We start from the raw sequence: 57,017 nt of genomic DNA, 5'->3' as shown, positions 1-57,017 counted from the left end.
CGTCTTGTTGCTGCCGGCCGCGCGCGGAGCCGCGCTTCCCTGGTGGAAGCCGCACTCGAGCGGGAACTGCGCCGTCTGGTTGCGGTCAGCGACGCCGAGACCCTGCGCCGCGTCGGACCGGCCGACGATCTCGACGGTCTCGTCGAATGGACTGTCGCCAACATCGGCGGCGAGGGGTGACCGCGCGCGAAATATGCCTCGCCAAACTCGACAAGACTCGGCCTGTCGTGGTGTTGACGCGGGCTACTGCGCGCCCGGCGATGACGAAGGTGACGGTCGCTCCGATCACGTCGACAGTGAAGGGACTGAGCAGTGAAGTCCCCGTCGGCCCGGAGAACGGACTCGACAACGTGGGTGCAATATCACTGGACAACGTGGTGACCATTCCGGCGGTACTCCTCGGCCGAAACGTCGGGTTTCTTTCCGAACCGCAAGAGCGCCGGTTGGCGGTCGCGACGGTGCTGGCGTTTGACCTCGACATTCCGTTGCTCGCGGACTGAGTGGTCGAAGATCGCCGCACGGCCTAGTCAGGTAGGCTGCGACGCCGTAACGAGGGCCGGTGCTGGCAGGCGTGGCTGTTTTCGTTGTATCGAAAATCCTGCCGCGGTCGTTGTTGCGCGCGCAGAACGGGAGGACATACGCGTGACGGCGCTGCATTTCATCTCTGGCCTACCGCGATCAGGGTCGACGCTGTTGGCGGCCCTGCTGCGACAGAACCCGCGCTTTCAGGCCGGGATGTCGGGCCCGTTGGCCGGTCTGTTCGACGCCCTGCTCGCCCAGATGAGCGCCCGCAACGAGTTTTCGGTGTTCCTCGACGACGCCAAACGCCAGCGCATCCTGCATGGGCTCTTTGACAGTTTCTACGCCGACTGCACCGCCGAGGTCGTCTTCGACACCAACCGTGCTTGGTGTGCCCGGATGCCGGCGATTGCGCAGCTGTTTCCGGATGCGAAAGTCGTTGCCTGCGTGCGCGAGTTGCCGTGGGTGATCGACAGCATTGAACGGTTGGTCCAGCGCAACGTGTTCAGCCCGTCGTCGATCTTCAATTACAGCCCGGGCGGCACCGTCTACACGAGGGCCAACGACGTCGCCGCGCAGGACGGCATGGTCGGCGGTCCCTACGATGCCCTCAAACAGGCGTGCTACGGTGCCCAGCGCGACCGCCTGCTGCTGGTGCAGTACGAAACTTTGGCTGCTGAGCCGGCGAAGGTCATGCGAGCCATCTACGCCTTCATCGGTGAGCCGGTTTTCGAGCACGACTTCAGCCACGTCGACTACGACGTCACCGAGTTCGACGAACGGGCCGGAACACCGGGTCTGCACACTGTGCGAGCTGAGGTGAAAGCCGAACCGCGCGAAACCGTGCTGCCGCCGGATCTTTTCAATCGCTTTGTCAACGACGCGTTCTGGCGTGATAAGGGCAAGGTCTCTGACGGCCTGCAGGTCGTGTGAGCGGACCGGACCGGATTAAGTGAAGACCCCGCACATCCTGGTGTGCGGGGTCTTCTCCGTCCGCAGGAATACGGTCAGGGCTTGTCCTGTCCTTGCGCACCCACGAGATTCTGGTTGGCGACATCGGCAGAAGTAGCCGAGATCGGGGCTGCGCCGCCGTTGCCACCGGTGATGCCGGGCCCAGTCCCGGATCCTCCGTTGCCGCCGGTGGCCGAGCTGTCGGTGACCGTGTGGCCGTTGCCGGCCGTGATTGTGCCAGCACCGCCGGCACCGCCCTTGCCGCCGGAGAACCCGGTGCCGGCGTTGCCGCCGAAGGCGTCGCTGCCGGTCACGGTGCCGTTGTCGGCAGTGATCCTGGCCTGGCCACCGTTGGCGGTGTTGCTACCGTCGCCGCCTTGCACCTCGCTTCCGTTGACCTGGCCTCCGGTGCTGACCGTCACGGTCGCGCCGCCACCGGTGCCACCGCTTCCGGCATTGCCACCGGTGACCTCGACGTCGGAAACCGAACTTCCCCCGGCGGCGTTGATGGTGGCGCCGCCGCCGGCAGCGCCGTCGGCGTTGGCACCCGCGGTCGCGCTGCTGTTGGTCACCGTGCCGCCATTGGTGGTGATGTTCCCGTTGTTTCCCTGGCCACTGGCACCGGTGAAGCCGTTACCGGCGGTGGCATGGCTGTCGGTCACGATGTCGCCGACACCGTTGAGCCGGATAACGCCCTCGCCACCGTTGCGCCCGGCGACGCCGCTCTGGCCGATCCCGCCGTCGCCACCGGTAGCGGTGACACGGTCGGCGATGGTGTTTGCTGCGTTCGCGTAGACCGCACCGGGCCTGCCAAGGCCGCCCGTATTGCCGGCATTGATGCCGTCGCCGCCGTCGCCGCCCGTGGCGATGCCGTTGGCTCGCGCACCGTTGCCCAGGGTGACCACCTGCCCCGTCCATCCGGCACCGCCGGTGCCGCCGTTGATGCCGGTACCACCGGCACCGCCGAAGCTGCTACCCGAGACCGCCGAATTATCGGCGCCGGTGAGCATGGCGCCCTGACCGCCAACACCACCTTTGCCGCCGCCGGTCGCGCCGCCGCCCGCGCCGCCCTTCGCGTATCCCTCGGCGGTGCTGTTGGTGGCGCTGTAGGCCCCGAAGCCGGTCTGGACCGAGCCGCTGGCACCGCCGCCGCCGATGCTGTTGGCGCCGTCGGCGTAGCCGCCCGCACCACCGATACCGGTGCCGCGGGCCTTGCTACCGGTCCGCAGAGCGGAGACCCCGCCTCCAGCGCCGGCACCACCGGTACCACCGTTGCTGCCCGCCCCGCCGGCACCGCCGGTGGCCGCTCCGCTGGCCACCGCACCGCTGGCGGTAGCCGAGACTGTGCCCGCACCGCCGGCGCCACCCGTTCCGCCGTTGACGCCGGTACCACCGTCGCCGCCTTTCGCGACGGTCGGGGTATCGGCATCGGCGCCCACGACATGGCCACCGTTGCTGGCCGTGATCGTGGCGATACCACCCTGACCGCCGACACCGCCGTCGTCATCGCCGAAGCCGGCGTTACCGCCGGTCGCGATGGCGTCGGTGATGCTGCTGCCGGCGCCGGATGCCGTGAGAGTCGCATTGCCGCCAACAGCGGTGTCAGAGCCGTTCCCACCATTCGCGGAACTGTCGGAGATGGACGCGCCGCCGGTGACGGTCGCCGAGGCGTTCCCACCGGCCTTGCCGGTCCCGGCATCGCCGCCGGTGACATGGGTGTCGCTGACGGCACCGGCCGAACCGCCGGTGACGCTGATGCTGGCGCCGCCACCGACAGCCCCGTCGGTGTTGGTGCCGGCGATCGCGGAGCTGTTGGTGATCGTGCCGAGGCTGGTGTTGAGTTGCGCGTTGTTGCCGTTGAACCCGGCGACACCGTCACCACCTTCTGCGACGCTGCCGGTGATCTCATCTCCGTTACCCCGGGCCGTGATTCTGGCCCAACCGCCGTTGCCGCCATCGACGTTGCCCTGACTATCTGCGCCCTGGCCACCCATCGCTTCGCCCTCGGCGACGCTGTTGACACCAGCAGCACCGGATGCTTGCCCGGCAGCGACGAGGGCGTCACCGCCAGCGCCACCTGTAACACCGGTACCGGTACCGCTGCCGCCAGCACCGGCAGTGGCGGTGCCTTCGGCTGTGGAGCCGTTGCCCTTTGCCACGATCTGCGCGCGCTGCGACGCGCCGCCGGTTCCACCGCCTGTGCCCCCCTGGTGACCGGCACCGCCGGCACCGCCATAGGCGAAGCCCACGGCGGTCGAGTCGTTCCCGGTGGCGAGCACGCTGGCAAAGCCGCCGATACCGCCGTGGCCGCCCGTGGTCGCGGCGCCGCCGGCGCCGCCGAGGGCGTACCCGCTGGCGCTGCTGTTGTCGCCGAGGCCGGCGTAGTAACCGGTCTGGATATAGCCGCTGCCACCGTTACCGCCGGTACTGCCGGCGCCATCGGCGGATCCGCCGGCACCACCAATACCTGTGCCCGTGGCCGTGCTGCCTGTCCGATCCGCAATAATCCAACCCCCAGCGCCTGCGCCACCGATTCCATCATTGCTGCCGATACCGCCGGCACCACCGCGGCCGGTGCCACTGGCCGTGGCGTTGACGGCCGTCGCCCGAACAGTGCCCTGTCCGCCGGCGCCGCCTATCCCGCCGTTGCTGCCTTCGCCACCGGCGCCGCCGACTGCGCCGTCACCGGTCGCCGACGCGTGTCCGCCGTCCTGGGCCAGGACGTAGCCTTTACCGCCGGCACCGCCCGTACCCGTGCCGACCGCGTCGCCGCCGAGACCACCGGTCGCGGTGCCATCGGCCTTGCTGTTGGCGCCTCCGGCCCAGATTTCGCCGTACCCGCCGGCACCGCCGTTGCCGCCGGGCCCGGCGGCCGAACCGTTGCCGCCGTCGCCACCGGCAGCACCGGTCGCCGTGGCACCGTTGACGACACCGCCGCGATCGGCGCCGACCAGTGCCTGACCGCCGGCACCACCCGTGCCGCCGACAACGGCGTTGTCGTTGTAGCCACCGTCGCCGCCGGCACCACCGGTGGCCTTGCCATTGGTGACCGTGCTCCCGGCAGGTCCGGTGTAGTCGTAGACACCGACCCAGCCCTGTTCGCCCTTGCCGCCGTCGCCGCCGTTACCGTCGCCGCCGGCGCCGCCGGTCGCCGTACCCGACGTCGTCTTGCCGTTGAACCCGGTCACCTGTGCCGAACCACCGGCACCACCGCTAGCTCCCGCAGCACTGGCGTCACCACCCGCACCGCCGACGGCGTCACCATCAGCGACACCCGTCAATCCGACTGCGAACACCAGGCCGTACGCGCCGGCACCAGCGGTACCACCGTTGGAGGCATCGCCACCCTCGCCGCCTCTTGCCGTACCGGTGGCAAGACCGCCTGCGGGACCACCGGTGTAACCGGCCTGCACCCAGGCGTCGCCCCCGGCGCCGCCGACACTGCCGGCCCCGGTGCCGTCGCCGCCTTCACCGCCGGTGCTATCTCCGTCGGCGACACCACCCGGACCAGCGTTGGTTATGCCTTCGCCGCCTGCACCACCGATACCGCCATCGCGGCCCTCGCCGCCGGCGCCGCCAACACCGCTACCGCCGGCGTTACTGCTGAGACCGATTGCCTGAATGCCACCGGTCCCACCGGCGCCGCCGGTACCGGTACCCACCGAGTTACCGCCGGCGCCGCCGGTCGCGTCACCCGCCGCGGTGGATCCAGCGCCGTCGCTCCAGATGATGGCGGCCCCGCCGGTGCCGCCTCGGCCGCCGGCGGCAACCGTCGTGCCGTCGCCGCCCTTGCCGCCACGACCACCGATGGCCGTGCCGCTGGCGATCCCGGTGTTCACGCCCTGAACGACGGCACCGCCGCCGCCACCGCCGCCACCGCCACCTTGGCCGGGTCCGCTGGTCGTGCCCGCCGCGCCGGCGCCGCCGGCTCCACCAAGTCCTCCCGTGGCACCGGTGCCGACGCTCACGCCGGTTCCACCGGAACCACCTGCGCCGCCGTCACCGTTCACGCCGCCAACGAGGCTGGTCGTGCCGCCCGTGCCGCCGGTGCCGCCGGCACCGCCGGCCTGGGGAACCGTGGAATCAGCAAGGACAATGAGACCTTCGCCGTCGCCGCCGGTTCCGCCGGCGCCGCCTTTGCCGGCGATCGGACCGTCGCCGCCGTCTCCGCCTCGACCGCCCTTACCGGCAGCCAGGTTGGTGCCGCCGCCGACTCCGTCCCCGCCGCGTCCGCCCTCACCGGCGACGCTGTTGACGGCGCCGTTCGCGCCGGCGACACCATCGCGCACGAGGAAGCCGAAGAGCCCGCTGCCTGTCCCGGCCGCACCGCCGTTACCCGCGCTGCCGCCGGAGGTTCCACCCTTACCGCCGTCACCGCCGTCGTACTGGCCAAGCGCGGCGTCGCCGTTGGCACCTTTCCCGCCGGTCCCACCGGCGCCCTGGGCGCCGCCGGCGCCGCCATCGCCGGCACTGACGAAGAACCATCCGGTGGCGTTGCCGCCGGCACCGCCGTCACCGCCGGCCCCGCCGATGCCGCCGTTCGCGCCGTTGCCGAGACCGTTGCCCCAGTCCACATTCCAGTCGCCGTCTTGTCCGGTGGCGCCAGTGAGGCCGTTGCCGCCTCGGCCGCCGTCGCCGGCGATGCTCAAGAACCAGCCGCGGCCATCGCCGCCGTCGCCGCCGTCGCCGGCGGTGAGCCCGGCAGCAGCCGCGCCGCCGTCGCCGCCGCGACCGCCGATGCCCATGAACCGACCACCATCACCGCCGTCGCCGCCGTCGAGGCCGGCCCACCCGGCCCCTCCGTCGCCGCCGTCGCCGAACCAGCCGGCATCCCCGCCGTCACCGCCGGCCACGCCAGCGGCCACCCCGTCGTAGCCATCGCCACCGTCGCCGAACCAGAGCCCGCCATCGCCGCCGTCCGGATTGTCGAAGGTGCCGTCGGCGCCGTTGCCGATCAGGTATTGCCCGGAGATGGAATTGATCGCGCCGCTGATAGAGGCACCGATCGGGTTGTCGATCAACAGGAGCTGGCCCGCAGAGTGCAGCGGTTGATACACCAGCCAGTTGACGATCTCCGCGGTGTCGAACGATGCGGGACCAATGAACGCCGGGTCAACCAATGCCCCAGGAGCCAGGCTCAGCGCCTGAGGTTGGCTGGTGAGAGCCGACGGTTGGAGGTTGGGGATCAACCGGTTCTCGGCCAGGTTCGTGCCATCCAACGAGTACGCGGATTGGCGGCGCGCCCAGGCCAGCACCGCCCACAGCCCGGGCATGTCGGCCGGGACCGTCGGTCCGTTGGGTGTCAGGACGGTGCCCAGGGTGATCGCGGAGAGCAGTCCGCTGAACGGAGTGATCCGCGCAGCAGTGGTTGTCGGTGTCGGTTCGGGGCTGGGGGGAACGAACGTGGTGACCCTTGATTGGCCAGGCTCTGTCGTCTGACCGGTGAGTGGGCCGTCGAGCGTTGGCGAGGGTAACGGGGCGATCCCGGCCGTACGAAGGCGTTCTCCCGCCAACGAGGTGGCCTCGTGCACTTCGGCGGCGATCTGCCCGCCCAGGCTGCCGAGCCCTGCGCGGCCGGTCGGCACGTCGGCAGCGTGGCGCGACAAGGCTCCTGACTTCCGGTCGACCTTTTCGATGCTTGACGTATCAGGCGGAGTCTGCGGGTTGGGATCCTGAACCGGCTCCGACTCGGGAAGAGGGGTCGTGCTGTCGTCGGCTGGTATGAGTCCGATGCTGCGCGCGCCGTCCTCGAGGTTCGACCTGGCCTCGGTGACCTGGTCGCGCAAGCGCTGTTCCACGCCGCCGAGCACGTCCTGCGGCGAGCTGATCTTGACTTTGGGGCGCTGTGGTTCGTCGTCCGCGGTGTTGGCGCCGGCGGGTCTGCGTTCGATGCGACTCGTGGCGTCATCGAGGGTTTTCTTGGCCTCGGTGACGCGATCGCGCAGACGCTGCCCCACTCGCTCGCGCGTGTCCTGCGAGGAACCGATCGTGACTTTGGGCCGCTGCGGTTTGTCGCCCGCGTTGCTGGTGCTGCTGCTCTTGCTGTTGTCGTTCTTGGCGCTGTTGTCGCTCTTATCGCCGGTGTCGGTCGACGTGGAGTTGGAGTCGTTGGAGGTGCCGTCCGGTGTCGCCAGGGCTGCCGGGCAGCCCACGACCCACGCGGTGCCGATACCCAGCGCCACCGCCAGCGCACCGACCCGACCCACGAACTGACTGTGACCCGACATCTCAGAATCTCTCTTTCGCTTGACCGGAACCGAGTTTGCCAGACGGTCCCACGACGCCCGTTTCGGGGGGAAACTAACACACCGGCGGAAGCCTTACACAAAATTGCCGCCGCATGGCGGCATTTCAAGATCTGATGCGCATGAGCAAAGCGAAATGACCACACGCCGTCGAGCAGCTGGATCGCGGCGTTGTCGGTCAGGTCCGATGTGGTGTGGAGCTGACTCCGGAAAGCACTCGTGTTCACGCCAAACCAGTCGCGGTGGTTGCCTCGGTCACGTCGGTCAGCCGGGCCGGTCTTCGAGGTACGCCTCGTGCAGCGCACCCCGAGCAAACAGCGTCAGGAACCACGCCGGATCATCGATCTCGTTGCGGGAGCCGTGGACGCGGCGTGTGGAAGTCCCATTGCGTTACCCATCCGTTAAATTTTGCCCGGTGGTGCTTGACCGTCCTGGCGGCTCGAACAAACTGCGGAGATCGCCGGTGGAAAAGGGACCGGAGGGCCGGCCATTCGTAGGTGCCGGCACGTCAACCCCGCCGATGCCGAAGCGGCTGACCGAGGCGACCGCGAGCGGCGTGAACGCGTCGCACACGACCTTGCACTCGCCATAGTCGAGTGCTAGAAATGCAGTTGGCACTCGCGACCAGTGAGTGCTAGGTCGGGACGGTGAGGCCACGGGCCGCATCTGCGGAGCACACCCGAGCCGTCCGTCGCGGGCACTGCACCCGACCGCAGACGTGCCATCCCCAATCCGGAGGAACACTTCGCAATGGCCAAGACAATTGCGTATGACGAAGAGGCCCGCCGCGGCCTCGAGCGGGGCCTGAACAGCCTCGCCGACGCGGTAAAGGTGACGTTGGGCCCCAAGGGTCGCAACGTCGTCCTGGAGAAGAAGTGGGGCGCTCCCACGATCACCAACGATGGCGTGTCCATCGCCAAGGAGATCGAGCTGGAGGACCCGTACGAGAAGATCGGTGCTGAGCTGGTCAAAGAGGTCGCCAAGAAGACCGACGACGTCGCGGGTGACGGCACCACCACCGCCACCGTGCTGGCCCAGGCGCTGGTGCGCGAGGGGCTGCGCAACGTCGCTGCGGGCGCGAACCCGCTCGGCCTGAAGCGCGGCATCGAGAAGGCCGTCGAGAAGATCACCGAGACGCTGCTGAAGTCCGCCAAGGAGGTCGAGACCAAGGATCAGATCGCTGCCACCGCCGCGATCTCGGCCGGCGACACCCAGATCGGCGAGCTGATCGCCGAGGCCATGGACAAGGTCGGCAACGAGGGTGTCATCACCGTCGAGGAGTCGAACACCTTCGGCCTGCAGCTGGAGCTGACCGAGGGTATGCGCTTCGACAAGGGCTACATCTCGGGTTACTTCGTCACCGACGCCGAGCGTCAGGAAGCGGTCCTCGAGGATCCGTACATCCTGCTCGTGTCGTCGAAGGTGTCGACGGTCAAGGACCTGCTGCCGCTGCTGGAGAAGGTCATCCAGTCCGGCAAGCCGCTGCTGATCATCGCCGAGGATGTCGAGGGCGAGGCGCTGTCCACGCTGGTCGTCAACAAGATTCGCGGCACCTTCAAGTCCGTCGCCGTCAAGGCCCCGGGCTTCGGTGACCGCCGCAAGGCGATGCTGCAGGACATGGCCATCCTCACCGGTGGTCAGGTCATCAGCGAAGAGGTCGGCCTCTCGCTCGAGACCGCGGACGTTTCGCTGCTGGGCAAGGCGCGCAAGGTGGTCGTCACCAAGGACGAGACCACCATCGTCGAGGGCGCCGGTGACTCCGACGCGATCGCCGGGCGCGTGGCCCAGATCCGCGCCGAGATCGAGAACAGCGACAGCGACTACGACCGCGAGAAGCTGCAGGAGCGCCTGGCCAAGCTGGCCGGTGGTGTTGCGGTGATCAAGGCCGGCGCTGCCACGGAGGTCGAACTCAAGGAGCGCAAGCACCGCATCGAGGACGCGGTTCGCAACGCCAAGGCGGCCGTCGAGGAGGGCATCGTCGCCGGTGGTGGCGTGGCCCTGCTGCAGGCCGCGCCGACGCTGGACGATCTGAAGCTGGAGGGTGACGAGGCCACCGGCGCGAACATCGTCCGCGTGGCGCTCGAGGCTCCGCTGAAGCAGATCGCCTTCAACGGTGGCCTGGAGCCCGGCGTGGTGGCCGAGAAGGTCCGCAACTCGGAGAAGGGCGTCGGCCTCAACGCCGCGACCGGCGAGTACGAGGACCTGCTCAAGGCCGGCGTTGCCGATCCGGTGAAGGTGACGCGTTCGGCGCTGCAGAACGCGGCGTCCATCGCGGCGCTGTTCCTGACCACGGAGGCTGTCGTCGCCGACAAGCCGGAGAAAGCGGCCGCCGGCCCGGCCGACCCGACCGGTGGCATGGGCGGCATGGACTTCTAAGTCTGGTCCTTACGGGAAAGCCCGGGGTGTGCTTCGGCACCCCGGGCTTTTTCGTTCCGCTACTTCTTCAGCGGGACGCAGTCGTGGAGACAGTCCGGGCTCGTCGACGGCGACTCCGGCGTCGCCTTGCGATGCAGCACGGCGCGGGTCGGTTCGATCGACAAGGAGCCGTCCGACGGCTGCGCACGGCCGTCGACGATCAGCGAGTAGCCGCCCGGCTCGCGGGGAGGCCAGACGATGGTGACGTCGCCGTGCCGGGTGGTGTTCTCGCGCGTATGGCTGCCGACCGCGCCGACGTCGAGCCTGCCGTCGCCGAACACCGGTTCGACGGTGACGGTGTGCGCGCGATAGTCGTCGCCGACGGAGATCAGGTAGGCGAACCCGAAGTCGCCTAACACGTCAGCCAACCGGTCGAGATCCACTTTCACGCTCATAGGGCCATCCTAAATTCCCGCGAGCGCTCAACCAGGTACGGTTTCGGCCCGAAATTCCGTACCACGATGAGCGCTCGGCACCTGTCATGCCGCCTTCATGCCGTCGGTACGGGTTGACGGCCGCGGATCAGCCTGCCGGGACGTGCCGCGGTGGGTGTGCCGTTCTCGGCGATGATCTCGCCCGAGACGACGGTCGCGACGTACCCGTCGGCGCCCTGGTCCAGGCGGCGCCCGCCCGCGGGCAGATCGTAGGTGATGACCGGCTTGCGCAAGTGCAGCGCACCGTGGTCGATGACGTTCAGGTCGGCCTTGTATCCGACCGCGATCCGGCCGCGGTCGGCCAGTCCGGCCACCCGGGCCGGCACCGACGTCAGCTCGCGCACCGCCTCGGCCACCGACAGCCGGCCGGACGCGCGGTCGCGCGACCAGTGCGTCAGCATGTACGTGGGAAAGCTTGCGTCGCAGATCATTCCGTAATGCGCGCCGCCGTCGCCGAGACCCAGCACGACGTCGTCGCGGCGGATCAACTCCGCCACCGTGTCGAGTGAGCCGTCGCGGAAGTTGGCCAGCGTCACCAGCAGGATCGCGTGGCCGTCGTCGTCGAGCAGCCGGTCGTATGCCTCCTCGAGCGGGCTGACACCGCGAGCACGGGCACGGCTGGCGATGCTCTCGGATCGCGGTGGCTCGTAGTTCGGCGGATCGCCCAGTGGGAACATCCACTCGAACGCCTGCGCGGCGAACATCAGCGGGTGTCCCTCGCCCGCCGGCTGGTCCGACAGAATCCGTTGCCGGACTTCGGGTTTGCGCATTTGCGCGACGCGATCGGCCAGCGCAAGGCCGGCCAGCTCCTGGTAGCTCGGGTACATCAGGAACGGGTTGCCGGACAGCTCGAGGCCGAGCACCAGTCCGATGGGCCGGGGGAAGATCTGCGCGGTGATCTCACCGCCGTCGATGTTGGCCTTCTCGACCATCGCCAGCGCATCGACGAAGAACGGCTCGCCGGCGTTGCCGATCGCCAACGTGAACGTCACGGGCAGGCCGACCTCGGCGGCCACGTCGAACACCGTGCGCAGCACGGGCTCGTAGTCCCCGGCCACCAGGTCGGGCACGAACTGGATCAGACCCCCGCCGGCGTCGTCGACCCCGCGCGCGATCGCCTCGATCTCGGCGCGGTCGGCGTCGTAACTCGGGATCGGCCGGCCGCTTTCGGTCTTGTGCAGCGTGAACCGCGACGAGGCGAAACCCAGCGCGCCGGCCTGCACCGCTTCGGCGGCCAATTTGCGCATCATGGCCAGGTCCTCGGCGGCGGCCGGTTCACGGTCGACGCCGCGCCGGCCCATCACGTACACCCGCAGCGGCGAGTGAGGCAGGAATGCCGCGACGTCGATGTCGCGCCGCCCGGCGTCCAACGCGTCGAGGAACTCGGGGAAGGTCTCCCAGTGCCAGGGCAGCCCGTCCACCATCACCACACCGGGGATGTCCTCGACCCCGGCCATCACATCGACAAGCACGTCGTGGTCGTCCGGCCGGCACGGCGCGAAACCCACGCCGCAGTTGCCGATCACCACCGTGGTCACGCCGTGCGCCGACGACGGGGTCAGCCGGTCCGACCAGATGGCCTGACCGTCGTAGTGGGTGTGCAGGTCGACGAATCCGGGGGTGACGAGAAGTCCGGTCGCATCGATCTCCCGCGTGCCGGGTTCGTCCACCCGGCCTACCGCCAAGATCACGCCGTCGGAAACCGCCACGTCGCCGACGTAGGGCTCACCGCCGAGACCGTCGACGATGGTGCCGCCTCTGATGACGAGTTCATATGTCATACGTCGAATCTACGATGAGCCGGTGATCGATCACTTCGGAATCAACTGCGCGGACTGGGAGCGATCGAAGGCGTTCTACGACAGGGTGCTGGGCGTGCTCGGTTACACCCGCCAACTGGACTATCGGGTCGCCATCGGGTACGGCAGGGACGGTAAACCCGACTTCTGGATCGCGGATATGAACGCAGGCGACGCGGCGGGTCCCAACCGTGAGGTGCACTTCGCGTTCCAGGCCGCCAACGAGGACGCCGTGCAGGCGTTCTACGACGCGGCGCTCGAGATGGGCGCGGCGCCGCTGCACGCACCGCGGCTGTGGCCGGAGTACCACCCTGGGTACTACGGCGCCTTCGTGCGGGACCCGGACGCCAACAACATCGAGGCGGTCTTTCACGGGTCGGGGCCGCAAGGCTGACGTACGGTCGAGGTCATGGCCGACTCAGACGTGGCAGTGGTCCGTGAAGTCCTGCGCGACGCGTTCACGCGACTCATCGAGCATGTCGAGAACCTCACCGACGGGCTGACCGACGAGACCGCGTTCTTCCGGCCCACGTCGACGGCCAACAGCATCGCCTGGCTGATCTGGCACAGCGCCCGTCAACAGGACGTCCAGGTCAGCGATATCGCGGGCACGGAGCAGGTCTGGCTGCGTGACGGCTGGGTCGACCGGTTCGGTCTGGACTTACCCCGCGAGGACATGGGCTACGGGCACAGCCCCGACGAAGTCGACCGGGTGCGCGTCTCGGCGGACCTGCTCGCTGGGTACGCCCACGCGGTGCACAAAGCGACACTCGCGTACATCGCGTCCGTGACGCCCGACGAGCTGAGCCGCATCGTCGACAGCCACTGGGATCCACCGGTGACTGCCAGCGTGCGCCTGGTGAGCATCATCGACGACGGCGCCCAGCACCTCGGCCAGGCGGCATATATCCGCGGAATCGCGTGATCCGGTCGCAGCCGCGACTTGACACGTGTCAACCCTGGGTGCGATCTACGTCACAGCGACGGCTAGCATGGTGTCATGACTGCGACGTCTGACGTTGAGCTGCCTGACACCAGCACCATCCACAACCCCGCAACCGGAGCCGTCGCGGGCACCGTGCGCTGGACCGATCCCGCCGACGTGCCGCGTATCGCGGCCGGCCTGCGCCAGGCGCAGCGGCAGTGGGAGGCCCGGGGCGCCAAGGGCCGGGCCAAGGTGCTGGCCCGGTACGCAGTGTGGCTCGGCGAGCATCGCGACGAGATCGAGTCGTTGCTGATCAAGGAGACCGGCAAGTCGGCCGTCGACGCGGCGCAGGAAGTACCGCTGCTGATCATGATCGCCTCGTACTACATCAAGACCATGGAGAAGGCGCTCGCGCCCGAGCGCAGGCCTGCATCGTTGCCGTTCCTGTCGATCAAGAAGATCGAGGTGCACTATCGGCCCCGCGCGGTCGTCGGGATCATCGCACCGTGGAACTACCCGGTGGCCAATGCGTTGATGGACGCCATCGGCGCGCTGGCCGCGGGCTGTGCGGTGCTGCTCAAGCCGTCGGAGCGCACGCCGCTGACCGCCGAACTGCTGCTGCGGGGCTGGCTGGACTCGGGTGCGCCGGAGGTGCTGGCACTGGCGCAGGGCGCCCGCGAAGTCTCCGAGGCCGTCATCGACAACGCCGACTTCGTCCAGTTCACCGGCTCCAGCGCGACGGGCGCGAAGGTGATGGAGCGGGCCGCTCGTCGGCTCACCCCGGTCAGCCTCGAACTCGGCGGCAAGGATCCGATGATCGTGCTGGAGGACGCCGACATCGACCTGGCGGCCCACGCCGCGGTGTGGGGTGCGTTCTTCAACGCGGGGCAGACGTGTGTGTCGGTGGAGCGGGTCTACGTGCTCGAGCCGGTTTACGACCAGTTCGTCGCCGCGGTGGTACGCGACGTCGAGAAGCTGAAGATGGGCGCGGGCGACGGCTACGACTTCGGGTCGCTGATCGACGAGTCACAGGTCGCGGTGACCGCCCGGCACGTCGACGATGCGCTCGCCAAGGGCGCGAAGGCGCTGACCGGCGGGAAGCGCCCGGACGACGGAAAGGGCAGCTTCTATCCGCCCACCGTGCTGGTCGACGTGGACCACTCGATGTTGTGTATGACCGAGGAGACCTTCGGCCCGACTCTGCCCATCATGAAAGTGAGGACCGTCGACGAGGCGATCCGGCTGTCCAACGACAGCCCCTACGGGTTGAGCGCGGCGGTGTTCGCCAAAGACATCGATCGCGCCAAAGATGTTGCGGTGGAGCTGGATTGCGGTGCGGTCAACATCAACGACGTGATCTCGAACCTGATGTGCACGACGGCCCCGATGGGGGGTTGGAAGACGTCGGGTCTGGGGGCGCGGTTCGGCGGGGCGGACGGGTTGCGCAAGTACTGCCGCCAGGAGGCAGTGGTGGCGCCGCGCACCAACGTCGGCGCGGGCGGCAACTACTACAACAATTCGCCCAAGGCGCTGCAGCGGATGAACAAGCTGATGACGAAGCTCGCGCTGATCACGCCGAAGCGGGCCGCCAAGTAGCGGAACGTCTTCCCCAATCGCGGCGAGAGTACGGTTTCTGACGCGGTTACTCGCGTTTCGTGTCAGAAACCGTACTTTCGTTGAGGAGGATGCGCGTGCGGTCGGTGGCAACCGTGTTTCTGTGGCTCATCACCACCGCTCTGCTCGCGGTCGCCGTCCCGACGATGTGGGCACAGCGGAACGTGGTCGACGCCAACGGGTATTCGGCGTTAACGGAGTCGGCGGCCAAGGACCCGCAACTACAGAAGCCGATGGCGGGGATCCTCGCGACGGAAGTCTCGGCATATCTGTCCGACAACGGTTACGACGTCGACAACGGCATGATCCGGGGCGTCGCCTCGGCCTACACCGCAAACCCAACCTTCCCCGGCCAGTTCGCCCTGGCCAACACGGTCGGACACCGCTGGATGTTCACCGACTCGGCCCGACAGGTCGAGGGCACCGACGAGTGGATCCTCGACCTCGGCCCGATGCTCGCCGACGAGTCGTTCCGCCGGACGCTGGGCAACGTCGGGGTCGCGACACCCGAATCGCTGCCGGTACCGGTGTCCATCACGGACACCTGGCGGCCCGGTCAGCTCAAGCGGGTTTCGACGTGGGGGCCGTGGCTCAGCGTCGGTGCCGCGGTCCTCACCGGGGTGTTCGCTCTGCTGGTGCTCGCTGCGGCCCGCAGTCGTGGCAGAGCGCTTGCCGCACTGGGTGTTTCGGCTCTGATCGTGGGTGCTGCCGGTTGGGCCGGCGTGGAGGTGGCGCGGCGCTCCATCGACAACACGTTGAACCGGCTCTCGGGTGACATCCGCGAGGTCGCCGACGTGATGCTGGCCCACGCCGTGGACAGCTTTCACCACTGGCTGAACCTCACCTTGGCGGCGGGTGGAGTGCTCGTGGTGTTCGGTGTGCTCGTGTCGGCGCTCGGCGGGTTGCGCCGACGCGACGTTTAGCCCACCTCGGTATTGCTACCGTCAGTCCATGCCGTTCGTCTCCGACATCGCGGGCCCGCATGGGCCGGTCGAGATGTGGCCGCCCGTGGTCACCGGCGCGTTGCGCCGCACCAGCACCATCGACGCGTTGTTGGATTCCGGTCAGGGCTCGACGATGTGTGACGGGTCAGGACGTTTCTCTGGCGGCGCCTGGCTGTAGTCCCCCCACGGCCCGTCGCGGTGCTCGACCGCGGTCCGAACACCCTGTGTCTCAGCGGTTTCGATGAAGGACAGCGCGTCCGGTGTGTTCCGCATCAGCCCGTCGAGGATGCCGCCGAGTGTCTGGGTGGACGCCAGGCCCATGTTCTCGTAGGCCTGGTTGACGATCAGCTTCTGCGCCTGCAATTGCGACAGCGGGATCCGCGCAAGCCTCAACGCGATCTCCTCGACTCGAGCCTCGAGGTTCTTGAACGGAACGGACTCGTTGATGAGTTCGACTGCGGCGGCTTCCTTCCCGGTCAGGGGCTCACCGGTCAACGAGTGCCACTTCGCCTTCGCCAGGCTCAGCCGGTACAACCACATACCGGTGAGGTAGGCGCCCCACATGCGGGCGTATGGGGTACCGATCACCGCGTCGTCGCTGGCGATGACGATGTCGGCGCACAGGGCGTAGTCGCTTGCGCCGCCGACGCACCAGCCGTGCACCTGTGCGATCACGGGTTTGGAGGCACGCCAGATCGCCATGAACTTCTGCGTGGGGCCGGTCTCGCGGGTGCTGACCATCGCGAAGTCCTTACCGGGGTCCCAGCGGCCGTCGGTGTTCATCGCCTGGCCCCAGTGGGTGAAGCCGCCGCCGAAGTCGTAGCCGCCGGAGAACGCGCGGCCGGCGCCGCGCAGCACGATCACCTTGATCGCCGGGTCGCGTTCGGCCAGGCCGATCGCCGCCTCGATCTCGTCGGGCATCGGCGGGACGATGGTGTTGAGGTGGTCGGGGCGGTTGAGCGTGATGGTGGCCACGGGTGGCTCGGCGGCGTAGAGCAGCGTCTCGAACTGCGGCTTGGACTCCGGCGGCGTCATGGCTGCAAGTCTGGCAGAGCAAGCCCCGGGTATCGGATTCGGTGACGAATCGACTCACCGGAGACCGTGCGGCGGCAACGCTGATGGGTCTCGGGGTGGCGTCACCGCGACAGCCGCTTGCCGATGACGTTGAACCAGTTGTTATCGGAGTTCGGCGTACGACGGCGGACTCAGTCGGCGCCGGCCTCGCCGAGGGAGGAGAACCGAAGCGAGTCGTCCGAGACCAAGGTGTGCCAATCCTCCCTGTTTCGGCGAGTGTTATGGTCAGCCTCTCCTAACTTTGAGGTACGAATGAACCGCTATCTTGCGTGGGCCGCTCCCATCGCCGTCGCCGGCCTGATCCTGTCCGGGTGCTCGAACGGCAGCTCGTCCTCCGGCGGCGAGACGACGTCCGCCAACGGAACGGCGGCCGAGACCACGAGCGCCGCCCCCGCGGTCGACCCCGCTGTTCTGGACAAAGCCGCAGCCGACTACAAGGCCTACGCGCAGAGCAACATCGACGAACTTCAGCGCGTGGTCAAAGTCTTCACCGACGCCGTGCGTGCCGGTGACATCAAGGCAGCCCAGGACGCCTATGCGCCGTCGCGTCAGCCGTGGGAGCGTATCGAGCCGATCGCCGTGCTGGTCGAGGATATCGACCGCAAGATCGATGGCCGGGTGGACGACTTCGCAGGCGTCGACGACCGGGAGTTCACCGGCTGGCACCGCCTCGAGTACATCCTGTTCGAGCAGAACACCACCGAGGGCGCGGCACCGTTCGCCGATCAACTCGACAAGGACGTCGCCGGCCTGAAGGCCCAGTTCCCGTCGGTCGAGGTGAAGCCGATCGACGTCGCCAACGGCGCCGCCGAACTCATCGAAGAGGTGTCCGAGGGCAAGATCACCGGCGAAGAGGAGCGCTACTCCAAGACCGACCTCTGGGACTTCGACGCGAACGTGCAGGGGGCACGCGACGCCGTCGGCAAGTTGAACCCCGCTCTGGTAAAGGCAGATCCGGCGTTGCTGGGCGAGATCGACGCGGGAATCGATTCGGTATTCGAGACCTTGGCGCCCCTGCGCCGCGGTGACGGCTGGGTGCTGTTCTGCACCGAGAACGATCCGTATCCGTCGGCTCGCTGCCCGGAGGTCACCGTGACACCCGACGTCATCGACAAGCTGAAGGCCCAGCTCGCCGGGCTGTCGGAAAACATGTCGCAGATTTCTGGAGTGCTGAAACTGCAGTGACCGAAGGTCTTTCGCGCCGCGGCTTCATCACCGGCGCGCTCGGCACGGGCGCCGCGGTCGGCGTCGGTGCGGCCCTCGCCGGGTGCTCGCCGGACACCGGGGCGCCCGCGGCGGCGTTCGTCCCGTTCGAGGGGCCGCACCAGACCGGAATCACCGCGCTGCCCATCCCGGAACAGGGCCTGATCGCATCGTTCAATGTGCTGTCGAAGGATCGCGACGGCCTGAAGCGCACCCTGCAGGACCTCACCGAGGAGATCCGCGGGCTGATGGCGGGTAAGCCGCTCCAGACCCGTGATCCCGAGTACCCGCCCGTCGACTCCGGCATCCTCGGGGAGCAGCCGCCCGCAGACAACCTGTCGATCGTGGTCGGCGTCGGAGCTTCGCTGTTCGACGACCGGTTCGGGCTGGCCGATCGCAAGCCCAAAGAGCTGGTCACCATGCCGTTCCTGGCCAACGACCGGCTGGATCCCAAACTGTCCCACGGCGACCTGTCGATCATCATGGAGGCCGGACACACCGACACCGTCGTGTTCGCCCTGCGGCAGTTGATGCGCCGCACCCGCAGCGATCTGGTGCTTCGGTGGATGGTCGACGGCTATGCGAGGGGCATCGGCGCCGGCCGGGCATCGGAGGCCGCGACGCCACGAAACCTGTTGGGCTTCAAGGATGGGACGGCCAACCTCGATGTCGACGACGACGCGATCATGGATCGCCACGTCTGGGTCGGCCCGCAGGATGGCGAACCGGAATGGGCGGTCGGCGGCTCGTATCAGGCGATCCGAATCATCCGGATGTTCGTCGAGTTCTGGGACCGTACTCAACTCGTCGAGCAGGAGGCGCTGATCGGGCGCAGCAAGATCAGCGGTGCGCCGCTCGGGCTGGACGGCGAGTTCAGCGACCCCGACTACCCAGAGGACCCGGACGGCAAGCGAATTCCGCTGACCGCTCATATCCGGCTGGCGAATCCCCGCACACCCGAGACCGACGAGAACCTGATCCTGCGGCGGGGCTTCAACTACTCCAGGGGTTTCGACGGCGCGGGCCGACTCGACCAGGGACTGGCCTTCATCGCCTACCAGCGCAGCCTCGAGAAGGGCTTCCTGACCGTGCAGCGCCGGCTGAAGGGCGAACCGCTCGAGGAGTACATCCTGCCGGTCGGCGGGGGGTTCTTCTTCACGCTGCCCGGCGTCACCGGACCCGAGCGGTTCCTCGGGGACCAGTTGCTGCACTGAGCATCGACCACAGGAACTCGTGGATCAGCGCCGAGCGGAACGCGGTCTGGGCGTTGTCGGCCGCGCCCGCGTGACCGCCCTCGATGTTTTCGTAGTAGTGGACGGGATGCCCCGCGTCCTGCAGTGCCGCAGCCATCTTGCGCGCATGGCCGGGATGCACGCGGTCGTCACGGGTGGAGGTGGTGATCAACACGGGCGGGTACCGCCGATCGGCCGAAATATTCTGGTACGGCGAGTATTTCGCGATGAACTCCCAGTCGTCGGGGTTGTCCGGATCACCGTACTCGGCCATCCACGAAGCGCCCGCCAGCAGCAGATGGAACCGACGCATATCCAGCAGTGGCACGCTGCACACCAGCGCGCCGAACAGTTCCGGATAGCGCGTCAGCATCACACCCATCAGCAGTCCGCCGTTGCTTCCCCCCTGTGCACCGAGCTGTTCGACGGTGGTGATGCCTCGCGTAACGAGATCCCGTGCGACGGCGGCGAAATCCTCGTAGACGAGGTGGCGGTTCTCTCGCATCGCCTGTGTGTGCCACGTCGGCCCGTATTCGCCGCCACCGCGAATGTTCGCCAGCACGTAGGTGCCGCCTCGGCTCAGCCAGAGCCTGCCCAGGACGCCGCCGTAGCTTGGCGTGTTCGCGACCTCGAAGCCGCCGTATCCGCTCAGCAGTGTCGGTCCCGGCGCCTGCACGTGACGGTGTCCGACCACGAAATACGGAATCTCGGTGCCGTCCGCGGAGGCGACGAAGTGCTGGCTGACCTCGAGGTCGGCTGCATCGAAGAACGACGGCGCACGCTTGACCTCGGTGACCGCACCACCGGCGACACCCGATAGCAGCCGCGATGGGGTATCGAAACCACTTGAGTCCAAGAACATTTCGTCGCCATACTCGTCGACGTCGACCAGCACGGTGTTGGTGTTGGGCGGAATTCCCGGAATCTCGGCTCGCTCCCACGTTCCCGGTGTCACCACCTGCAGCTGGCTGATCACGTCGACGAGCGCGACGATGACCAGGCGGTCCCGCGTCCACGCGTAGTTCTCCAGGCTGGAGTGCTCATCGGGCTCGAACACAACCCGTAATTCGCGTGCGTCGTCGAGGTATTCGGCGTAGTTCGTGGCCAGCAGCGAACCTGCCCGGTACGTCGTCGGACCTACCGTCCAATCGGTGCGCGGCCGGATCAGCAACCATTCCCGGTGCACCGAGATACCGGCGTCGGTGGGAACCTCGATCGGTATCAGCTCCTCGCCGCGCAACTCGTAGCGGTATCGGTTGAAGAAGTCGAACGACCGCGTGATCAGCAACCGCTCGAAGCCCGGTGTCGCGTCATAGCCGCATCCCACGCTGACATCGGCAGCTTCGCCCTCGAACAGCGTCTGCGCCTCGGCGAGTGGGAGTCCGCGACGCCAGCGCTTGACGATTCGCGGATACCCGGAGTCGGTCAGCGAGCCCGGCCCGAAGTCGGTACCGACCAGCACGGTGTCGCGGTCCTGCCACGCCACGCTTGACTTGGCCTCCGGCAATGCAAACCCATCGGTGACGAACTGCCGTGTGGTCATGTCGAATTCGCGAACCACGGTGGCGTCGGCGCCGCCGCGGGACAGCTCGATGAGCGCGAGCGAGTAATCCGGCTCCAGCACCTCCGCGCCGGCCCACACCCAGTTCTCGTCGTCGACGCGCGCAAGCTCGTCGACGTCGATCAGCACATCCCAGTCGGGCTCTTCGGCGCGGTAGCTGTCCAGCGTCGTGCGCCGCCACAGACCGCGCGGGTTGTCCGCGTCGCGCCAGAAGTTGTACAGGTATTCGCCGCGCCTGCGTACGTAGGGGATGCGGGCGTCGGTGTCGAGCACCTCCAGCGCTTCGCTGCGCATCTGCTCGAAGCGGTCGCCGCCGAACCGAGCGACGGTCGGTTCGTTGTGCTTGCGCACCCAGTCCAGCGCGTCGTCGCCGGTGATGTCCTCGAGCCACAGATACGGGTCGTCTCCCACGGGACCCATTGTGGCGGTTCGGCGTAGTGTGAGCTCGGTTACACCGTTCGAGGGAGGTCGAAGATGACTGTTTACGCCAGGCCGGGTTCGGCGGACGCATTGATGTCGTTCGAGTCGCGGTACGGCAACTTCATCGGCGGGGAATGGGTGCCGCCGGCCTCGGGTGAATACTTCGAGAACCCAACGCCGGTAACCGGGCATGCGTTCTGCGAGGTGCCACGGTCGGGGGAGGCCGATATCGACAGGGCGCTCGACGCCGCGCACGGCGCCGCCACCGCATGGGGCAAGACGGCCGCTGGGGAGCGCGCCAACATTCTCAACAAGATCGCCGACCGCATCGAAGACAACCTCGAGTCGCTGGCGCTGGCCGAGTCGTGGGACAACGGCAAACCCATTCGCGAAACGCTCAACGCCGACATCCCACTGGCCGTCGACCACTTCCGCTACTTCGCCGGCGCAATCCGTGCGCAGGAAGGCTCGCTGTCCCAGATCGACGACGACACCGTCGCCTACCACTTCCACGAACCGCTCGGCGTGGTCGGGCAAATCATCCCGTGGAACTTTCCGATCCTGATGGCGACGTGGAAGCTCGCACCCGCCTTGGCCGCGGGCAACGCCGTCGTCCTCAAACCGGCCGAGCAGACGCCGGCCTCGATTTTGTATCTGATGAGCCTGGTCGGTGACCTGCTGCCCGCCGGCGTGCTCAACGTCGTGAACGGGTTCGGGTTCGAGGCGGGCAAGCCGCTGGCGTCGAGCAACCGCATCGCCAAGATCGCGTTCACCGGTGAGACCACCACCGGACGGCTCATCATGCAGTACGCGAGCCAGAACCTGATCCCCGTCACGCTGGAACTCGGCGGCAAGAGCCCCAACATCTTCTTCTCCGACGTGATGGCGGCCGCCGACGACTACCAGGACAAGGCGTTGGAGGGCTTCACGATGTTCGCCCTCAACCAGGGCGAGGTCTGCACGTGCCCGTCGCGCAGCCTGATCCAGGCCGACATCTACGACGAGTTCCTGGAGTTGGCCGCGATCCGCACCAAGGCCGTCCGGCAGGGCGATCCACTGGACACCGAGACGATGATCGGCTCGCAGGCCTCCAACGATCAACTCGAAAAGGTGCTGTCCTACATTGCGATCGGCAAGGACGAAGGTGCCCGCGTCGTCACCGGCGGAGAGCGCGCCGAACTGGGCGGCGATCTGTCCGGCGGCTACTACGTTCAGCCGACGATCTTCGAGGGCGACAACAGGATGCGGATCTTCCAGGAGGAGATCTTCGGGCCCGTCGTCGCGGTGACGTCGTTCACCGACTATGACGACGCGATCGCGATCGCCAACGACACGCTGTACGGGTTGGGCGCCGGTGTGTGGTCGCGCAACGGCAATGTCGCCTACCGTGCCGGTCGCGACATCAAGGCGGGCCGGGTGTGGACGAACTGCTACCACGCATATCCGGCGCACGCGGCGTTCGGCGGCTACAAGCAGTCGGGCATCGGCCGCGAGAACCACAAGATGATGCTCGACCACTACCAGCAGACCAAGAACCTGCTGGTGTCCTACAGCGACAAGGCGCAAGGGTTCTTCTGATGACGAGTGATTTCGGCGCGCATCCGATCGCTGCGCGATCAGCAGCGCGCCGAAATCCCGCTGGGGCGCCGCCGCGGGCGCTGATCACCCGGGCGGCCGCCGATCTGCTGGCCCGTCTGCAGGACAAGCACGGTGCGCTGATGTTCCACCAGTCCGGCGGCTGCTGCGACGGGTCGTCGCCGATGTGCTACCCCGACGGCGAGTTCGTCGTCGGCGACCGCGACGTGCTGCTAGCGGTGCTCGACGTCGGTGACGGCGTTCCCGTGTGGATCTCCGGCCCGCAATTCGACGCATGGAAGCACACCCAACTCGTGATCGACGTCGTCCCCGGCAGAGGCGGCGGCTTCAGCGTCGAAGCCCCCGAAGGGGTGCGGTTCCTGAGCCGAGGCCGGGCGTTCACCGAGGCCGAGAACCGGTCGCTGGCCGCCGCACCCGCCGTGACCGGGGCGGATTTCGCGCGGGGCGTCCGGCCGCCGGCGTCGGCCACGCACATCGTCGGTGATGCAATCGATGCCTGTCCGATACCTGACGCGCCGAGCGGTTAACCGGCCGAGCAGAGCTGTCCGCGTAGCCTTCCAAGCGTGATACCGCTTCCCCGTGCATGGGTGCTGACCAGCGCATTGCTGATCGGCGCCGCGGTGGGACTGATTCTTGGGATCGCCGCGACCCTGGTGATCGACGTCCCCGTGCGGCCCGACGTCGTCGTCGCGCTCGTCGTCGGCGTGCCCGGCGCGCTCGGCATGCTGGCGATTCTCGTGTCGGCGCGGCGCTGGGTGACGACGGTCGGCGCCTTCATCCTCGGTGTCGCGCCGGGCTGGTTCGGTGCGCTGGTGGCGATCCAGGCGGTGCACGGTGTCTGAGACCACCGAGACGCTGCCAGGCGATCCGACGGAGCCCTACACGCCGACGTTCAGCACGGACGAGTTCGGGGCGCTGGGGATGACCGCCGTCGAAGACCTGCGGCCGGAGCCGGTACCCGTTCCAGCGCACCCCGTGGTGGTGCCCGGCAACTACCGGCACCTCAAACGCTGGATGTTCGTGCTTGTCGTCGTGGGCGTCTGGGGGCTCTCCGCACTAGCGGGGTGGGGTTTCTACCACTGGTGGTATCACTCGATCGACAAGACGGCCCCGGTCTTCGTGGTGCTGGTGTTCGTGGTCGCCTCGACGGTGGGTGGCCTGCTTCTCGCCATGGCGCCGGACCGGCCCGTGGTCTCGGCGCTTGCGATCGCGGTCACGTCGGCGCCGATGGGCGCCGTGGCGGGCGCGGCGATCCTGCACGGCCTCTACTACTGCGAATGGGCAAGTCGGTGTTTCGCAGGCGTCATCCCTTACTAGGGTGGGGGCGTGACCCACTATGACGTCGTCGTTCTCGGAGCAGGTCCCGGCGGATACGTCGCGGCCATTCGCGCTGCCCAGCTCGGACTGAACACCGCCATCGTCGAACCCAAGTACTGGGGCGGCGTGTGCCTCAACGTCGGATGCATCCCGTCGAAGGCGCTGCTGCGCAACGCCGAACTGGCCAACATCTTCACCAAGGAAGCCAAACAGTTCGGCATCAGCGGTGACGTGACGTTCGACTTCGGTGCCGCCTTCGACCGCAGCCGCAAGGTCGCCGAGGGCCGGGTCACCGGTGTGCACTACCTGATGAAGAAGAACAAGATCACCGAGATTCACGGATACGGGAAGTTCAAAGACGACCACACCATCGAGGTCGATCTCAACGAGGGAGACACCGAGACCGTCGAGTTCGACAACGCAATCATCGCCACCGGCAGCAGCACCCGGCTGGTGCCCGGCACGTCGCTGTCGGAGAACGTGGTCACCTACGAAGAGCTCATCATGACGCGCGAGCTGCCGTCGTCGATCGTCATCGCGGGCGCGGGCGCGATCGGCATGGAGTTCGGCTATCTGCTGAAGAATTTCGGCGTCGACGTCACTATCGTCGAGTTCCTGCCCCGCGCCCTGCCCAACGAGGACGCCGAGGTCTCCAAGGAAATCGAGAAGCAGTTCAAGAAGCTCGGTGTCAAGGTGCTCACGGGCACCAAGGTCGAGTCGATCAGCGATGACGGGGCCGGTGGCGGCGAGGTCACCGTGACCGTCAGCAAGGACGGCAACTCCGAAGACATCAAAGCCGAAAAGGTGCTTCAGGCAATCGGTTTCGCGCCGAACATCGAGGGCTACGGCCTGGAGAACGCCGGGGTCGACGTCACCGAGCGCAAGGCCATCGGCATCGACGACTACATGCGCACCAACGTGCCGCACATCTATGCGATCGGTGACGTCACCGGCAAGCTGCAGCTGGCGCACGTGGCCGAAGCCCAAGGCGTCATCGCCGCCGAAACCATCGCGGGCGCAGAGACTCTGCCGCTGGGGGACTACCGGATGCTGCCGCGCGCGACGTTCTGCCAGCCGCAGGTCGCCAGCTTCGGGCTCACCGAGGAGCAGGCCCGCGACGAGGGTTACGACGTCAAGGTCGCCAAGTTCCCCTTCACCGCCAACGCCAAGGCGCACGGCGCGGGCGACCCCAGCGGCTTCGTCAAGCTGATCGCCGACGGCAAGTACGGCGAGCTGCTCGGTGGCCACCTGATCGGCCACGACGTCTCCGAACTGCTCCCGGAGCTGACCCTTGCGCAGAAGTGGGACCTGACCGCCACCGAGTTGGCCCGCAACGTGCACACGCATCCGACCATGTCCGAGGCACTGCAGGAGTGCTTCCACGGGTTGCTCGGCCACATGATCAACTTCTGAGCGTGGTTCAGACGGCCGGCGCAACGCGAGCGCTCTGGGTCGCCGGTATCGGCGGGCTGGCGGTCGGCCATATCCTGTGGCTGGCCGGTATCTCGCTTGCCACCGCGACCTCGAACGTCAGCACCTGGGTGCTGGTGGTGGCCGCGGTGTCGTTCGTCGCCGGCGGGCTCGCCGCCTGGCTGGGATGGCGTTCCTACCAGCGCAAAGCCGAAGTGTGGGCGGCGTTCCTGTGCGCCCTGCCGGTCTCACCCGTGCTGCTGTCGCTGATCGTGCTCGGCATCACTTATCTCTAGCCGATTGGTTCGCGAAACGGTATTCCATCAGACAAAGTGCGAGAAAAGTCCTGCCGGAATGCCGTTTCGCGGATATTCAGTCCGGAAAGTCCAGCGGCACTTTCAAAGTCGTGATTGTCGCCGCCAGCCCGTCGTACTGTGCGGCCAGCATGCAGAACTCGATCAGCTGCGGCTTGGTGAGGTGTCTGGCGAGCACGGCCCACGTCTCGGGCGACAGCCCCCGCGTCACGACGAACTCGTCGGTGGCGGTGATCAACGCGCGCTGACGGTCGGTCAGTCCCTCGGCGTCCGGACCCTCGAATATCTTCTTCTGCACATCCGGGCCGATACCGCGGCTGCGGGCCAACCGGCGATGCTGCTGTAGTTCGTATTCGCAGTCGCGCAGATGGCCGACGCGCAGGATGACCGTCTCGGCGTCCTGCACCGACAGCTTGCTGAGCATTCCCAGCAGCACCCCGCTGTAGGGCAGCCACGCCAGAAACAGAAGCCGATGTCGGCCAAGCACATTGAAGAGGCTGAACCGGGGTGCGCGGATTGCCCGTGCACCCAGCTTCGCGATGGCCCAGTTGAGGGGGCCGAGTTCCTTGAATCCACCGGGCGCGATGCGTGCCGACTCGAGTTCGCTCACCACAGCGAGTCTAGGGCTGCTTGACCAGGTAGGGCGAGACGGTGCTGCGGTGCTCGTCGATGTCGAGCGCACGGCCCAGCGCGGGGAAGGCACGCTGCGGACAGTTGTCGCGCTCGCAGACCCGGCAGCCCGCACCGATCGGCGTGGACACCCCACCGGACAGGTCGAGTCCCTCCGAGTAGACCAACCGGTGCGCATGCCGTAGCTCGCAGCCCAGGCCGATCGCGAACGTCTTACCCGGTTGCCCGTAGCGTTGCGCGCGGCGCTCGACCGTGCGTGCCACCCACATGTAGTTGCGCCCGTCGGGCATCTGCGCGACCTGTACCAGAATCTTTCCGGGGTTGGCGAACGTCTCGTAGACGTTCCACAGCGGGCAGGTACCGCCACTCGACGAGAAGTGGAATCCGGTGGCGGACTGACGTTTTGACATGTTTCCTGCGCGGTCGACTCGAACGAATGACAACGGTACACCGCGCATCGACGGTCGCTGCAGCGTGGAGAGCCGGTGTGCGATCGTCTCGTAGCTGACGGAATAGAACGCCGAGAGCCGTTCGATGTCGTAGCGAAAGTTCTCGGCGACATCGTGAAACTGCGTGTAGGGCAACACCATCGCGGCCGCGAAGTAGTTGGCCAGACCGAGTCGCGCCAACCGCGTCGATTCGTCGCTGGTGAACCTGCCCTCGCCGACGAGTTTGTCGATGAGCCCGCCGAATTCGAGATACGCCAACTCGACGGCCATCTTGAACGCCGTCCGCCCGGAGGAGAGGTGATTGTTGAGCTCCAGCGTCTTCGTCACCGGATCGTAGCGGTGCAGCACCGATTCGCCCAGATCGATGCGGCGCGCGATGCGGACCCCGTACACCATCGTCAGGCGGTCCGACAGTTGGCGGGCGAGCTCGGCCCGGTGCATGCCCATCCGGACGGTGAGGCCCTCGGCGGCGGTGTCGAGCTCGTGGAGATAGTTCTGTCGTTGGTAGAAGTAATCGCGCACTTCCTCGTGCGGCATCGTGATCGCACCCGATCCCGAGCCGAAGCCACCGCCGTCCGAGAACCGGTCCTCGGTGGCCGCCGCCAACCGGGTGGTGGTCAGCTGGTATCGGCGATGCAGGTTGACCATCGCGCGGGCCAAGTTCGGGTGCGCGGCCACCATATCCGCGATCTCCCCGATGTCGACGTCGATGTCCAGATCCCGGTCCAGCGTGACCTCGCGCAACTCGGCGACCAGGCGGGTGTCGTCCTCCGAGGCGAAGAACGTCGCGTCGACGCCGAACACCTCGGTGATGCGCAGTAGCACGGCCACGGTCAGCGGCCGCACGTCGTGCTCGATCTGGTTGAGGTAACTCGGCGAGATGTCCAGCATCTGCGCCAGAGCCGCCTGGCTGAAACCGCGTTCGTTCCGGAGCTGCCGTACGCGCGCCCCGACGAACGTTTTCGCCACGTCGACCAGCGTAGCAACGTGCTAACAGTGGCTTCGCATTGTTGGCAGATCGGCCGTTCTGGCTGGGTGTGGCAGGATCAGCGCTCGTGAGTACCAAGGGGGGACCGGGCCTGAACAAGGTGATGATGCCGGTGCCCGACCCGCACCCCGACGTGTTCGACATCGAGTGGCCGTTGCGGGTCGCCGACGTCGACCGGGAGGGCCGGCTCAAGTTCGACGCCGCCACGCGGCACATTCAGGACATCGGCTCCGACCAGCTGCGTGAAATGGGTTTCCAGGAGACCCACCCGCTGTGGATCGTGCGCCGCACGATGATCGACATGATCCGGCCGATCGAGTTTCAGGACATGCTGCGGCTCCGCCGCTGGTGCTCGGGCACGTCGAACCGGTGGTGCGAGATGCGGGTGCGCATCGATGGCCGCAAAGGCGGCCTCATCGAATCCGAGGCGTTCTGGATCAACATCAACCGCGAGACCCAGGGGCCGGCGCGCATCTCCGACGACTTCCTCGAGGGCTTGCGGCGCACGACCGACGTCGACCGGTTGCGGTGGAAGGCGTACCTGTCGGCGGGCAGCCGCGACGACGCCGACGAGATCCGCGACTACCCGATCCGGGTCAGCGACATCGACATCTTCGACCACATGAACAACTCGGTGTACTGGTCGGTGATCGAGGACTACCTCCACCATCACCCCGAGCTTGCGGGCTACCCGCTGCGGGCGACCATCGAGCACGACGCCGCGGTGGCGCTCGGCGACAAGATGGAGATTCTCAGCCACACCTACCCGCCGGGTTCGACGGACAAATTCGGTCCCGAACTGACGGACCGCACTGTTACAACGCTCACATATGCGGTCGGCGACGAGGTCAAAGCGGTCGCATCGATCTTCAACCTCTGATCACCCGTCATTTAACAGTACGGGCGTACTGACCTGCGGAAACGTGTTACCGGCGGGTAACTTCTGAACCGGTAAAGCACACGTATGTCTTCGCAGGTTTTGCAAATCGCCGGTACTGGTTGGCGAAAGTTCGCAAGCGAAACCGCTGGACCTGCGGTAATGGCATGAGGCATCCTCGTAGAAGCGAGTCGGACGGCGTTAACAAACCTAGCGCCGCAGTGAATAGATCTAAGGAGCGCCATGTCAACCGTTGGCAAGCCGAAGAGTGCCGAAGAAATTCAGCGCGACTGGGACACCAATCCCCGCTGGAAGAACGTCACCCGTGAGTACTCCGCCGAGGACGTCGTCGCGCTGCAGGGCACGGTCGTCGAGGAGTCGACCCTCGCGCGTCGCGGTGCCGAGGTGCTGTGGAACCAACTGCACGACATGGAGTTCGTCAACGCGCTCGGTGCGCTGACCGGCAACATGGCCGTCCAGCAGGTCCGCGCCGGCCTCAAGGCCATCTACCTGTCCGGGTGGCAGGTCGCCGGCGACGCCAACCTGTCCGGCCACACCTACCCCGACCAGAGCCTCTACCCGGCCAACTCGGTGCCGCAGGTGGTCCGGCGCATCAACAACGCTCTGCTGCGCGCCGACGAGATCGCCAAGGTCGAGGGTGACACGTCGGTGGAGAACTGGCTGGTGCCGATCGTCGCCGACGGCGAGGCCGGCTTCGGTGGCGCGCTGAACGTCTACGAGCTGCAGAAGGCGATGATCGCCGCAGGTGTCGCGGGTTCGCACTGGGAGGACCAGCTGGCCTCGGAGAAGAAGTGCGGTCACCTCGGTGGCAAGGTGCTGATCCCGACGCAGCAGCACGTCCGCACGCTGACCTCGGCGCGCCTGGCCGCCGACGTCGCCGACGTGCCGACCGTCGTGATCGCCCGTACCGACGCCGAGGCCGCCACCCTGATCACCTCCGACGTCGACGAGCGCGACCAGCCCTTCATCACCGGTGAGCGCACCAAGGAAGGCTTCTACCGCGTGCGCAACGGCATCGAGCCGTGCATCGCACGCGCCAAGGCCTACGCGCCGTACGCCGACCTGATCTGGATGGAGACCGGCACCCCCGACCTCGAGCTGGCCAAGCGGTTCGCCGAGGGCGTGCAGGCCGAGTTCCCCGACCAGATGCTGGCCTACAACTGCTCGCCGTCGTTCAACTGGCGCAAGCACCTCGACGACGCGACGATCGCCAAGTTCCAGAAGGAGCTGGGCGCGATGGGCTTCAAGTTCCAGTTCATCACGCTGGCCGGCTTCCACGCGCTGAACTACTCGATGTTCGATCTGGCCTACGGCTACGCCCGCAACCAGATGACCGCCTACGTCGAGCTGCAGGAGCGGGAATTCGCCGCCGAGGAGCGCGGTTATACCGCGACCAAGCACCAGCGCGAGGTCGGCGCCGGCTACTTCGACCGGATCGCCACCACGGTGGATCCGACCAGCTCCACCACCGCGCTGAAGGGTTCCACCGAAGAGGGCCAGTTCCACTAGGCCGTTCGCTTTCGCCGAGACCTGCACCAGGGCTGCGATCGTTCGCGATCCACAGCCCTGGTGCAGAATTCGACGTTATGAGCACAGAGATTGAACGAGTCGGCGTCGTGGGCGCCGGGCAGATGGGTTCGGGCATCGCCGAGGTGTCGGCCAAAGCCGGCGCAAACGTCGTCGTCTACGAACCGACCGAGGAACTCGTCGAGTCGGGGCGCAAGCGCATCACGGGCTCGCTCGAGCGGGCGGCGAGCAAGGGCAAGCTGACCGAAAGCGACCGCGACGCCACGCTGGCTCGCTTGACCTACACCACGGTTCTGTCCGATCTGGCCGACCGTCAGCTGGTGATCGAGGCCGTCGTCGAGGACGAGGCCGTCAAGGGCAGGATCTTCGCCCAGCTCGACGAGATCGTCAGCGACCCCGACGCGGTACTGGCGTCGAACACCTCGAGCATCCCCATCATGAAAATCGCTGCGGCGACGAAGAATCCGAGCCGTGTGCTGGGACTGCACTTCTTCAACCCGGTGCCGGTGCTGCCGCTCGTCGAACTCGTCAACACGCTGGTGACGTCAGCGGGTGCGCTCGCCCGAACGGAGCAGTTCGCGACCGAGTTGCTTGGTAAACAGGTGGTGCGCTGCACCGACCGCTCCGGGTTCGTCGTCAACGCGCTGCTGGTGCCGTACCTGTTGTCGGCGATCCGGATGGTCGAGGCGGGCGTCGCGACGGTCGAGGACGTCGACAAGGCGATCGTGGCCGGGCTGTCGCATCCGATGGGGCCGTTGCGGCTCAGCGATCTCATCGGGTTGGACACCATGAAGCTTATCGCCGACTCGATGTTCGAAGAGCTCAAGGACGCGCACTGTGCGCCACCGCCGCTGCTGTTGCGGATGGTGGAGGCGGGCCAGCTCGGCAAGAAGTCCGGCCGAGGCTTCTACACGTACTAGGCGTCCAGCGCACGGCGATCAGATGGAGCAGCCGCGGCTCCTGAGCGCCTCGCGTACCCGGCGCAGTATCTCTACTCGTTGATACCGCAGGTGACGCGTGCTGACCCGCACGATCAGCCAGCCTTGCGCGGCCAAGAACTCCAGCCGTTCGATGTCTCCCGCGTGAATGTCCGGACTCGTCCAATGCTGCATTCCGTCGTACTCGACGCCCACCTTCCACTGGCGCCAGCCCATATCGATTCGGCGATTGCCAACGCGAATCTGCGTGGCCAAACGAGGCAACCCGTCACGGACGAGCAGCAGGCGAAGCTCAGTCTCTTTCGGTGATTCCGCGCCGCCGTCGACGAGATCCAACGTCGCGCGCAGTTCACGAATGCCCCGTGCGCCGGGATGGCGGTTCGCGATGCCGTGCACTTCGGCGATGGTGCACCCGGTCGCGTTGAGTAGGGCGTCGATTCGCATGATCCCCAGATCCCCGGTACCCGCCGGCCGAGGTCAAAAGCCGTCCGAGCGGGTGTCGTGCAGTCGTAGCTGCCCCGCACGCAGACCTCGTCATCGGCGAGCGTCCCACTGTAGATGACGATTCCGCGCGGAGATCGATGCCGTATTCGTGCCAGTTCCGCCGGTCTGTCGGGCGGTAGCCAGCGAGTTCCGAACATCGCCGCGGCCGAATGACCGAACAGTGTCGCTTGTCCGCGAGACCAAAGCCACGCGGCATGTGCTCGAACACGCGCGTCGAGTTCCATTCCTGTCGGCGCGTATACGTTGTGGTGCACCTTGAAGTAGTTGGTGCGCAGGTCGTGACGTGTCACGATGCCGGCTGCGAGTGCGTCGCTGCCCACGATGAGACGGTCCATATCCAGTTAGATGCCGGGAGCGCTCTACCGGTTCCACGAGACTGCGGTTTATGAGAGAAATCGGCCGAGATGCGTCAGAAACCGCAGTCTCGGCACAATCAAGAGCTGAGCAGACGCCGACGCTCCGCCTCGACGTCGAAATCCGCGAGTGGATACGACAAGTCAAGGGCTTCGAGCGCCTGGATCAGCAATTCGGTGACCGCGAGCCTGCTGTACCACCGGCGGTTGGCCGGCACGATGTGCCAGGGCGCGTAGTCCGTCGACGTGCGATCGAGCATCGCCTGATAGGCCTCCTGGTATTGAGGCCATTTCAGACGCTCGTCGATGTCGCCCGGGTTGTACTTCCAGTGTTTCGTCGGATCGTCGAGTCGCTCGAGTAGTTGCTTTCTCTGCTCGTCGAGGGAGAGGAACATCGCGACTTTCACCAGAGTCGTTCCGGCGTCGACGAGTTCGCGTTCGAAGGCGTTGATCTCGTCGTACCGTGCATTCCACACCGCGGGTGGCGCCAGGTTGTGCACCCGGACGACGAGCACATCCTCGTAGTGCGATCGGTCGAAGACGCCGATGTGTCCCGCCGGTGGCAACGCCCGCCAAATCCGCCAAAGGTAGTGATGGGCCCGTTCCTCGGCGGTTGGCTTGCCGAATGCGGTGTACCGCACACCCATCGGGTTCACCGCGCCCACAACGTGTTTGACGATGCCACCCTTACCGGCCGCATCCATGCCCTGCAGCACCAGCAGGATCGACCGCTTGTCGCCACCTTTCCAGCTGGCGTAGAGCATCTCCTGCAGCCCCGCCAGCCGGTCGCTGCGCTCGGGCAGAACCGTCGCCGCATCGGCCTTCGAACCGCGGAAACCCGGTGTGGCAGAGGGATCGATGTCGGCCACCTTGTTGCCGGCGCGAAACCGCACCGCGTCGGCGATACCCGAAGTCGAGGTCACTGGCTGGCCCGTTGCGGCGGAGGCAGCATCGGCGACGGGTGCGGCTGAGCACGGAACTTCTCCAGCGATCCGCCGACTTCCACAATGCCGCACAACGCATTCCACGACAGCATGGTCAGGTAGTCGATCAGTTCGTCCGAACTCATCCGCGGGTTCGACATCCACGAGTGGGTGGCCAGCTGGACTCCGCCGACGGTGTGAAACGCCCACGGCTCCACGCCCCCGGTGTCCATGCCGGCCTCGACCATGCGACGCCGCAGCATCACCGCCAACATCCGCGCGATGATCTGTTCGGACGTCGCGATCGCCCGGCTCTTGCTCGCCGAGTTGTTCGCCATCACGAACTGATAGGGCTCGGGTTCGGCGGCCACCGTCTCGACGTAGACCCGGATCACTTCGCGGGTCAGCGCGAAACCGTCCAGATTCGACGACAGTGCCGCGGCCATGTTCGGGATCAGCGTGGTCTGCGCGAACCGCATCATCACCGCGGTCGTCAGGTCGTTCTTGTCGACGAAGTACCGATACAGCACCGTTTTCGAGACACCGATCTCGGCGGCGATCTCGTCCATGCTGACGCCGCTGCCGCGACGACGGATGGCCTCCAGCGTGCCGTCTACCAGCTCATTGCGGCGTTCCACTTTGTGCTTGTGCCAACGCCGCTTGCGGCCATCCGTCTTGACCGCGATCGCTTGGGTCTGCTGCGCCACTTTCCCCGCAATCCGTTCCGTAGTTCCCCTCGATAGTACGGCGACTTGACACCGCGGGTTGTCGGACCGGCCCACCGCCGGTCGTAGCGGATGATGGGAGAGTGGCACACAGACCGAGCGCCGGGCGACGCGCAGCGGTGACCGCGCCCACTCCGCGGACCAGCTTCGCCGAGGCGCTGGCCGGGGCCGACTCCGTCGCCGACGCGGAACGCCGCCGCGCACTGCGGCGGATGAAGGTCGTGGCACTGAGCTTTCTCCTGGGCGCCACTGTCGTCTTCTTGCTCTGCACCTGGGCGCAGTCGCACGGCGCACCCGGCTGGGTCGGCTACGTGCGCGCCGCGGCCGAAGCCGGCATGGTCGGCGCGCTCGCCGACTGGTTCGCGGTCACCGCGCTGTTCAAGCACCCGTTGGGCATCCCGATCCCGCACACCGCGATCATCAAGCGCAAGAAGGACCAACTCGGCGAGGGCCTCGGCACCTTCGTGCGGGAGAACTTCCTGTCTGCCGATGTCGTGTCGACGAAGCTGCGCAACGCCGAGGTGGCCGGCCGGCTCGGCAAGTGGCTCTCCGAACGTGCGCACGCCGAACGGGTCGCGGCCGAGACGGCCACGGTGCTACGGGTTTTGGTGGAGATGCTGCGCGACGAGGATGTACAGCAGGTGCTCGACCGCATGATCGTCAAACGCGTCGCCGAACCGCAGTGGGGTCCGCCGGTGGGCCGGGTGCTGGCCACGCTGCTGGCCGAGCACCGCCAAGAAGCGCTGCTGCAACTGCTTGCCGACCGGGCGTTCCAGTGGTCGCTCAATGCCGGACCCGTCATAGAACGGGTGATCGAACGCGATTCGCCCAACTGGTCACCGCGCTGGATGGACCATCTCGTCGGCGATCGCATCCACCGCGAACTGATGGACTTCACCGACAAGGTCCGGCGAAACCCGGACCACGAACTGCGACGGTCGGCGACCCGGTTTCTGTTCGAGTTCGCCGACGACCTTCAGCACGACGAGGCCACCATCCAGCGCGCCGAGAACGTCAAGGACCAGATCATGGCCCGCGACGAGGTCACCCGGGCGGCCGAGACCGCGTGGACGGCGGCCAAGCGCATCTTGTTCGAGTCCGTCGACGACCCGTCGTCGGCTCTGCGCACCCGGATCGCGGACTCGGTGATGGTCGTCGGGGAGTCGCTGCGCGATGACGCCGATCTGCGCGACAAGGTGGACGACTGGATCATTCGGGCAGCCCAGCACCTGGTCGCCGAGTACGGCGTCGAGATCACCGCGATCATCACCGAGACCATCGAACGGTGGGACGCCGACGAGGCCAGCCGCCGCATCGAACTCCATGTCGGACGTGACCTGCAATTCATCAGGATCAATGGCACCGTGGTGGGCGCGCTGGCGGGCCTCGTGATCTATTCGATAGCCCAACTACTCTTCTGACCTGCGCTAACCAATGCTTGCAAAAGTTAGCACCCGGTCGTACGGTAAATGGTGTCGCTTATTGGATACCCGATGCACGAGGGGGCGTGTATGTCGCAAGATGACAACCTTGCCGTCGTCGTGTCCAACGCTGCACAGACCGCCGCGCAGGACATCGGCACGTTCATCCGCGCGCAACGCGAGGCCGCTCAGGTATCCGTACGACAGTTGGCCGAGAAGGCCGGCGTCAGCAATCCCTACCTCAGCCAGATCGAGCGGGGATTGCGCAAACCCTCCGCCGACGTGCTCAACCAGATCGCCAAGGCGTTGCGGGTGTCCGCGGAAGTGCTCTACGTGAGGGCCGGGATTCTCGAGCCCAGCGAGACGAGCGAGGTCCGCGACGCCATCGTCAACGACACCGTGATCAGTGAGCGGCAGAAGCAGGTGCTGCTCGATATCTACACGTCGTTCCGCCAGCAGAACGAGGCCGAAGTGACAGGCAGCGAAACAGAAGAGGAGTCGGCGACTGAATAGAGACCACACCTTCTGATACGAAACGCCAATCGAAGAAATCCTCCAGAAAGGAACACCATGGCCAAGAACACCCCAGCCAAGAACCAGCCCAACGTTGACGACCTTAAGGCGCCGCTGCTCGCCGCCGTCGGCGCTGCCGATCTCGCTCTGGAGCGGGTCAACGAGATCGTCGCGACGCTGCGTGAGCGCGCCGACGACGCCCGCAGCGACTCGCGCAGCCGTGTCGAGGAGACCCGTGCGCGCATCGACAAGTTGCAGGAGGACTTGCCGTCGCAGTTCGGTGAGCTGCGTGAGCGGCTGAGTTCTGACGAGCTGCGCAAAGTCGCCGAGACCTACGCCGAGGCCGCGCAGAACACCTACAACAAGCTCATCGAGCGCGGCGAGGCCGCTCTCGAGCGGCTGCGCAGCCAGCCCGGCTTCAGTGAGGCCGCCGGCCGCGTCGAGGGTTACACCGACCAGGCCGTCGAGCTGACCCAGGAGGCCCTGGGCAACGTGGCCGCGCAGACGCGCGCGGTGGGTGAGCGCGCCGCCAAGCTGGTCGGCGTCGAGCTGCCGAAGAAGGCCGAGAAGGGTGCTGCGCCGGTGAAGAGCGCGGCCAAGAAGGCCCCGGCCAAAAAGGCCCCGGCCAAAAAGGCCCCGGCGAAGAAGGCCCCGGCCAAGAAGGTGACCCAGAAGTAGCACTTCGGCGGCGGGTCTGAGGGCCCAAAGTCGACCAAGGGGACGTAACCCGCTTAGTCTTGAAGCGTGCAGCTCCAAGGCTTGGTGGGTTACGTCCTCTTTTTCTTGCAGATCGCCGTCCTCGCGACGACGGTGTATGCGTTCGTCCACGCGGCGATGCAACGGCCGGACGCCTATCCGGCCGCCGACAAACTGACCAAGCCGGTCTGGCTGGTGATCCTCGGCGTCGCCGGGTTGCTGGTGCTCGTGCTCGGATCCGTATTGGGCACCGCCATCGCCGCGGTCGCCGCCGGTGTCTACCTGGTCGACGTGCGCCCCAAACTCCTCGAGGTCCAGGGAAAGTCGCGGTAGTGCGCCCCGTCCTCGGGGTCGCTCTGCTCGCAATCGGGTCCGCGACCGGACTCCTCGCGCCGACGGTCCCCGCGGCATCGGCCAACCCGCTGCAACCCGCCCCACCGTTCGTCGACCACGTCGAGTGGGCGAAGTGGGGTGACCTGTCCACTCTTCGCGTGTATCCGACCCCGGCCGGCCGCCTGGCCTCCGGTCTGGCCACCGCCGTGCAGGGCGAGGCGGCCTGGGCGGAGGTGTTGACGCTTTCGCCCGACGCGGACATCCCCGGGATGAAGCCGCAGTTCATCTGCCACTGGGAATTCGCCGAACTCAACAAGCCCGGCAAGACCAGCTGGAACCTCGAGCCGTGGCGGCCGGAGGTCTCCTACGAGCGGATGGTGCAGACCGGCTGCAACCCAGGCGGCACCGAAGAACCGTTCTGATGGCCCACACCTATCGCCGCGATGAGGTCGCGGCGCTGGTCGATCACACGCTGCTCAAACCCGAAGCGACCGAGGCCGACGTCGTCGCGCTCGCCGAGGAAGCCGCGTCGCTCGGGGTGTACGCCGTCTGCGTGTCGCCGTCGATGACGTCGATCGCCAAGCGGTCGGGTTCGCCGACGCAGGTGGTCTGCGCGGTCGTCGGATTCCCGTCCGGCAAACACCTGTCGGTGATCAAGGCCCAGGAGGCGCGCCTTGCGGTCGAGGACGGCGCAGGCGAGATCGACATGGTGATCGACGTGGGCGCCGCGCTGCACGGTGACTTCGATGCGCTACGCGCCGATGTCGCTGCGGTGCGGACCGCGGTCGGAGTGCCCACGACGCTGAAAGTGATAGTCGAGTCCGCCGCGCTACTGCTGCTCGGTGATGAGCAGACGTTGCTGACGACGTGCCGGGCCGCGGCCGATGCGGGTGCGGACTTCGTCAAGACCTCAACGGGTTTCCATCCCGCCGGCGGCGCGTCCGTGCGTGCCGTTGAACTGATGGCGACGGTAGGGCCGCAGGTCAAGGCCAGTGGCGGCATTCGGACCGCCGCCGACGCGATCGCGATGCTGAACGCCGGGGCCAGCCGACTGGGCCTGTCGGGGACGAGAGCGGTGCTGGAAGGCTTGGCCGGAAGCGACCGCCGACATTGATTTACGCTCGATGCAGAAATTTGCTGTACGATCAGGAACACCACGCGTCGAGTTGGCTGATCGCCTTCTGCGCACGTGAAACCGCAGATAGGATTCGATCATGATCACTCACCCCAGTTTGCCTCGTCGAGTTCTGGCGGGGGTGGGCGTGACCGCGGTGTTGGCGATGGTTGCCGTCACCGCCGGGTGCACCACCGAAGGGGAAGAGGCCCCAGAAACCACCACGACCACCACCACGACCACACCGCCCCCCGCGACGCCGACGGAGAAGGCGCCGCGCATCAATCCCGATGATCCGAACCCGTTCTCGCCCACTGTCAATGCACCGCCAGCCGAAGGTCCGACGCCTGGTCGGCATCGCGGCCCCCGGGGCCAGGGTTAATAAGCGCCGGGTTCCGGCCCTCCTCACCGCCGCGCTGCTGATCGCCGCGTCGGGCGCGTGTGCGACGCGCGCCCCGGCCGTGATCACCGGTCCGTACGCGGCCCTGCTCGCCCGCTCCACCGATCTGGGTCCGTCCCGGTCCGGCGACGCCCAGCTCACCGTCGCGCTCGACGGTTCGGACAGACCCGACGCCTTGATGGGCTGGGCCGACGCTCGCAACCTATGGGTGCGCTGGCGGCCCGGCGACGGATGGGCGATCGTCGAGGGCGCCGCGGCGGACGTCGGGCAGGCGTTCGCGGTGCCGGTGCGCGATTTCCGGTCCCCGAAAGGCGATGAGTTCTACGCATCGCCGCAACAACCGTCGATCCCGCCGGACCTGCGCGACACCGTCACCGCGGTCGGCCGCATCATGAGCTACACGCCGTACCGCACCAAGACACCTGACTTCCTTCCTCTGGACGTACCCAAGGGTGGTCTGACTCCGGCGGGGTTGCTCGAGGTGTACAACGCGACACCGCTCGCCGATGCCGGGTTCACCGGCGACGGCGCGACGATCGTGATCTTCACCTTCGACAGCGTCGAACAAGACGATCTCGACCTGTTCGCAGACACCTCCGGGCTGCCGAGATTCACCCCCGAGATAGTCGGGGGCAAGCCCTCCGAGATGCATGGTGAGACCGCGATGGATCTGCAAGTGGCGCACGCGATTGCGCCCGATGCGCGGCTTGTGGTGGTCAACGCCAGACCGACCGTGGAAGGCGATGGCGCATACGAGAAGATCGGCAACCTGTTCGAGCAGGTCGACCGCGACTACCCGGGGGCGGTGTGGAGCCTGTCGATCGGATGGGGCTGCGAGGCGTTCGTCAGCGCAACCGATCTGGCGCCCGTGGCGGCGGCGCTGGCGTCCGCGCAGCGGCGCGGTACCTCGGCGTTCGACGCCAGCGGCGACACCGCCGGGCTGGAATGCAAAGGCGGCGACCGGTGGTCGGCACCGCCCGGACCGGATGACATCGGCCTCGACGCGGTCGCCTCGCTTCCCGCGATGACGTCCGTCGGCGGCACGACGCTGTCGACGGGTACCCGCGGGCAGTGGCTCGCCGAACGCGCGTGGGTGGATTCGCCGCTGTCTCAAGGCAGCAGCGGCGGAGTGTCGAAGTTGTTCGCCCGGCCGGCTTGGCAGGACCGGTTGGAGATCGCGCGGGATACCGGGCGCCGGCGCCTGGCTCCCGACGTCTCCGCGGTCGCCGACCCGTTCACCGGGGTGCGGTTCATCTTGGGTCAGCGCGAGATGATGGGCGGGGGCACATCGCAATCGGCCCCGATCTGGGCGGCGCTGACCGTGCTGATGAACCAGTATCTGGTGGCCAACGGCGGGCGGCCGCTGGGAAATCTCAACCCCTTGCTGTACCAGGTGGCTGCGGGGTCGAACCTGCCCGGGTTCCGGGATGTGCGCAAAGGCGGGAACGCCGTGGACCTGGCGTTGCCGGGTTATGACCTGGTGACGGGCCTCGGGACCCCGAACACCTACAACCTCGCCCGGAACCTTCTCGACCTGCAGAAGACGCCCCGTTGACTGAGGTGTCACCGCACCGCCCGGTCGGGTGGCGAAATCCCTTGACCAGCACGTTGTTTCCCCATCTGGCGTCTCGTTCCCGGGTGTCGTTCGGATGGGCACTCGCGGTGCTCGCGCTGCTGCTGGTCTGCTTCGCGGTGTTGCGCTGGCAGGCGCCGCTGATCGCCGTCGCGGTGGTCGGTGTGGCGCTGGTGTTCGTCGGCTATCTCCGTGTGGCGGGCATCCAGCGCGATGTGCCGACGCGGCGACTCGCGTCGACCGCTGCGCTGTCCGCGGTACTCGGCATCGGCTGGGCGTTGGCGACGGGCCCGGTGGTCGCCGCATCTCACGACGTGGCGCTGCGCGGTGCCGGGTTTGATGTCGAGAGGCTGCTGATGGCCGTCGGGATACCCGTCGCCAGTGCGGTTCTGATGCTGCTCCCACCGGCGGCGTTGCGGCTCGTGCCTCCGGTGAGCCGTGCGCCGCTGGACGGCTACGCGGTCGGTGCGCTGAGCGCTGTCGTCTTCACGTCCGGGGCGACCCTGGTCCGATTGGTCCCGCAGTTCGCGACGGGCGTCAAGACCGAAGGCCCCTGGGTGGGCGTACTTCTGGTGCAGGCCGGAATTCAAGGCTTGACACTGCCCTTGACGGCCGTGGCCCTCGGCGGGCTGGTCGGAGCCACGCTGTGGGCGGGCCGGTGGCGGGCGATCGTCGCGAGTGTGGCTGTGACACTGGTTCTTTACGCGCTCGTGGGTGTTACGGAGTACGCCCCGGTTGCACAAGGCCTGCACCTGGCCGTGCACGCCGTGATCGCGCTGATCGCGTTGGCCGCCCTGCGCATCGGACAACGCGCCGCGACGCCGGATCCTGCGCGAACCGACCGCGACGGCCGGGTCGGTCCGATGCGCGTACTGGCCACGCTCGCTGCCGGGGGCGCGGTCGCGGCCGGCGCCGGTGTGGTCGCGGCAGTGCTCACCACTCCGCATCTTGCCAAGATCGTGTGCCCACCGGACTGCGGGCGGCCACCGATCGGTGAGCCCATCGAATCGAACCCGCGGTTCTATGCGCACGACGGAGCGTTCTCCGTCCAGTACCCCGGTCCGGGCAGCGCGTACGAGGCCACGTTGAACCCCGATGGCGTCGAGTTGAACTTCACCGGCGGGGATACCGGCACCATGGAGTTGTTCGGGCTGACCGCCGACGGCCGGACGCCCAAGCAGATCGCCGAGGATCTGATCGACGAGTACTACCCGGATGCGGCAACGGAATACGAGATTCCGAACGCAATGGTCGGCTATGAGCTCGGCTACGGCGTCGTCGCCGACGACTATCCGCAGGACGCCAACGGCCGCTACACCCGGATACGGCTGATCGTGATGGTTGCGGTCAAGAACGACTACGCGCTGGTGGCGTCGGCGATCGGGCCGTACCGCCAGTTCACCCGCGGCTTCGGCACCGGCCATCCATCGGGCGCGAATCTGCAGCTGGCGATGGATATGGGTAGGTACGTCAACAGCTTCCGCTGGGGCGGCGTCACCGACTGACGGTCACAAGGCCGTGAAGCACGGATCCTGCTGGCCCTTCGGTATTTCGGCGTTGCTTGTCGAGAACCGGCTCACCACCCCGTCATCGGTGACGTCGACCGAATCCGCCTTGATGCCCATCGGGTAGTTCGTCGTCAGCTCCGAGGTGAACGCGTCCAACGCCGGTTGCACGGCTTCGCGCGGCAACGTGAAGCCGAGCCCGGTCAGCTCGATCACCTGTAGCGAGATCCCGCCGTCGGCCACCGTGGGTCTGGCTTTGATGGAGCCCAGCGCGCCCTCCAACTCGATCGTGCCGTCGGAGGGGTTGGTCGTGACGCCGGTGACGAACGCGCCGATGAGCGGGATCGAATCGGAGATGGTCTGCCGAATACCCTCCGACGACCAGCTGATGTCCGCGACCAGGGAGCCGACCGAGCCGCCCGAAGTGGCCGTGTCCTCGAGGCGGACGTCCTGGATCGACAACTCGACCTTCATGTCCTTGGCGTCGCGGATCTGATTGCCGGCGGTCTCGATGTGGATGTTCGTGTAATGCCCGGACATGTGCTGAATCAGGAACGGCGGCATGACTCCGAACGAAGCGCTCACCTCGTCCTCTACGACGCACGACGTGACGCGGGCGACGACGTCGTTCGCCCGCTTGCGCGCGTAGAGCTCACCGGCCAGTACGCCGGCCAGCACCAGGGCGACCACGATGACGACCACGAGCACGATCGACAGCGGATCGCGGAAGAAATCTTTGATCTTCGATGCGGACGACGGTGGCTCCTGCGGTCCCTGCGGCGGTGGCGCCTGCTGCGTCGGGGCAACCTGGCCCTGCGGCGTCGACGGTTGGTTCGGGCGAGCCCACGGGTCGGTCACGACCGCGATTCTGCCTTACCGCGGCGGGCGAAGTCCGCGCGGTTGCTCAACACCGCGATCGTCTCGCGGACCCTGTGAGCGTTGTCCAGGTCGATGTCGGTCACGAGCAACTGCGGGTCGGCGCCCGCGGAGCACACCACCTCGCCGGTCGGTGAAGCGACCAGGCTGCCCCCCACACCGGTGGGGCCGACGGCCGCGATATCGGCGCCCGGACGGCCCTGGTCGACCGCCGCGACGTAGCCGGTTGTGTCGATGGCCCGCGCCCGCGCCAGCAGCGTCCACTGGTCGAGCTTGCCCGGGCCGCTGCCCCACGACGCGTGCACGGTGATCAGTTGCGCACCGCGCTCGGCCAGCTCGACGTACAGCTCGGGAAAGCGGACGTCGTAACACAGCGTCAGGCCGACCCCCACGCCGTCGACGTCGATCACCACGGGTTCACGCCCGGGTGCGACGGTTTTGGACTCCTGGAAGCCGAATGCGTCGTAGAGGTGGATCTTCTCGTAGTGCGCGTCGACTCCCGAGCCGGTTGCGATCAGCGTGTTGAACACTCGTCCGTCACCGGTGGGTACGAACATGCCGGCGACGACGACTATGCCCGCGCGATCGGCGATCGCCCGCACCCGCGACGCCCACGGTCCGTCCAGGGGTTCGGCGACCGGGTCGAGCGGTACCCCGAACCGGCACATCGTCGCCTCCGGGAACAGCACCATCCGCGCGCCCGCGTCGGCAGCACGGTGGGTGTAGTCCTCGACCAGCGCGAGGTTCGCCGCCGGCTCCGAGCCGCTGAGGATCTGCGCGAGGGCAATCCGCATACGGCCCAGGTTACGTTGGCCGCGCCCGACCCGTCGGCGCGACAGTCGACCACGGCACCGTCAGTATCCCGTCGCGCATCCGGCGGCGCGCGGGTGCAACGGGAAAACCGCTGTCGCGCAACATATCCAGCATCGCGCGCCACCGCACCCGCGGGCCGAAGACCCCGTGGCCGGCGACGCTGGCCCACGCCCGGTCGGCGGCGGTCAACAACGTGTGGATCGGCTGGCCGTCGACGTTGTGGTGAATCAGCGCCTTCGGCAACCGTTCCGCGAGGTCGGAGGGCCGCTCGATCGCGAACGGGTCACAGGCCAGCGTCAGGCTCACCGGTCCGTCGGCGACCAGCAGGATCCAGCAACATCGCCGGCCGATCTCGTCGCAGGTGCCGTCGACGATGAGCCCACCGGGCGCGAGTTGCCGTTGCATCGTCGACCACGCATCCCGGACGGCTTCGACCGGGTACTGCCGCAATACGTTGAAGGCCCGCACCAGCACGGGTCGCATACCGGCCAGCTCGAAACCGCCGAGACCGAATCGGACCGCGGCGGTGCCGGCGACCTTCGCGGTCTGCACGCGCTCCGGGTCGATCTCCAGTCCCACGACGCGAATATCGTTGCGCACCACCCTCAATCGGGCCGCGAGCTCCAGCGTCGTCACGGGCAGCGCACCGTAGCCGAGGTCGACGACGAGCGGGTCTTCTGCGGACAGCAGCGCCGTGCGCACCCGTGGCGTGTGCACCAGCCAGCGGTCGCAGCGCCGCAGCCGGTTGTGACCGGTGGTGCCCCGGGTCAGCTGACCGATGGGCCCGCTCATGGCCCGAGTGTAGGGCTCGGCGGCTCGGCTGCCGGGGCCCCACGCCGTACCGTCCACACACACGCGCCACTAACGTCCTGACGTATCAGGCGTTTTCGGCGATCCACACGGTCGTGAAGCGCTGCTCGGCGATCAGCAGATCGACGAGTTGCCCCCCGATGAAGTTCTCGATCTTGCCGCCCACCAGCGGGACCCGTACCTCGACCTCGATGGTGAACTCCAGTCGCGCACCGGAATCGGCGGGCGCCAGCACCGCGGTGCCCGTCAGGCCGGCGGGAGCGCCCGGGATCGACCCCTTGACCGTCGCGACGGCCTTCCCGTCGCGGACCGGAGTCCACGTCTCCTCGCGCACGAAGCTCAGGTTGCCGCGGTGGAACTGGGTGACCAGTCCGGGCAACCGGTCGGTCCGCAACGTCTGGGTCGTGACGACGTCGATGCCGCCGTGCTCGTCGACGACCATCGAGTCCAGCGAGTAGTCGTCGGCCCCGGAATCCGTGAGCCGCGCGAGCCAGTAGCGTTCGTCGCCAAACGCCCGGTGAACCTGCTCGACGGTGCCCCCGTACTCGGCGGCCATGTCGAATGAGCGCGGCATAGCTGGTCAGGCTACCGTTACCGGCCGTGGTCAGTTCGCAACCAGGGGGCGCCTCGGTCGAGGAGCACGTGCCGCTTGCGCCGCTGACGACGCTGCGGATCGGACCCGTTGCGCGGCGGCTGATCACATGCGACACCACGCAGAAGGTCATCGACGTGGTCCGCGACCTCGGCCCCGGTGACGACTCGCTGGTGCTGGCCGGCGGCTCGAACGTCGTGCTGTCCGACGAGCTGAAAGACCTCTCCGTCATCCACCTCGCCAACACCGAGATCACCGTCGACGGCAACCTGCTGCGCGCCGAGGCGGGTGCGGTGTGGGACGACGTCGTGGTCACATCGCTGGCCCACGGGCTCGGCGCGCTGGAGTGCCTGTCCGGAATCCCGGGGTCAGCCGGTGCGACACCGGTGCAGAACGTCGGCGCGTACGGCACCGAGGTGGCCGAGACCATCCGGCGGGTGCGGCTGCTGGACCGTCGCACCGGTGAGGATCGCTGGGTCGCACCGGAGGCGCTGCGGTTCGGCTACCGCACCAGCGTCCTCAAGTACGCACGGGACGCGATCGTGCTCGAAGTGGAGTTCGCGCTGGACGCCGACGGCCGCAGCGCGCCGCTGCGCTACGGCGAGCTGGCCGCCGCCCTGGGGGCCGAACCAGGGAGCCGCGCCGATCCGCTCGCGGTGCGCGAGGCGGTGCTGGCGCTGCGATCGAGCAAGGGCATGGTGCTCGACGCGGACGACCACGACACCTGGAGCGTGGGATCGTTCTTCACCAATCCCGTCGTCACGGCCGCCGAGTTCGACCGGGTGCGAGGCTCGGCCGACGGGCCGGTGCCCAACTATCCGGCGCCCGGCGGGGTCAAACTCGCCGCGGGGTGGCTGGTCGAGCGCGCCGGCTTCGGCAAGGGGTATCCGGGCGACGGTGTCGCCGTGCGGCTGTCGACCAAGCACGCTCTGGCGTTGACCAACCGCGGCGGCGCCACCACGGCCGACGTGATCGCGCTGGCGAGGACCGTACGCGACGGCGTTCGAACGAGATTCGGGATCGAGCTCACGGCCGAGCCTGTCCTGATCGGCTGTTCGCTGTAGGTACGCTGGGTCCACGTGAGTACCGCGGAGCCCCAGCCGCCGGAGTTCAACCGGAGGCGTGCCTTGACCGCACTGGCGGTCGGTGTCGTCGCGCCCGGGGTGCTGGCCGCGTGCTCGACCAACAACGACGGCTCTTCCGCACAGGGCGAAACGGCGCCGGACGCGCCCTCGCTGAACTTCAAGCCGGCCAACGACGCCACCGACATCGTGCCCACCGAGGCCGTCGGCGTGGAGGTGGCCGGCGGCTGGTTCCAGCGGGTCACGCTGACCAATCGCGACGGAAAGGTCGTCGCCGGCGCGCTCAACCGCGACCGCACCGAGTTCACGACCACCGAACCGCTGGGCTACGGCGCCGAGTACACGTGGAAGGGTTCGGTCGTCGGCCGCGACGGCAAGGCGACGCCCGTCGAAGGCTCGTTCTCCACGATCAACCCCAGCGCCCAGGTCAGCGGCCAGTTCCAGCTCGCCGACGGTCAGGTCGTCGGGGTGGCGGCGCCGATCATCATCCAGTTCGACGCCTCGATCGCCGACAAGGCGTCGGTGGAGAAAGCGCTCAAGGTCACCACCGATCCGCAGGTGGAGGGCAGCTGGGCGTGGCTCCCCGACGAGGTCGGCGGGTCACGCGTGCACTGGCGCACCCGCGAGTACTACCCGGCGGGCACCAAGGTGCACGTCGACGCCAAGCTCTACGGCGTGCCGTTCGGCGACGGCGCCTACGGTGCCCAGGATGCGACGCTGACGTTCGAGATCGGCCGTCGTCAGGTCGTCAAGGCAGAGGCGTCGTCGCATCGCATCCAGGTCCTCGACGGCGCGGGGGCGGTGATCATGGACTTCCCGTGCAGCTACGGCGAGGGTGACGTGGACCGCAACGTGACCCGCAGCGGAACCCACGTCGTCACCGAGAAGTACGAGGACTTCTACATGACCAACCCCGCGGCCGGTTATGCCAACATCCGGGAGCGGTTCGCCGTCCGGATCTCCAACAACGGCGAGTTCATTCACGCCAACCCGGCCAGTTCGGGCGCCCAGGGCAACACGAACGTGACGAACGGCTGCATCAACTTGTCGACCGAGGACGCCCAGCAGTACTTCAACAGTGCGATATACGGCGACCCGGTCGAGGTCACCGGAACGCGTATCCAGCTGTCCTACGCCGACGGCGACCTTTGGGACTGGGCGGTGCCGTGGGACGAGTGGACAGCGATGTCGGCGCTGTCGGACCAGAACGCCCCGGACATTCCGAGCACCGCGCCCGCGACGCCGTCCGGTGCGCCGCAGCCGGTCAACGGGCGCCCCGGCCGCTAGGACTTACTGCGGCGAAACCGCGGCGAGATCGCAAAATCGCGCGAAACCACGATCTGTAAGCAGTTTCGGTGTCTACGTGCGGCGGTTGAACCGTGATCCGCTGGCCCCGCTGACCTGATCGCGCGGCCGGACCACGATCAGGTCGAGGTCGACGTGCGACGGTCGAGTCGCGACGAAACCGATGATGTCGGCGATGTCCTCGGCCAGCAGCGGATGGACGCCTTCGTAGACCTTGGCGGCGCGTTCCTCGTCGCCCTCGAACCGGTTCAGCGAGAAGTCCGTCTTCACCATGCCGGGCGCAACTTCGGTGAGCCGCACCGGTTTTCCGAACAGCTCGCTGCGCAACGTGCGATGCAGCACGCCTTGCGCATGTTTGGCGGAGGTGTACCCGGCGCCGTTGTCGTAGATCTCCACCGCGGCGATCGAGGTGACGGTGACGATCAGCCCGTCGCCGGACGCGATGAGCTTCGGCAGCAGCGCGCGGGTCACCAGCAGGGTGCCGAGCACATTGGCTTCCCACATCCAGCGCCAATGCTCGACGTCGGCCTCGGCGACCGGTTCGAGTCCACGCGCTCCACCGGCGTTGTTGACCAGCACGTCTACCCGGTCCAGCGCCGCGGACAGCGCCGATACCGCGGTTTCGGATGTGACGTCCGCCACAATTGCGGTGCCCCCGATCTCGGCCGCGAGGGCCTTGACCGGGGCCTCGCGGCGGGCCACGCAGACGACGTGAAAGCCTTGGGCGGCAAGCGTTCTCGCGGTCGCTTCGCCGATCCCGGCGCTGGCGCCGGTGACCACCGCGACCCGGCTGTCGGTCTGGGAAGTCGTCATCCGTCCAAGGTTAGTTGGCGTGCTAAGTTCACCGGATGTTGTCCCGTCAGGCCTTCTCGCGGCGTGCGTGTTGTTGTCGCGCACCCCGCCGCGCCTGACTGTTTCCGGACGCAATCGCTGTCCTGCTGAGTCGCCGGGCGTGGCCCCGTCACCCGTCGGCCGACCCTCAAAAGGACAGACAGATGCGCACTTCCGTCACAACCACCCTGCCCGCCAAACGCGCGCTGTCGCCGGCAAACGGGCGATACCCTCAGGCCCGGACCCGAATCGTCGCGCCGGCGCTGAAGGTGGCCGACGCGGCCGCCGCGTCGGTGTTCAGTGCGGCCCGGCTGCGCGGCCCCATCGCGCGTGACGCGATCGCCCAGGTCAGCGGCCTGAGCATCGCTACCGTCAATCGCCAGGTCACCGCGCTGCTCGAGGCCGGCGTGCTGCGCGAGCGTGCCGACCTCGCGGTCTCCGGCGCGATCGGTAGGCCCCGGGTTCCCGTCGAGGTGAACCACGAACCGTTTCTCACGTTGGGTATTCACATCGGCGCCCGCACCACCAGCATCGTGGCCACCGACCTGTTCGGCCGCACCCTCGACGCGGTCGAGACGCCGACCCCCCGGGGCGCCCAGGCCGCCGCACTGGCGTCGCTGGCGGGCAGCGTGCGCCGATACCTGATTCGCTGGCACCGCCGGCGCCCGCTGTGGGTGGGTGTCGCGGCGGGTGGGGTCGTCGAAGGGTCGACCGGTCACCTGGACCATCCGCGGCTCGGATGGTCCGACGCGCCGGTCGGGCCGGTGCTCGCCGAGACGCTCGCGCTGCCGGTGTCGGTCGCCTCGCACGTCGATGCGATGGCCGGCGCCGAACTGCTGCTCGGTGTGCACAGGCCCTCGCCCGCGTCCACGAGCCTGTACGTCTACGCCCGCGAGACCGTCGGCTACGCGCTGTCCATCGGCGGCCGGGTGCACTCGCCCGCCAGCGGTCCCGGCACCATCGCCGCGCTGCCCGTTCACTCCGAATCGCTCGGCGGCACTGGGCTATTGGAGTCCACGGTCAGCGATGAGGCGGTGCTGATCGCCGCACGCAAGGCGCGCGCCATCCCGGTCGAGGGCCCCGGTTCGACGATGCGGGCACTGCTCAAGGTCGCGCGCCAGGGCAGCCGGCCGGCGCGGGAACTGCTGGCCGAGCGGGCGAGGGTGCTCGGCGAAGCGGTCGCGCTGCTGCGCGACATGCTCAACCCCGACGATCTGGTGGTCGGCGGCCAGGCGTTCACCGAGTACCCCGAGGGCATGGCCACCGTGGCGGCCGCGTTCGCCCAGCGTTCGGTGATGCCCGCCCGCACGATCCGGCTGACCTCGTTTGGCAACCGCGTCCAGGAAGCCGGAGCGGGTGTGGTGTCGCTCGGCGGGCTGTACGCCGACCCCATCGGTGCCATGCGGCGCGCGCAACCACGCGCGCCCGAAGCCAGGCCCGATGTCCCGGCGTGACGGGGGTTGATCTGCGGACGGTGTAGACATATCTGTGTGCGCCTAGCAACGGATCTGTCCCGTTCTGATGCCGCCGGACTCCCGGTGCCCAGGCGCGTAGCCGTACTGTCGGTACACACCTCGCCGCTGGCCCAGCCCGGCACCGGCGACGCCGGCGGGATGAACGTCTATGTGCTGCAGAGTGCGCTGCGGATGGCTGGCCGCGGTGTCGAGGTGGAGATATTCACGCGCGCGACCTCGTCGACCGACCAGCCGACGGTGCGGGTGGCTCCCGGTGTGCTGGTGCGCAACGTCGTCGCCGGGCCGTTCGAGGGTCTGGACAAGTACGACCTGCCCACTCAGTTGTGTGCGTTCACCGCGGGGGTGTTGCGCGCGGAAGCGACGCACGAACCGGGTTACTACGACATCGTCCATTCGCACTACTGGCTGTCCGGTCAGGTCGGCTGGCTCGCCCGCGACCGGTGGGCGGTGCCGCTGGTGCACACCGCGCACACGCTGGCCGCGGTCAAGAACGCCGCGCTGGCCGATGGCGACTCACCGGAGCCCCCGCTGCGCGCGGTCGGTGAACAGCAGGTCGTCGACGAGGCCGATCGCTTGATCGTCAACACCGAACACGAAGGCCACCAACTGGTTTCAATGCACAACGCGGATCCCGCGCGGATCGACGTCGTGCATCCGGGCGTCGACCTCGAGACGTTCACGCCGGGGGATCGAAACGCCGCGCGTGCCGCGCTGGGACTGGACGCCGACGAGCAGGTGGTCGCGTTCGTCGGGCGCATCCAGCCCCTGAAGGCACCCGACGTCGCCCTGCGCGCCGCGGCCAAGCTGCCGGGGGTGCGCGTCCTGGTGGCCGGCGGTCCGTCAGGGAGCGGACTGCAGGCACCCGACGGGCTGGTTCGGCTGGCCGCCGATCTGGGTATCTCGGACCGGGTGACGTTCTTGCCGCCGCAATCGCGCGAGCAGTTGGTCAACGTGTACCGGGCCGCCGATCTGGTGGCGGTGCCCAGCTATTCGGAGTCCTTCGGCCTGGTCGCAGTCGAAGCCCAGGCCTGCGGCACGCCGGTGGTGGCCGCGGCGGTGGGCGGGCTGCCGGTCGCGGTGCGCGACGGCGTCACCGGGGCCCTGGTCGACGGCCACGACGACGGCGACTGGGCGCTCGCCATCGGGGATCTGCTGCGGCGGGCGGACACCCTGGGGCCGGCCGCGGTGGCCCACGCCGCAGCGTTCTCGTGGGACCGCACTGTAGATGCGTTGCTGGCCAGCTATGGGCGCGCCATCGCCGGCTACCGCGCCCGCCAGCAGCCACGCGAGGGCGCGCGCCGCACCGGCAGGCGGTTCTCGCGTCGGCGGGGAGTGCGAGCATGAGTAACCGCGCTGCGAAGGTCATCGAGGACGCCTGCAGGGAGAACGGCCTGGTTTGTACGCACCATGAAGGCGCGCACGGCGGGTTGCCGGGCATCATCGTCGAACTGCCCGGCGAGCGGCGGCTGAAGACCAACACGATCCTGTCGATCGGTGAACACTCGGTGCGCATCGAGGCCTTCGTCTGCCGTAAACCCGACGAGAACCACGAGGGCGTGTACCGGTTCCTGCTCAAGCGCAACCGCCGGCTCTACGGGGTGGCGTACACGCTCGACAACGTCGGCGACATCTATCTCGTCGGCCGCATGTCGCTGGAATCGGTCACCTCAGAGGAGGTCGACCGCGTGCTCGGCCAGGTACTCGAAGCCGTCGACAACGACTTCAATACGTTGCTGGAGTTGGGCTTTCGTTCGTCGATACAGAAAGAGTGGGAGTGGCGGGTGTCGCGCGGGGAGTCGCTGAAGAACCTGCAGGCGTTCGCCCACCTGATCGACGACGAGGACTGACTTCTCTCGGCGAAACCTACGATTTGGCGGGTTTTCCCGGCCGGAAGCCGCCATTTCGTCGATCTCGGCACGCGCGGTGGGTGATCCGAGGGCCGTGAGAGGATTCCACCATGGCTGATTCCCGGGGTGACTGCACGCTGATCCTGCTCCGTCACGGCGAGAGCGACTGGAACGCGAAGAACCTGTTCACCGGCTGGGTCGACGTCGACCTCACCGAGAAGGGCCGCGTCGAGGCGGTGCGCGCCGGCGAACTGATGAAGGAACTCGACCGTCAACCCGACGTGCTCTACACCTCGCTGCTGCGCCGCGCGATCACGACCGCGAACCTGGCGTTGGACAAGGCCGATCGGCACTGGATCCCGGTGCACCGCGACTGGCGACTCAACGAGCGGCACTACGGCGCGCTGCAAGGGCTGAACAAGGCCGAGACCAAGGAGCGCTACGGCGACGAGCAGTTCATGGCGTGGCGGCGCAGCTACGACACCCCGCCGCCACCGATCGAGTTGGGCAGCGCCTACAGCCAGGACGACGACCCGCGCTACGCCGACATACCCGGCGGCCCGCCGCGCACCGAATGCCTCAAGGACGTGGTCGAGCGGTTCGTGCCGTACTACACCGAGACGATCGAACCGGACCTGCGGGCGGGCAAGACCGTGCTGATCGCGGCGCACGGCAACTCGCTGCGGGCCCTGGTCAAGCACCTCGACGGCATGTCCGACGAGGATGTCGTCGGCCTCAACATCCCGACCGGCATCCCCCTGCGCTACGACCTGGACTCCGATCTCAAGCCGACGGTCATCGGCGGCACGTACCTGGATCCGGAGGCCGCGGCCGCGGGCGCCGCCGCGGTCGCCTCGCAAGGCGCCAAATAGTCCGTCGGCCCGTCCAGGCGAACGGACGGTGAACAGCGAGGGACCGGACCCCGAATTTCCGACTTTCCTTCTGTGACTTGTCCCGCTTTGGCCGCACGTTGCTGGGATGACGTTCACCGGATGCGTACGATTTCCGCGTGGGTGTCGTTTCGGCGCTGCTGGTGGCAGCGGTGGCCGCACTGCTCGCTCTGGGAGTCGGCATGGCGCTCGGGGCGGTCTTGAGGCCCCGTCTCGCAGACCGCCGGCAACGTCGCGCCGCCGCGCAGAGCGGCGTCACGGTCTCGCAGATGCTCTCCCACATCGCGTCGCGGGCGCCGACGGGAATCGTGGTGGTCGACCACTTCCGTGACGTTGTCTACGCGAACGAGCGGGCCCGTGAGCTGGGCTTGGTGCGGGACCGACTGCTCGACGAGCGGGCCTGGCGGGCCGCCGAGCGCACGCTGGCCACAGGCGAACCGGCCGAGGTCGACCTTGCGGCGCACAAGCGGGCCAACCCCGGGCGGTCCGGGCTCTCGGTTCGTGGCCACGTTCGGCTGCTGACGGAACAGGACCGCCGCTTCGCGGTCGTCTACGTCGACGACCAGTCCGAACACGCAAGGATGGAAGCGACTCGCAGGGATTTCGTTGCCAACGTCAGCCATGAGCTCAAGACGCCCGTCGGCGCCATGGGGCTGCTGGCCGAGGCGCTGCTCGCGTCGGCGGACGACCCCGAGACCGTCCGCCGGTTCGCCGAGAAGATGGTGGCCGAGTCCAACCGGCTGGCCAACATGATCGGGGAGCTGATCGAGTTGTCGCGGCTGCAGGGGGCCGAGCGACTGCCTGATTTGACGGCCGTCGACGTCGACACCGTGGTGGCCGAGGCGCTGTCCCGGCACAAGGTGTCCGCCGACAACGCAGACATCAAGATCACCACCGATGCGCCGACCGGTTTCCGCGCCCTCGGCGACCAGCAGCTGCTGGTGACCGCGATCGCGAACCTGGTTTCCAACGCGATCGCGTACTCGCCGCACGGGTCGTCGGTGTCGGTCAGTCGCCGGCGGCGCGGGGACGACATCGAGATCGCGGTCACCGACCGCGGTATCGGCATCGCCCGCGAGGATCAGCAGCGGGTGTTCGAGCGGTTCTTCCGGGTCGACAAGGCGCGCTCCCGGGCCACCGGCGGCACCGGGCTGGGGTTGGCCATCGTCAAGCATGTGGCGGCCAACCACAACGGAAGCATCCGGCTGTGGAGTCAGCCGGGAACGGGATCGACGTTCACCCTGTCGATCCCGGCCTATCCCCATAGTGATGATGATCAGGATGATCACGTCGAGCGAGAGGATCACCGAGACCAATGACCAGTGTGCTGATCGTGGAGGACGAGGAGTCCTTGGCCGATCCCCTGGCCTTTCTACTTCGCAAGGAGGGTTTCGAGGCCACCGTCGTCACCGACGGTCCCGCGGCCCTGGCCGAGTTCGAGCGGGCCGGCGCCGACATCGTGCTGCTCGACTTGATGCTGCCCGGCATGAGCGGGACGGACGTGTGCAAGCAGTTGCGTTCGCGCTCAAGCGTTCCCGTGATCATGGTGACCGCTCGCGACAGTGAGATCGACAAGGTCGTCGGGCTCGAACTCGGCGCCGACGACTACGTCACCAAGCCGTACTCGGCGCGCGAGCTGATCGCTCGCATCCGCGCGGTGCTGCGGCGTGGCGCCGACAACGACGACGTCGGGCTCAGCGACGGGGTGCTGGAGGCCGGTCCCGTCCGGATGGACGTCGAGCGCCACGTGGTGTCGGTGAACGGGGAGCCGGTCACGTTGCCGCTCAAGGAGTTCGATCTGCTCGAGTACTTGATGCGCAACAGCGGCAGAGTGCTGACTCGTGGCCAGCTCATCGACCGAGTGTGGGGCGCCGATTACGTCGGTGACACCAAGACCCTTGACGTACACGTGAAGCGGTTGCGGTCAAAGATCGAGGCCGATCCCGCCAATCCCGTGCACCTGGTCACCGTCCGCGGGCTCGGCTACAAGCTCGAGGGCTAGCCGTTTCGTTGCGCACAGGTCTTGCCGCTCAGCTTGCGCCGGGACATGAATGGTTTCATTCGGCCAGGCGGGTCGCCGGATGGACGGCGATGAGCCCTAACCCATTGCGCCGCTTGCACATCGCGGCGAGCTCCGCGTACGCCTTCTCGCCGAGGAGTTCTTTGAGCTCGGGTCCGTAGGACTCCCACACCGGCTTGCTGCCGACGTGCGCGTTGGGATCGCCGGTGCAGTACCAATGCAGGTCCGCGCCGCCTTCACCCCAGCCCCGCCGGTCGTACTCGGTGATCCACGTCTTGAGGATTTCCGAACCGTCGGCCCGAACCACCCACTCCTGAGTGCGCCGGATCGGCAGCTGCCAGCAGACGTCGGGTTTCATGGTCAGCGGTTCGACGCCCAACTTGAGCGCCTTGCTGTGCAGTGCGCAGCCGATGCCGCCGGGAAAACCGGGCCGGTTGAGAAAAATGCAGGCGCCCTTGTGCTTCCGGGTTCGCAGGTTGGGCTTGTCGTCGTACTCGTCCATCTCGAGGTAGCCCTTCTTGCCGAGCCCCTTGTCGCGGAACTGCCAGTCCTCGTCGGTCAGCGTCTTGACCGCGTCGTCGAGGCGGGCGATGTCGTCCTTGTCGGACATGAAGGCGCCGTGTGAACAGCAGCCGTCGTCCGGGCGGCCCGCCACGGTGCCCTGACAGGCCGGCGTGCCGAATACGCATGTCCACCGGGAGAGCAACCAGGTCATATCGGCGGCGATCAAGTGCTCGGGATTGTCGGGGTCGTAGAACTCGACCCACTCACGCGCGAAATCGAGTTCGACCTCTCCATGGTGCGATGCGCTCACGGTTTTCCACGGTAGACGCATTAAGTTGAATGAGTGCGATTAGGCGTGCTCGACGTGGGCAGCAATACCGTTCACCTTCTGGTGGTGGACGCGCGACGCGGTGGCCATCCGACGCCGATGAGTTCCACCAAGGCCTCGCTGCGACTCGCCGAAGCCATCGACGACTCGGGCAAGCTGACCCGAAAGGGCGCCGACAAACTGATCGGCACCATCGACGAATTCGCGAAGATCGCCACCAGTTCCGGCTGTTCGGAACTGATGGCGTTCGCCACCTCCGCGGTGCGCGACGCCAAGAACTCGGAGGAGTTGCTCGTCCGCGTGCTCGCCGAGACGGGGGTGGCGCTGCGCGTGCTTTCCGGCGTGGACGAGTCGCGGCTGACGTTCCTGGCCGTGCGGCGGTGGTACGGGTGGAGCGCGGGACGCATCATCAACATCGACATCGGAGGTGGTTCGCTCGAGTTGTCAAACGGTGTCGACGAGGAGCCGGAGGTGGCGCTGTCGCTGCCCCTGGGCGCGGGTCGGCTGACCCGCGAATGGCTCCCCGACGATCCCCCGGGCAGGCGACGGGTCGCGATGCTGCGCGACTGGCTGACCACCGAACTGGCCGACGCCGGCGCCGAGATGCTCAAGGCCGGCGCCCCGGACCTGGCGGTGGCGTCGTCGAAGACGTTCCGCTCGCTGGCCCGGCTGACGGGCGCCGCACCGTCCGGGGCCGGACCGCGGGTCAAACGGACCGTGACCGCGACCGGTCTTCGGCAACTCATAAATTTCATCTCTAGGATGACCGCGGCTGACCGTGCCGAATTGGAAGGGGTGAGTGCCGATCGGGCGCCACAGATCGTGGCCGGAGCGTTGGTCGCCGAGGCGAGCATGAACGCCCTCGGCGTCGAGAGCGTCGACATCTGTCCCTGGGCGTTGCGGGAAGGGCTGATTCTGCGGAGACTCGACAGCGAAGCCGACAGCAGCGGCTTCGTCGGCGGTGCCGACAATCCGGCGGGGGTCGGCGGTGCCGACAATCCGGCGGGGGTCGGCGGTGCCGACAATCCGGCGGGGGTCGGCGGTGCCGACAATCCGGCGGGGGTCGGCGGTGCCGACAATCCGGCCTCAGTGCAAGCGTTTGTGCGTAATGCTGGACGATAGGTGACGAGGCCCGAAGGCAAACACAAATGACAGGACAAGAAGACGACCACGGCAACTCGCGACCCATCTCGGTCGCGGAGTTGCTGGCGCGCAACGGCACGATCGGTGCCCCGCCGATCGGCGGGAGGCGCCGTCGTCGCCGCGGTGCCACCGACTCGATCACCGTCGCCGAACTGACCGGCGAGATTCCGGTCATCCGTGACGACGGTGACGATGCACCCGCCACAGACCGGTCGTCGGCCGCGGTGGTTGACGCCCCCGCCGAAACCGAAGCCTCTGCCGAGCCCGCCGAACCCGACCATGTCGAGGCAGAATCCGATATCGAGACCGTCGAAACCGAACTCGACGAGGCCGAGGTAGAGGCCGAGGTAGAGGCCGAGGTCGACGAGGCCGACGTCGACGCCGAGGCCGGCACGGCCGCGCCCCAGGCTGCCACGGATGAGGACGACGACGAGTACGCCGATGCCGTCGCCGACTACCAGAGCCACATCGAGCAGCGTGACGCCGACGAGGACTTGGACTTTTTCGCCCCGCCGCGCCGCTCGAGTTTTGCGCGGCGTTTCGGCCTGCGCGGGCGGAGCGGGGTGGGCGAAGAGACCGACGCCGGCGTAGGGGCCGAGCGGATGAGCCCCGACCCGCTCGAGTGGTCCAATCCGCAGGCCGACGAGGACGAGGCCGCCGACGCGGCCGTCGCCGTGGCCGAGCCCGAGGCCGACGAGCGCGAGGAGCTGCCGTCGTATCTGCGTTCGCCCGACGATGCGTTGTTCGGCGGCCCAGATGTCGTCGAGGACGTGCGGCGTGGCAAAGGCCTGACTCCAGAGGGCATCGATCTGGAGGACGACACCGCTGCCGCGCCATCGGGTGTGATGTCGTCGATCCTGCGCGGAGCCCTGATCGTCGCTCAGTGCTTGGTCGCGGTGGCGTTCGGCGCCGGGCTGTTCATCGCGTTCGATCAGCTGTGGAAGTGGAACAGCATCGTGGCGCTGGTGCTCGGCGTGCTGGTGATCCTGGGCCTGGTGGTCGGCGTGCGGGTGGTTCGCAAGACCGAGGACATCGGCA

At 67.6% G+C, this 57,017-nt stretch carries 54 protein-coding genes and 1 pseudogene (2 of these 55 only partly in view); 38 read left to right on the top strand and 17 right to left on the bottom strand.

Annotated elements, in window-relative coordinates; genetic code table 11:
- The 3 genes from QGN32_RS09175 to QGN32_RS09165 form a co-directional block, all read left to right on the top strand.
- Positions 1 to 180 carry the 3' portion of a ribbon-helix-helix domain-containing protein gene (locus tag QGN32_RS09175; RefSeq protein WP_326548261.1) on the top strand. It extends 54 nt beyond the left edge of the window, so the window shows 180 of its 234 coding nt (coding positions 55-234); its start codon lies off the left edge, out of view; the stop codon is at positions 178 to 180.
- Positions 177 to 500: a type II toxin-antitoxin system PemK/MazF family toxin gene (locus QGN32_RS09170; RefSeq protein ID WP_326548260.1), complete on the top strand. Its 324-nt coding sequence runs from the start codon at positions 177 to 179 to the stop codon at positions 498 to 500. Before QGN32_RS09175 ends, QGN32_RS09170 begins: the two co-directional genes overlap by 4 nt.
- Positions 501 to 693: 193 nt before the next feature.
- Positions 694 to 1,452 carry a sulfotransferase gene (locus tag QGN32_RS09165; RefSeq protein ID WP_326548259.1) on the top strand — a complete coding sequence of 253 codons (759 nt, stop codon included), beginning with the start codon at positions 694 to 696 and terminating at the stop codon, positions 1,450 to 1,452.
- A 74-nt stretch (positions 1,453 to 1,526) separates the two neighbouring features.
- On the opposite strand, the gene QGN32_RS09160 is transcribed toward QGN32_RS09165, so the two are convergent.
- Complete coding sequence (locus QGN32_RS09160) at positions 1,527 to 7,676, bottom strand: beta strand repeat-containing protein (protein ID WP_326548258.1); 6,150 nt, start codon at positions 7,674 to 7,676, stop codon at positions 1,527 to 1,529.
- 789 nt (positions 7,677 to 8,465) lie between these two features.
- Between QGN32_RS09160 and groL the strand changes: the two genes are divergently transcribed.
- Entirely contained in the window at positions 8,466 to 10,091 is a 1,626-nt protein-coding gene (gene groL / locus QGN32_RS09155) for a chaperonin GroEL (protein ID WP_326548257.1), read from the top strand.
- 59 nt (positions 10,092 to 10,150) lie between these two features.
- Here groL and QGN32_RS09150 read toward each other — a convergent pair whose 3' ends face one another.
- Together QGN32_RS09150 and QGN32_RS09145 are read right to left on the bottom strand one after the other, a co-directional pair.
- Positions 10,151 to 10,525: a pyridoxamine 5'-phosphate oxidase family protein gene (locus QGN32_RS09150; RefSeq protein WP_326548256.1), complete on the bottom strand. Its 375-nt coding sequence runs from the start codon at positions 10,523 to 10,525 to the stop codon at positions 10,151 to 10,153.
- A gap of 95 nt (positions 10,526 to 10,620) precedes the next feature.
- Entirely contained in the window at positions 10,621 to 12,345 is a 1,725-nt protein-coding gene (locus QGN32_RS09145) for an N-acyl-D-amino-acid deacylase family protein (RefSeq protein ID WP_326548255.1), read from the bottom strand.
- 22 nt (positions 12,346 to 12,367) lie between these two features.
- Here QGN32_RS09145 and QGN32_RS09140 point away from each other — a divergent pair, with 22 nt between their 5' ends.
- The 5 genes from QGN32_RS09140 to QGN32_RS09120 all read left to right on the top strand — a co-directional run bounded on the left by QGN32_RS09140 (position 12,368) and on the right by QGN32_RS09120 (position 16,024).
- Complete coding sequence (locus QGN32_RS09140) at positions 12,368 to 12,757, top strand: VOC family protein (protein ID WP_326548254.1); 390 nt, start codon at positions 12,368 to 12,370, stop codon at positions 12,755 to 12,757.
- 15 nt (positions 12,758 to 12,772) lie between these two features.
- A complete protein-coding gene (locus QGN32_RS09135; RefSeq protein WP_326548253.1) occupies positions 12,773 to 13,288 on the top strand; it encodes a mycothiol transferase in 516 nt (171 codons plus the stop codon).
- Between the two features lie 75 nt (positions 13,289 to 13,363).
- Entirely contained in the window at positions 13,364 to 14,884 is a 1,521-nt protein-coding gene (locus QGN32_RS09130) for an aldehyde dehydrogenase family protein (RefSeq protein WP_326548252.1), read from the top strand.
- 95 nt (positions 14,885 to 14,979) lie between these two features.
- On the top strand, positions 14,980 to 15,825 hold the full coding sequence (locus QGN32_RS09125) for a hypothetical protein (RefSeq protein WP_326548251.1): 846 nt from the start codon (positions 14,980 to 14,982) through the stop codon (positions 15,823 to 15,825).
- Between the two features lie 28 nt (positions 15,826 to 15,853).
- On the top strand, positions 15,854 to 16,024 hold the full coding sequence (locus QGN32_RS09120; protein WP_326548250.1) for a hypothetical protein: 171 nt from the start codon (positions 15,854 to 15,856) through the stop codon (positions 16,022 to 16,024).
- Here QGN32_RS09120 and QGN32_RS09115 read toward each other — a convergent pair.
- Positions 15,967 to 16,881, bottom strand: coding sequence for a crotonase/enoyl-CoA hydratase family protein (locus QGN32_RS09115; RefSeq protein WP_326548249.1), 915 nt, complete (start codon positions 16,879 to 16,881; stop codon positions 15,967 to 15,969). The genes QGN32_RS09120 and QGN32_RS09115 overlap by 58 nt on opposite strands.
- Before the next feature lie 291 nt (positions 16,882 to 17,172).
- Between QGN32_RS09115 and QGN32_RS09110 the strand changes: the two genes are divergently transcribed.
- Together QGN32_RS09110 and QGN32_RS09105 are read left to right on the top strand one after the other, a co-directional pair.
- Positions 17,173 to 18,105, top strand: coding sequence for an EfeM/EfeO family lipoprotein (locus QGN32_RS09110; RefSeq protein ID WP_326548248.1), 933 nt, complete (start codon positions 17,173 to 17,175; stop codon positions 18,103 to 18,105).
- Positions 18,102 to 19,337, top strand: a complete 1,236-nt coding sequence (locus QGN32_RS09105; protein ID WP_326548247.1) for a Dyp-type peroxidase — start codon at positions 18,102 to 18,104, stop codon at positions 19,335 to 19,337. Before QGN32_RS09110 ends, QGN32_RS09105 begins: the two co-directional genes overlap by 4 nt.
- Here the strand turns inward: QGN32_RS09105 and QGN32_RS09100 are convergent.
- On the bottom strand, positions 19,294 to 21,336 hold the full coding sequence (locus QGN32_RS09100) for a prolyl oligopeptidase family serine peptidase (protein ID WP_442791800.1): 2,043 nt from the start codon (positions 21,334 to 21,336) through the stop codon (positions 19,294 to 19,296). The two genes, QGN32_RS09105 and QGN32_RS09100, sit on opposite strands and share 44 nt — an antisense overlap.
- A gap of 54 nt (positions 21,337 to 21,390) precedes the next feature.
- On the opposite strand from QGN32_RS09100, the gene adh reads away from it, so the two are divergent.
- From adh to QGN32_RS09070, 6 genes are read left to right on the top strand one after another with little or no spacing between them, the layout of a single operon-like run.
- Positions 21,391 to 22,914, top strand: a complete 1,524-nt coding sequence (gene adh, locus QGN32_RS09095; RefSeq protein WP_326548245.1) for an aldehyde dehydrogenase — start codon at positions 21,391 to 21,393, stop codon at positions 22,912 to 22,914.
- A complete protein-coding gene (locus QGN32_RS09090) occupies positions 22,914 to 23,459 on the top strand; it encodes a DUF779 domain-containing protein (protein WP_326548244.1) in 546 nt (181 codons plus the stop codon). Before adh ends, QGN32_RS09090 begins: the two co-directional genes overlap by 1 nt.
- 36 nt (positions 23,460 to 23,495) lie before the next feature.
- Positions 23,496 to 23,774 (top strand): putative holin, encoded by a 279-nt coding sequence (locus QGN32_RS09085; protein WP_326548243.1) that lies wholly within the window; start codon positions 23,496 to 23,498, stop codon positions 23,772 to 23,774.
- Positions 23,767 to 24,249, top strand: a complete 483-nt coding sequence (locus tag QGN32_RS09080) for a hypothetical protein (protein ID WP_326548242.1) — start codon at positions 23,767 to 23,769, stop codon at positions 24,247 to 24,249. The genes QGN32_RS09085 and QGN32_RS09080 overlap by 8 nt, the downstream gene beginning before the upstream one ends.
- A 9-nt stretch (positions 24,250 to 24,258) precedes the next feature.
- Positions 24,259 to 25,662 carry a dihydrolipoyl dehydrogenase gene (gene lpdA, locus QGN32_RS09075; RefSeq protein ID WP_326548241.1) on the top strand — a complete coding sequence of 468 codons (1,404 nt, stop codon included), beginning with the start codon at positions 24,259 to 24,261 and terminating at the stop codon, positions 25,660 to 25,662.
- 2 nt (positions 25,663 to 25,664) lie between these two features.
- Positions 25,665 to 25,955 carry a hypothetical protein gene (locus QGN32_RS09070; protein WP_326548240.1) on the top strand — a complete coding sequence of 97 codons (291 nt, stop codon included), beginning with the start codon at positions 25,665 to 25,667 and terminating at the stop codon, positions 25,953 to 25,955.
- Positions 25,956 to 26,031: 76 nt separating this feature from the next.
- On the opposite strand, the gene QGN32_RS09065 is transcribed toward QGN32_RS09070, so the two are convergent.
- Positions 26,032 to 26,583, bottom strand: coding sequence for a carboxymuconolactone decarboxylase family protein (locus QGN32_RS09065; RefSeq protein ID WP_326548239.1), 552 nt, complete (start codon positions 26,581 to 26,583; stop codon positions 26,032 to 26,034).
- A gap of 10 nt (positions 26,584 to 26,593) precedes the next feature.
- Positions 26,594 to 28,021, bottom strand: a complete 1,428-nt coding sequence (ramB, locus tag QGN32_RS09060; protein ID WP_326548238.1) for an acetate metabolism transcriptional regulator RamB — start codon at positions 28,019 to 28,021, stop codon at positions 26,594 to 26,596.
- A 122-nt stretch (positions 28,022 to 28,143) separates the two neighbouring features.
- Here ramB and QGN32_RS09055 point away from each other — a divergent pair, with 122 nt between their 5' ends.
- The 3 genes from QGN32_RS09055 to QGN32_RS09045 all read left to right on the top strand — a co-directional run bounded on the left by QGN32_RS09055 (position 28,144) and on the right by QGN32_RS09045 (position 31,385).
- Positions 28,144 to 28,920, top strand: a complete 777-nt coding sequence (locus QGN32_RS09055) for an acyl-ACP thioesterase domain-containing protein (RefSeq protein WP_326548999.1) — start codon at positions 28,144 to 28,146, stop codon at positions 28,918 to 28,920.
- A gap of 240 nt (positions 28,921 to 29,160) precedes the next feature.
- On the top strand, positions 29,161 to 30,447 hold the full coding sequence (gene aceA, locus QGN32_RS09050) for an isocitrate lyase (protein ID WP_326548237.1): 1,287 nt from the start codon (positions 29,161 to 29,163) through the stop codon (positions 30,445 to 30,447).
- Between the two features lie 77 nt (positions 30,448 to 30,524).
- Positions 30,525 to 31,385 carry a 3-hydroxybutyryl-CoA dehydrogenase gene (locus tag QGN32_RS09045; protein ID WP_326548236.1) on the top strand — a complete coding sequence of 287 codons (861 nt, stop codon included), beginning with the start codon at positions 30,525 to 30,527 and terminating at the stop codon, positions 31,383 to 31,385.
- Positions 31,386 to 31,403: 18 nt separating this feature from the next.
- Here the strand turns inward: QGN32_RS09045 and QGN32_RS09040 are convergent.
- The 3 genes and pseudogenes from QGN32_RS09040 to QGN32_RS09030 all read right to left on the bottom strand — a co-directional run bounded on the left by QGN32_RS09040 (position 31,404) and on the right by QGN32_RS09030 (position 33,890).
- A pseudogene (locus QGN32_RS09040) lies at positions 31,404 to 32,242 on the bottom strand (endonuclease domain-containing protein).
- A 98-nt stretch (positions 32,243 to 32,340) separates the two neighbouring features.
- Complete coding sequence (locus QGN32_RS09035; protein ID WP_326548235.1) at positions 32,341 to 33,183, bottom strand: polyphosphate kinase 2 family protein; 843 nt, start codon at positions 33,181 to 33,183, stop codon at positions 32,341 to 32,343.
- Positions 33,180 to 33,890: a TetR/AcrR family transcriptional regulator gene (locus QGN32_RS09030; protein ID WP_326548234.1), complete on the bottom strand. Its 711-nt coding sequence runs from the start codon at positions 33,888 to 33,890 to the stop codon at positions 33,180 to 33,182. Before QGN32_RS09030 ends, QGN32_RS09035 begins: the two co-directional genes overlap by 4 nt.
- Before the next feature lie 32 nt (positions 33,891 to 33,922).
- On the opposite strand from QGN32_RS09030, the gene QGN32_RS09025 reads away from it, so the two are divergent.
- From QGN32_RS09025 to deoC, 6 genes are all read left to right on the top strand, one after another.
- On the top strand, positions 33,923 to 35,329 hold the full coding sequence (locus QGN32_RS09025) for a DUF445 domain-containing protein (RefSeq protein WP_442791833.1): 1,407 nt from the start codon (positions 33,923 to 33,925) through the stop codon (positions 35,327 to 35,329).
- 90 nt (positions 35,330 to 35,419) lie between these two features.
- Positions 35,420 to 35,842, top strand: a complete 423-nt coding sequence (locus QGN32_RS09020) for a helix-turn-helix domain-containing protein (protein ID WP_326548232.1) — start codon at positions 35,420 to 35,422, stop codon at positions 35,840 to 35,842.
- Between the two features lie 57 nt (positions 35,843 to 35,899).
- Positions 35,900 to 36,520, top strand: a complete 621-nt coding sequence (locus QGN32_RS09015) for a heparin-binding hemagglutinin (RefSeq protein ID WP_326548231.1) — start codon at positions 35,900 to 35,902, stop codon at positions 36,518 to 36,520.
- A 66-nt stretch (positions 36,521 to 36,586) separates the two neighbouring features.
- Positions 36,587 to 36,871, top strand: coding sequence for a DUF2516 family protein (locus QGN32_RS09010; protein ID WP_326548230.1), 285 nt, complete (start codon positions 36,587 to 36,589; stop codon positions 36,869 to 36,871).
- On the top strand, positions 36,871 to 37,293 hold the full coding sequence (locus QGN32_RS09005; protein ID WP_326548229.1) for a DUF2599 domain-containing protein: 423 nt from the start codon (positions 36,871 to 36,873) through the stop codon (positions 37,291 to 37,293). Before QGN32_RS09010 ends, QGN32_RS09005 begins: the two co-directional genes overlap by 1 nt.
- A complete protein-coding gene (gene deoC, locus QGN32_RS09000) occupies positions 37,293 to 37,985 on the top strand; it encodes a deoxyribose-phosphate aldolase (protein ID WP_326548228.1) in 693 nt (230 codons plus the stop codon). The genes QGN32_RS09005 and deoC overlap by 1 nt, the downstream gene beginning before the upstream one ends.
- A gap of 108 nt (positions 37,986 to 38,093) precedes the next feature.
- Here the strand turns inward: deoC and QGN32_RS08995 are convergent, their stop codons facing one another.
- Entirely contained in the window at positions 38,094 to 38,300 is a 207-nt protein-coding gene (locus QGN32_RS08995) for a hypothetical protein (protein WP_326548227.1), read from the bottom strand.
- Positions 38,301 to 38,305: 5 nt separating this feature from the next.
- Between QGN32_RS08995 and QGN32_RS08990 the strand changes: the two genes are divergently transcribed.
- Positions 38,306 to 39,940, top strand: coding sequence for a S53 family peptidase (locus tag QGN32_RS08990; RefSeq protein ID WP_326548226.1), 1,635 nt, complete (start codon positions 38,306 to 38,308; stop codon positions 39,938 to 39,940).
- A gap of 83 nt (positions 39,941 to 40,023) precedes the next feature.
- Positions 40,024 to 41,463 carry a zinc ribbon domain-containing protein gene (locus QGN32_RS08985; protein ID WP_326548225.1) on the top strand — a complete coding sequence of 480 codons (1,440 nt, stop codon included), beginning with the start codon at positions 40,024 to 40,026 and terminating at the stop codon, positions 41,461 to 41,463.
- Positions 41,464 to 41,466: 3 nt separating this feature from the next.
- Here the strand turns inward: QGN32_RS08985 and QGN32_RS08980 are convergent, their stop codons facing one another.
- The 4 genes from QGN32_RS08980 to QGN32_RS08965 all read right to left on the bottom strand — a co-directional run bounded on the left by QGN32_RS08980 (position 41,467) and on the right by QGN32_RS08965 (position 44,536).
- Positions 41,467 to 42,321 (bottom strand): LmeA family phospholipid-binding protein, encoded by an 855-nt coding sequence (locus QGN32_RS08980; protein WP_326548224.1) that lies wholly within the window; start codon positions 42,319 to 42,321, stop codon positions 41,467 to 41,469.
- Positions 42,318 to 43,133, bottom strand: a complete 816-nt coding sequence (locus tag QGN32_RS08975; protein WP_326548223.1) for a carbon-nitrogen hydrolase family protein — start codon at positions 43,131 to 43,133, stop codon at positions 42,318 to 42,320. Before QGN32_RS08975 ends, QGN32_RS08980 begins: the two co-directional genes overlap by 4 nt.
- 10 nt (positions 43,134 to 43,143) lie before the next feature.
- The gene (locus QGN32_RS08970; protein ID WP_326548222.1) at positions 43,144 to 43,944 is read right to left on the bottom strand and encodes a class I SAM-dependent methyltransferase; all 801 of its coding nucleotides are present in this window, start codon (positions 43,942 to 43,944) and stop codon (positions 43,144 to 43,146) included.
- A gap of 85 nt (positions 43,945 to 44,029) precedes the next feature.
- Complete coding sequence (locus QGN32_RS08965) at positions 44,030 to 44,536, bottom strand: DUF2505 domain-containing protein (RefSeq protein WP_326548221.1); 507 nt, start codon at positions 44,534 to 44,536, stop codon at positions 44,030 to 44,032.
- A gap of 26 nt (positions 44,537 to 44,562) precedes the next feature.
- On the opposite strand from QGN32_RS08965, the gene QGN32_RS08960 reads away from it, so the two are divergent.
- Both QGN32_RS08960 and QGN32_RS08955 read left to right on the top strand, forming a co-directional pair.
- Positions 44,563 to 45,618: a UDP-N-acetylmuramate dehydrogenase gene (locus QGN32_RS08960; protein WP_326548220.1), complete on the top strand. Its 1,056-nt coding sequence runs from the start codon at positions 44,563 to 44,565 to the stop codon at positions 45,616 to 45,618.
- 15 nt (positions 45,619 to 45,633) lie between these two features.
- Positions 45,634 to 46,923, top strand: a complete 1,290-nt coding sequence (locus tag QGN32_RS08955; protein WP_326548219.1) for a L,D-transpeptidase — start codon at positions 45,634 to 45,636, stop codon at positions 46,921 to 46,923.
- 72 nt (positions 46,924 to 46,995) lie between these two features.
- Here QGN32_RS08955 and QGN32_RS08950 read toward each other — a convergent pair whose 3' ends face one another.
- Positions 46,996 to 47,754, bottom strand: a complete 759-nt coding sequence (locus tag QGN32_RS08950) for an SDR family oxidoreductase (RefSeq protein WP_326548218.1) — start codon at positions 47,752 to 47,754, stop codon at positions 46,996 to 46,998.
- A 182-nt stretch (positions 47,755 to 47,936) separates the two neighbouring features.
- Here QGN32_RS08950 and QGN32_RS08945 point away from each other — a divergent pair, with 182 nt between their 5' ends.
- The 6 genes from QGN32_RS08945 (at position 47,937) to regX (ending at position 53,986) form a co-directional block, all read left to right on the top strand.
- A complete protein-coding gene (locus QGN32_RS08945; RefSeq protein ID WP_326548217.1) occupies positions 47,937 to 49,226 on the top strand; it encodes an ROK family protein in 1,290 nt (429 codons plus the stop codon).
- Between the two features lie 36 nt (positions 49,227 to 49,262).
- Positions 49,263 to 50,591 (top strand): D-inositol-3-phosphate glycosyltransferase, encoded by a 1,329-nt coding sequence (gene mshA / locus QGN32_RS08940; protein ID WP_326548216.1) that lies wholly within the window; start codon positions 49,263 to 49,265, stop codon positions 50,589 to 50,591.
- The gene (locus QGN32_RS08935; protein ID WP_326548215.1) at positions 50,588 to 51,094 is read left to right on the top strand and encodes a type III secretion system chaperone family protein; all 507 of its coding nucleotides are present in this window, start codon (positions 50,588 to 50,590) and stop codon (positions 51,092 to 51,094) included. The genes mshA and QGN32_RS08935 overlap by 4 nt, the downstream gene beginning before the upstream one ends.
- A gap of 110 nt (positions 51,095 to 51,204) precedes the next feature.
- A complete protein-coding gene (locus tag QGN32_RS08930) occupies positions 51,205 to 51,966 on the top strand; it encodes a phosphoglyceromutase (RefSeq protein ID WP_326548214.1) in 762 nt (253 codons plus the stop codon).
- A gap of 137 nt (positions 51,967 to 52,103) precedes the next feature.
- Complete coding sequence (locus QGN32_RS08925) at positions 52,104 to 53,303, top strand: sensor histidine kinase (protein WP_326548213.1); 1,200 nt, start codon at positions 52,104 to 52,106, stop codon at positions 53,301 to 53,303.
- Positions 53,300 to 53,986 carry a two-component sensory transduction protein RegX gene (regX, locus tag QGN32_RS08920; RefSeq protein ID WP_326548212.1) on the top strand — a complete coding sequence of 229 codons (687 nt, stop codon included), beginning with the start codon at positions 53,300 to 53,302 and terminating at the stop codon, positions 53,984 to 53,986. The genes QGN32_RS08925 and regX overlap by 4 nt, the downstream gene beginning before the upstream one ends.
- A gap of 55 nt (positions 53,987 to 54,041) precedes the next feature.
- On the opposite strand, the gene QGN32_RS08915 is transcribed toward regX, so the two are convergent.
- Positions 54,042 to 54,839, bottom strand: coding sequence for a DUF3109 family protein (locus QGN32_RS08915; protein WP_326548211.1), 798 nt, complete (start codon positions 54,837 to 54,839; stop codon positions 54,042 to 54,044).
- Positions 54,840 to 54,851: 12 nt separating this feature from the next.
- Here QGN32_RS08915 and QGN32_RS08910 point away from each other — a divergent pair, with 12 nt between their 5' ends.
- Entirely contained in the window at positions 54,852 to 55,958 is a 1,107-nt protein-coding gene (locus QGN32_RS08910) for a Ppx/GppA family phosphatase (protein ID WP_326548210.1), read from the top strand.
- 26 nt (positions 55,959 to 55,984) lie between these two features.
- Positions 55,985 to 57,017, top strand: the 5' portion of a protein-coding gene (locus tag QGN32_RS08905; RefSeq protein ID WP_326548209.1) for an Rv0497 family membrane protein. Its footprint extends 71 nt past the window's final position; 1,033 of the gene's 1,104 nt are visible here — the first part of the coding sequence; its start codon is at positions 55,985 to 55,987; the stop codon falls past the right edge of the window.

Origin of the sequence: Mycolicibacterium sp. ND9-15 (assembly GCF_035918395.1) — a bacterium.
Lineage (GTDB): Bacteria > Actinomycetota > Actinomycetes > Mycobacteriales > Mycobacteriaceae > Mycobacterium.
This window is presented reverse-complemented; position numbering and strand designations above follow the sequence as displayed.

What these genes read in the sequence shown, in the direction of transcription:
- adh (WP_326548245.1), top strand. Translation starts at nt 21,391, where the DNA reads ATGACTGTTTACGCCAGGCCGGGTTCGGCGGACGCATTGATGTCGTTC.
- QGN32_RS09045 (WP_326548236.1), top strand. Translation starts at nt 30,525, where the DNA reads ATGAGCACAGAGATTGAACGAGTCGGCGTCGTGGGCGCCGGGCAGATG.
- QGN32_RS08965 (WP_326548221.1), bottom strand. Translation starts at nt 44,536, where the DNA reads ATGCCGCGCTCATTCGACATGGCCGCCGAGTACGGGGGCACCGTCGAG.
- QGN32_RS09150 (WP_326548256.1), bottom strand. Translation starts at nt 10,525, where the DNA reads ATGAGCGTGAAAGTGGATCTCGACCGGTTGGCTGACGTGTTAGGCGAC.
- deoC (WP_326548228.1), top strand. Translation starts at nt 37,293, where the DNA reads ATGGCCCACACCTATCGCCGCGATGAGGTCGCGGCGCTGGTCGATCAC.
- QGN32_RS09055 (WP_326548999.1), top strand. Translation starts at nt 28,144, where the DNA reads ATGATGCCGGTGCCCGACCCGCACCCCGACGTGTTCGACATCGAGTGG.
- QGN32_RS08990 (WP_326548226.1), top strand. Translation starts at nt 38,306, where the DNA reads ATGCACCGCCAGCCGAAGGTCCGACGCCTGGTCGGCATCGCGGCCCCC.
- QGN32_RS09135 (WP_326548253.1), top strand. Translation starts at nt 12,773, where the DNA reads ATGGCCGACTCAGACGTGGCAGTGGTCCGTGAAGTCCTGCGCGACGCG.
- QGN32_RS09130 (WP_326548252.1), top strand. Translation starts at nt 13,364, where the DNA reads ATGACTGCGACGTCTGACGTTGAGCTGCCTGACACCAGCACCATCCAC.
- QGN32_RS08970 (WP_326548222.1), bottom strand. Translation starts at nt 43,944, where the DNA reads ATGAGCGGGCCCATCGGTCAGCTGACCCGGGGCACCACCGGTCACAAC.
- QGN32_RS09115 (WP_326548249.1), bottom strand. Translation starts at nt 16,881, where the DNA reads ATGACGCCGCCGGAGTCCAAGCCGCAGTTCGAGACGCTGCTCTACGCC.
- QGN32_RS09090 (WP_326548244.1), top strand. Translation starts at nt 22,914, where the DNA reads ATGACGAGTGATTTCGGCGCGCATCCGATCGCTGCGCGATCAGCAGCG.
- aceA (WP_326548237.1), top strand. Translation starts at nt 29,161, where the DNA reads ATGTCAACCGTTGGCAAGCCGAAGAGTGCCGAAGAAATTCAGCGCGAC.
- QGN32_RS09145 (WP_326548255.1), bottom strand. Translation starts at nt 12,345, where the DNA reads ATGACATATGAACTCGTCATCAGAGGCGGCACCATCGTCGACGGTCTC.
- QGN32_RS08945 (WP_326548217.1), top strand. Translation starts at nt 47,937, where the DNA reads ATGCGCACTTCCGTCACAACCACCCTGCCCGCCAAACGCGCGCTGTCG.
- QGN32_RS08930 (WP_326548214.1), top strand. Translation starts at nt 51,205, where the DNA reads ATGGCTGATTCCCGGGGTGACTGCACGCTGATCCTGCTCCGTCACGGC.
- QGN32_RS08915 (WP_326548211.1), bottom strand. Translation starts at nt 54,839, where the DNA reads ATGCGTCTACCGTGGAAAACCGTGAGCGCATCGCACCATGGAGAGGTC.
- QGN32_RS08975 (WP_326548223.1), bottom strand. Translation starts at nt 43,133, where the DNA reads ATGCGGATTGCCCTCGCGCAGATCCTCAGCGGCTCGGAGCCGGCGGCG.
- QGN32_RS09100 (WP_442791800.1), bottom strand. Translation starts at nt 21,336, where the DNA reads ATGGGTCCCGTGGGAGACGACCCGTATCTGTGGCTCGAGGACATCACC.
- QGN32_RS08935 (WP_326548215.1), top strand. Translation starts at nt 50,588, where the DNA reads ATGAGTAACCGCGCTGCGAAGGTCATCGAGGACGCCTGCAGGGAGAAC.
- QGN32_RS09015 (WP_326548231.1), top strand. Translation starts at nt 35,900, where the DNA reads ATGGCCAAGAACACCCCAGCCAAGAACCAGCCCAACGTTGACGACCTT.
- QGN32_RS09110 (WP_326548248.1), top strand. Translation starts at nt 17,173, where the DNA reads ATGAACCGCTATCTTGCGTGGGCCGCTCCCATCGCCGTCGCCGGCCTG.
- groL (WP_326548257.1), top strand. Translation starts at nt 8,466, where the DNA reads ATGGCCAAGACAATTGCGTATGACGAAGAGGCCCGCCGCGGCCTCGAG.
- regX (WP_326548212.1), top strand. Translation starts at nt 53,300, where the DNA reads ATGACCAGTGTGCTGATCGTGGAGGACGAGGAGTCCTTGGCCGATCCC.
- QGN32_RS08950 (WP_326548218.1), bottom strand. Translation starts at nt 47,754, where the DNA reads ATGACGACTTCCCAGACCGACAGCCGGGTCGCGGTGGTCACCGGCGCC.
- QGN32_RS09120 (WP_326548250.1), top strand. Translation starts at nt 15,854, where the DNA reads ATGCCGTTCGTCTCCGACATCGCGGGCCCGCATGGGCCGGTCGAGATG.
- QGN32_RS09020 (WP_326548232.1), top strand. Translation starts at nt 35,420, where the DNA reads ATGTCGCAAGATGACAACCTTGCCGTCGTCGTGTCCAACGCTGCACAG.